Source organism: Amycolatopsis orientalis DSM 40040 = KCTC 9412 (assembly GCF_000478275.1).
GTDB classification, from domain to species: domain Bacteria; phylum Actinomycetota; class Actinomycetes; order Mycobacteriales; family Pseudonocardiaceae; genus Amycolatopsis; species Amycolatopsis orientalis.
The window spans coordinates 56,682-114,352 of sequence record NZ_ASJB01000069.1; the positions used below are offsets into that span (position 1 = coordinate 56,682).

Annotated in this window: 50 protein-coding genes (1 of these 50 only partly in view); 35 read left to right on the plus strand and 15 right to left on the minus strand. The window is 68.4% G+C overall.

Annotation, left to right across the window (positions count from 1 at the left end; all coding sequences use genetic code 11):
* Window positions 1-104: 104 nt before the first annotated feature.
* Both L324_RS41170 and L324_RS41745 read right to left on the minus strand, forming a co-directional pair.
* Complete coding sequence (locus L324_RS41170; protein WP_081736454.1) at window positions 105-1,481, minus strand: DUF4365 domain-containing protein; 1,377 nt, start codon at window positions 1,479-1,481, stop codon at window positions 105-107.
* A 266-nt stretch (window positions 1,482-1,747) separates the two neighbouring features.
* Entirely contained in the window at window positions 1,748-2,014 is a 267-nt protein-coding gene (locus L324_RS41745; protein WP_235783645.1) for a type II toxin-antitoxin system Phd/YefM family antitoxin, read from the minus strand.
* Window positions 2,015-2,475: 461 nt separating this feature from the next.
* Here L324_RS41745 and L324_RS24580 point away from each other — a divergent pair, with 461 nt between their 5' ends.
* Window positions 2,476-3,633: a hypothetical protein gene (locus L324_RS24580; RefSeq protein ID WP_051174092.1), complete on the plus strand. Its 1,158-nt coding sequence runs from the start codon at window positions 2,476-2,478 to the stop codon at window positions 3,631-3,633.
* A 269-nt stretch (window positions 3,634-3,902) separates the two neighbouring features.
* Here the strand turns inward: L324_RS24580 and L324_RS24585 are convergent, their stop codons facing one another.
* Window positions 3,903-5,096, minus strand: a complete 1,194-nt coding sequence (locus L324_RS24585) for a hypothetical protein (protein WP_051174093.1) — start codon at window positions 5,094-5,096, stop codon at window positions 3,903-3,905.
* A gap of 164 nt (window positions 5,097-5,260) precedes the next feature.
* On the opposite strand from L324_RS24585, the gene L324_RS24590 reads away from it, so the two are divergent.
* The 8 genes from L324_RS24590 to L324_RS24625 all read left to right on the plus strand — a co-directional run bounded on the left by L324_RS24590 (window position 5,261) and on the right by L324_RS24625 (window position 13,618).
* Window positions 5,261-5,440 carry a hypothetical protein gene (locus L324_RS24590; RefSeq protein ID WP_037313209.1) on the plus strand — a complete coding sequence of 60 codons (180 nt, stop codon included), beginning with the start codon at window positions 5,261-5,263 and terminating at the stop codon, window positions 5,438-5,440.
* 32 nt (window positions 5,441-5,472) lie between these two features.
* Window positions 5,473-6,501, plus strand: coding sequence for a DUF6734 family protein (locus L324_RS24595; RefSeq protein WP_037313211.1), 1,029 nt, complete (start codon window positions 5,473-5,475; stop codon window positions 6,499-6,501).
* A gap of 77 nt (window positions 6,502-6,578) precedes the next feature.
* A complete protein-coding gene (locus tag L324_RS24600) occupies window positions 6,579-7,073 on the plus strand; it encodes an AMIN-like domain-containing (lipo)protein (RefSeq protein WP_037313213.1) in 495 nt (164 codons plus the stop codon).
* Between the two features lie 190 nt (window positions 7,074-7,263).
* Window positions 7,264-7,989, plus strand: coding sequence for a HEAT repeat domain-containing protein (locus tag L324_RS24605; RefSeq protein WP_037313215.1), 726 nt, complete (start codon window positions 7,264-7,266; stop codon window positions 7,987-7,989).
* Window positions 7,990-8,025: 36 nt separating this feature from the next.
* Window positions 8,026-8,712, plus strand: coding sequence for a hypothetical protein (locus L324_RS24610; RefSeq protein WP_037313217.1), 687 nt, complete (start codon window positions 8,026-8,028; stop codon window positions 8,710-8,712).
* 157 nt (window positions 8,713-8,869) lie between these two features.
* On the plus strand, window positions 8,870-11,776 hold the full coding sequence (locus L324_RS24615; protein WP_037313219.1) for an alpha-L-fucosidase: 2,907 nt from the start codon (window positions 8,870-8,872) through the stop codon (window positions 11,774-11,776).
* A gap of 46 nt (window positions 11,777-11,822) precedes the next feature.
* Window positions 11,823-12,626 (plus strand): MerR family transcriptional regulator, encoded by an 804-nt coding sequence (locus L324_RS24620; protein ID WP_037313221.1) that lies wholly within the window; start codon window positions 11,823-11,825, stop codon window positions 12,624-12,626.
* On the plus strand, window positions 12,623-13,618 hold the full coding sequence (locus L324_RS24625) for a BtrH N-terminal domain-containing protein (protein WP_037313223.1): 996 nt from the start codon (window positions 12,623-12,625) through the stop codon (window positions 13,616-13,618). Before L324_RS24620 ends, L324_RS24625 begins: the two co-directional genes overlap by 4 nt.
* Here L324_RS24625 and L324_RS24630 read toward each other — a convergent pair.
* Both L324_RS24630 and L324_RS24635 read right to left on the minus strand, forming a co-directional pair.
* Window positions 13,600-14,397, minus strand: coding sequence for a DUF1684 domain-containing protein (locus L324_RS24630; protein ID WP_037313226.1), 798 nt, complete (start codon window positions 14,395-14,397; stop codon window positions 13,600-13,602). The two genes, L324_RS24625 and L324_RS24630, sit on opposite strands and share 19 nt — an antisense overlap.
* An 82-nt stretch (window positions 14,398-14,479) precedes the next feature.
* The gene (locus L324_RS24635; protein ID WP_037313228.1) at window positions 14,480-14,776 is read right to left on the minus strand and encodes an antibiotic biosynthesis monooxygenase family protein; all 297 of its coding nucleotides are present in this window, start codon (window positions 14,774-14,776) and stop codon (window positions 14,480-14,482) included.
* 398 nt (window positions 14,777-15,174) lie between these two features.
* Between L324_RS24635 and L324_RS24640 the strand changes: the two genes are divergently transcribed.
* The 9 genes from L324_RS24640 to L324_RS24680 all read left to right on the plus strand — a co-directional run bounded on the left by L324_RS24640 (window position 15,175) and on the right by L324_RS24680 (window position 25,752).
* The gene (locus L324_RS24640) at window positions 15,175-15,801 is read left to right on the plus strand and encodes a hypothetical protein (protein ID WP_037313231.1); all 627 of its coding nucleotides are present in this window, start codon (window positions 15,175-15,177) and stop codon (window positions 15,799-15,801) included.
* 43 nt (window positions 15,802-15,844) lie between these two features.
* Window positions 15,845-18,100, plus strand: coding sequence for a UvrD-helicase domain-containing protein (locus L324_RS24645; RefSeq protein WP_037313234.1), 2,256 nt, complete (start codon window positions 15,845-15,847; stop codon window positions 18,098-18,100).
* Window positions 18,101-18,191: 91 nt separating this feature from the next.
* Entirely contained in the window at window positions 18,192-18,569 is a 378-nt protein-coding gene (locus tag L324_RS24650; protein ID WP_037313236.1) for a DUF1801 domain-containing protein, read from the plus strand.
* A 13-nt stretch (window positions 18,570-18,582) separates the two neighbouring features.
* Window positions 18,583-18,975 (plus strand): YchJ family protein, encoded by a 393-nt coding sequence (locus tag L324_RS24655; protein WP_152546986.1) that lies wholly within the window; start codon window positions 18,583-18,585, stop codon window positions 18,973-18,975.
* Between the two features lie 139 nt (window positions 18,976-19,114).
* The gene (locus tag L324_RS24660) at window positions 19,115-22,213 is read left to right on the plus strand and encodes a glycosyl hydrolase 2 galactose-binding domain-containing protein (protein WP_173426399.1); all 3,099 of its coding nucleotides are present in this window, start codon (window positions 19,115-19,117) and stop codon (window positions 22,211-22,213) included.
* 118 nt (window positions 22,214-22,331) lie between these two features.
* Window positions 22,332-22,736: a helix-turn-helix transcriptional regulator gene (locus L324_RS24665; protein ID WP_201769687.1), complete on the plus strand. Its 405-nt coding sequence runs from the start codon at window positions 22,332-22,334 to the stop codon at window positions 22,734-22,736.
* A gap of 5 nt (window positions 22,737-22,741) precedes the next feature.
* Window positions 22,742-23,140, plus strand: a complete 399-nt coding sequence (locus L324_RS24670) for a VOC family protein (RefSeq protein ID WP_037313241.1) — start codon at window positions 22,742-22,744, stop codon at window positions 23,138-23,140.
* A gap of 39 nt (window positions 23,141-23,179) precedes the next feature.
* Window positions 23,180-25,048 (plus strand): Na+/H+ antiporter, encoded by a 1,869-nt coding sequence (locus L324_RS24675; protein WP_081736463.1) that lies wholly within the window; start codon window positions 23,180-23,182, stop codon window positions 25,046-25,048.
* Between the two features lie 17 nt (window positions 25,049-25,065).
* Window positions 25,066-25,752, plus strand: a complete 687-nt coding sequence (locus L324_RS24680) for a histidine phosphatase family protein (RefSeq protein ID WP_037313243.1) — start codon at window positions 25,066-25,068, stop codon at window positions 25,750-25,752.
* Here L324_RS24680 and L324_RS24685 read toward each other — a convergent pair.
* The 4 genes from L324_RS24685 to L324_RS24700 all read right to left on the minus strand — a co-directional run bounded on the left by L324_RS24685 (window position 25,715) and on the right by L324_RS24700 (window position 29,138).
* Window positions 25,715-26,482: an ABC transporter permease gene (locus tag L324_RS24685; protein WP_037313245.1), complete on the minus strand. Its 768-nt coding sequence runs from the start codon at window positions 26,480-26,482 to the stop codon at window positions 25,715-25,717. The genes L324_RS24680 and L324_RS24685 overlap by 38 nt on opposite strands.
* A 50-nt stretch (window positions 26,483-26,532) precedes the next feature.
* Window positions 26,533-27,018 (minus strand): MmpS family transport accessory protein, encoded by a 486-nt coding sequence (locus tag L324_RS24690; RefSeq protein WP_037313247.1) that lies wholly within the window; start codon window positions 27,016-27,018, stop codon window positions 26,533-26,535.
* A gap of 212 nt (window positions 27,019-27,230) precedes the next feature.
* Window positions 27,231-27,635, minus strand: coding sequence for an NUDIX hydrolase (locus L324_RS24695; RefSeq protein WP_081736455.1), 405 nt, complete (start codon window positions 27,633-27,635; stop codon window positions 27,231-27,233).
* A 12-nt stretch (window positions 27,636-27,647) separates the two neighbouring features.
* Entirely contained in the window at window positions 27,648-29,138 is a 1,491-nt protein-coding gene (locus tag L324_RS24700) for an FGGY-family carbohydrate kinase (RefSeq protein ID WP_037313249.1), read from the minus strand.
* Between the two features lie 121 nt (window positions 29,139-29,259).
* On the opposite strand from L324_RS24700, the gene L324_RS24705 reads away from it, so the two are divergent.
* The 3 genes from L324_RS24705 to L324_RS24715 all read left to right on the plus strand — a co-directional run bounded on the left by L324_RS24705 (window position 29,260) and on the right by L324_RS24715 (window position 32,077).
* Window positions 29,260-30,240 (plus strand): LacI family DNA-binding transcriptional regulator, encoded by a 981-nt coding sequence (locus L324_RS24705; RefSeq protein ID WP_037313252.1) that lies wholly within the window; start codon window positions 29,260-29,262, stop codon window positions 30,238-30,240.
* A 323-nt stretch (window positions 30,241-30,563) separates the two neighbouring features.
* A complete protein-coding gene (locus L324_RS24710; RefSeq protein WP_037313254.1) occupies window positions 30,564-31,145 on the plus strand; it encodes a hypothetical protein in 582 nt (193 codons plus the stop codon).
* A 275-nt stretch (window positions 31,146-31,420) separates the two neighbouring features.
* Window positions 31,421-32,077 (plus strand): RES family NAD+ phosphorylase, encoded by a 657-nt coding sequence (locus L324_RS24715; RefSeq protein ID WP_037313256.1) that lies wholly within the window; start codon window positions 31,421-31,423, stop codon window positions 32,075-32,077.
* An 86-nt stretch (window positions 32,078-32,163) separates the two neighbouring features.
* Here the strand turns inward: L324_RS24715 and L324_RS24720 are convergent, their stop codons facing one another.
* The gene (locus L324_RS24720) at window positions 32,164-34,131 is read right to left on the minus strand and encodes a S9 family peptidase (protein ID WP_037313258.1); all 1,968 of its coding nucleotides are present in this window, start codon (window positions 34,129-34,131) and stop codon (window positions 32,164-32,166) included.
* Between the two features lie 30 nt (window positions 34,132-34,161).
* Window positions 34,162-35,136 (minus strand): TerC family protein, encoded by a 975-nt coding sequence (locus L324_RS24725; protein ID WP_037313260.1) that lies wholly within the window; start codon window positions 35,134-35,136, stop codon window positions 34,162-34,164.
* A 274-nt stretch (window positions 35,137-35,410) separates the two neighbouring features.
* Between L324_RS24725 and L324_RS24730 the strand changes: the two genes are divergently transcribed.
* The 5 genes from L324_RS24730 to L324_RS24750 all read left to right on the plus strand — a co-directional run bounded on the left by L324_RS24730 (window position 35,411) and on the right by L324_RS24750 (window position 42,287).
* Window positions 35,411-38,332, plus strand: a complete 2,922-nt coding sequence (locus L324_RS24730) for an alpha/beta fold hydrolase (protein WP_081736456.1) — start codon at window positions 35,411-35,413, stop codon at window positions 38,330-38,332.
* Window positions 38,325-39,284: an ABC transporter permease gene (locus L324_RS24735; RefSeq protein WP_044851103.1), complete on the plus strand. Its 960-nt coding sequence runs from the start codon at window positions 38,325-38,327 to the stop codon at window positions 39,282-39,284. The genes L324_RS24730 and L324_RS24735 overlap by 8 nt, the downstream gene beginning before the upstream one ends.
* A 257-nt stretch (window positions 39,285-39,541) precedes the next feature.
* The gene (locus L324_RS24740) at window positions 39,542-39,964 is read left to right on the plus strand and encodes a hypothetical protein (RefSeq protein WP_037313664.1); all 423 of its coding nucleotides are present in this window, start codon (window positions 39,542-39,544) and stop codon (window positions 39,962-39,964) included.
* A gap of 53 nt (window positions 39,965-40,017) precedes the next feature.
* Complete coding sequence (locus L324_RS24745; protein ID WP_037313264.1) at window positions 40,018-40,788, plus strand: enoyl-CoA hydratase/isomerase family protein; 771 nt, start codon at window positions 40,018-40,020, stop codon at window positions 40,786-40,788.
* Between the two features lie 89 nt (window positions 40,789-40,877).
* Window positions 40,878-42,287 carry a S28 family serine protease gene (locus tag L324_RS24750; RefSeq protein WP_037313266.1) on the plus strand — a complete coding sequence of 470 codons (1,410 nt, stop codon included), beginning with the start codon at window positions 40,878-40,880 and terminating at the stop codon, window positions 42,285-42,287.
* A gap of 72 nt (window positions 42,288-42,359) precedes the next feature.
* Here the strand turns inward: L324_RS24750 and uvrB are convergent, their stop codons facing one another.
* Window positions 42,360-44,519 carry an excinuclease ABC subunit UvrB gene (gene uvrB / locus L324_RS24755; RefSeq protein ID WP_037313268.1) on the minus strand — a complete coding sequence of 720 codons (2,160 nt, stop codon included), beginning with the start codon at window positions 44,517-44,519 and terminating at the stop codon, window positions 42,360-42,362.
* Window positions 44,520-44,611: 92 nt separating this feature from the next.
* Window positions 44,612-45,949 carry a DUF5685 family protein gene (locus tag L324_RS24760; RefSeq protein WP_037313271.1) on the minus strand — a complete coding sequence of 446 codons (1,338 nt, stop codon included), beginning with the start codon at window positions 45,947-45,949 and terminating at the stop codon, window positions 44,612-44,614.
* A gap of 142 nt (window positions 45,950-46,091) precedes the next feature.
* Between L324_RS24760 and L324_RS24765 the strand changes: the two genes are divergently transcribed.
* From L324_RS24765 to L324_RS24785, 5 genes are all read left to right on the plus strand, one after another.
* Window positions 46,092-46,607 carry a ribonuclease FAU-1 family protein gene (locus L324_RS24765; RefSeq protein ID WP_037313273.1) on the plus strand — a complete coding sequence of 172 codons (516 nt, stop codon included), beginning with the start codon at window positions 46,092-46,094 and terminating at the stop codon, window positions 46,605-46,607.
* Window positions 46,608-46,745: 138 nt separating this feature from the next.
* Window positions 46,746-48,278 (plus strand): ArnT family glycosyltransferase, encoded by a 1,533-nt coding sequence (locus L324_RS24770; protein WP_037313667.1) that lies wholly within the window; start codon window positions 46,746-46,748, stop codon window positions 48,276-48,278.
* Window positions 48,279-48,367: 89 nt separating this feature from the next.
* Complete coding sequence (locus tag L324_RS24775; protein ID WP_037313671.1) at window positions 48,368-49,888, plus strand: ArnT family glycosyltransferase; 1,521 nt, start codon at window positions 48,368-48,370, stop codon at window positions 49,886-49,888.
* The gene (locus L324_RS24780) at window positions 49,885-51,153 is read left to right on the plus strand and encodes a sensor histidine kinase (RefSeq protein WP_037313275.1); all 1,269 of its coding nucleotides are present in this window, start codon (window positions 49,885-49,887) and stop codon (window positions 51,151-51,153) included. The genes L324_RS24775 and L324_RS24780 overlap by 4 nt, the downstream gene beginning before the upstream one ends.
* Window positions 51,150-51,776 carry a response regulator gene (locus tag L324_RS24785; RefSeq protein ID WP_037313277.1) on the plus strand — a complete coding sequence of 209 codons (627 nt, stop codon included), beginning with the start codon at window positions 51,150-51,152 and terminating at the stop codon, window positions 51,774-51,776. Before L324_RS24780 ends, L324_RS24785 begins: the two co-directional genes overlap by 4 nt.
* Before the next feature lie 3 nt (window positions 51,777-51,779).
* Here the strand turns inward: L324_RS24785 and coaE are convergent, their stop codons facing one another.
* Complete coding sequence (coaE, locus tag L324_RS24790; protein WP_037313279.1) at window positions 51,780-52,964, minus strand: dephospho-CoA kinase; 1,185 nt, start codon at window positions 52,962-52,964, stop codon at window positions 51,780-51,782.
* Window positions 52,965-53,160: 196 nt separating this feature from the next.
* Here coaE and L324_RS24795 point away from each other — a divergent pair, with 196 nt between their 5' ends.
* Entirely contained in the window at window positions 53,161-53,385 is a 225-nt protein-coding gene (locus tag L324_RS24795; protein ID WP_037313282.1) for a hypothetical protein, read from the plus strand.
* 175 nt (window positions 53,386-53,560) lie between these two features.
* On the opposite strand, the gene rpsA is transcribed toward L324_RS24795, so the two are convergent.
* Window positions 53,561-55,060 carry a 30S ribosomal protein S1 gene (rpsA, locus tag L324_RS24800; protein ID WP_037313285.1) on the minus strand — a complete coding sequence of 500 codons (1,500 nt, stop codon included), beginning with the start codon at window positions 55,058-55,060 and terminating at the stop codon, window positions 53,561-53,563.
* Window positions 55,061-55,364: 304 nt separating this feature from the next.
* Between rpsA and L324_RS24805 the strand changes: the two genes are divergently transcribed.
* The 3 genes in view from L324_RS24805 to L324_RS24815 are tightly spaced (at most 32 nt apart) and all read left to right on the plus strand, a layout consistent with a single transcriptional unit that may run on beyond the window.
* Window positions 55,365-56,228 carry a class I SAM-dependent methyltransferase gene (locus L324_RS24805; RefSeq protein WP_037313288.1) on the plus strand — a complete coding sequence of 288 codons (864 nt, stop codon included), beginning with the start codon at window positions 55,365-55,367 and terminating at the stop codon, window positions 56,226-56,228.
* On the plus strand, window positions 56,225-57,127 hold the full coding sequence (locus tag L324_RS24810) for a GNAT family N-acetyltransferase (protein ID WP_037313291.1): 903 nt from the start codon (window positions 56,225-56,227) through the stop codon (window positions 57,125-57,127). The genes L324_RS24805 and L324_RS24810 overlap by 4 nt, the downstream gene beginning before the upstream one ends.
* 32 nt (window positions 57,128-57,159) lie before the next feature.
* Window positions 57,160-57,671, plus strand: the 5' portion of a protein-coding gene (locus L324_RS24815; protein WP_037313294.1) for a GNAT family N-acetyltransferase. Its footprint extends 418 nt past the window's final position; 512 of the gene's 930 nt are visible here — the first part of the coding sequence; its start codon is at window positions 57,160-57,162; its stop codon lies off the right edge, out of view.

Genomic DNA, 57,671 nt, shown 5'->3' on the forward strand with positions numbered 1-57,671 from the left:
CAATGCCACATTGGAGACATCAGACCGTGGTGCGAGCCGATAGCGTACGCAACACGCCAAGTTTGCCTTACCCGCCAATAAATGCAGACTGTAACTGCGCGATATCAGCGCGGCTTGGGGGACACCTTCCGAACGAACAGCTCCCCCGGCCAGAAGGTGTCCCCCAGCATCAGCTGATCGAAACGAACGCAGACGGTTCCGGGTGTGTCCTCGGAGTCCCAGACGGCTGACACACTTCGGCCGCGTTCGTTCCCGTACCGGCTCAGCCAGTAGATCCTGTCACCGGGCCTTAGTTTGGAGGCCGATACCAACTCCCGGTTCGCCGACTTGCGAACACTCGGTTGTCCGACCCGCGCGCCAAAACCGTACTCCGCGGCCGGCCGGGAACATCGCCAAACGATCCGGAACTGCTCGTCGATCGGCAGGGCAGGTGAACCCACACGTACCTCTTTGACCAGATAGAAAGTGACGATCCGACGCGCCTTTTCTGACATCTCGCACCACGATTTCGAGAGCGCCTCGGCATATGCCTCGGCATCCGACTCCAACTCCTTGGCGGCAGCCATCAGGTCTTGGTCAACCGTGGTTTCGGTGCGCAACTCCTGGATCGATCGAGCCAATGCGTCGGGTTCAATCCTAAGATGGTGTTCAACTCGCCTGGCCACGTAATTGTCACGTGCGTCGACGTTGGTGTGAAGCGGCGGATCGTCGGCGGCGGGTTTGCGAGCCCACTGAGCCGCCTCAAAGCAGGCCGACAGCCACTGTGCCTCGGCTGTATCCAGTATCGTGTCCGCCACCACGGACATGCCACGAAGCAGGCCTGGTCGACCGTTGGGGTGGAAATGCTCAGGGCCAATATGCTCTGGATACCAGTCGAGGTCACTGTGGAGCAAGGTTGCGAATCCCTCACCCCTGCGCTGCCAGAAGATCAGATCTTCGCCATACACGTTCACATAGTGCTGCACAATGTCCGATGGACCGAACTCAACGCCTGACATCTCACCCAGCTTCGCCTGGATGATCCGGTTGCCCCGATAACGGCTCAGGTAGCGTCTGACCTCGGCGACGAACGCCGCAACGGATACGTCGTCCAGCCTCTGCTTCGCGCTGATAATGATCGTCTTCAGCACTTTGCCGTCGCGCCGCGCCGACAGCAGTTGCTTGGTGGCATTGGCCCAGTAGAGACCGCCCGTATCGGGGTCATGCACAACACAGAGCACCGGGATGTTGCCATCGGCCCAGGTGCCACCGTGGTCGCCGATCGGCACGGCGTAACCGTCAGCCCTGCGCCACGACCGACCACCCTTGACCTGGATCTTGACTAGGTCGCCAGTGACCTCTCCGTCCTCGCTGAACGTGACGTGCTGGTCCTCACCGAAGTCGTTCTGGCCGTCCACCTCCTGAACAATGTGATCGTGTCGTTCCAGAAGCGCACGCAGCGCGTTGACCGCCGCGCGGCTGGGTCTGCGAGCATCAGGCACCTTCGGCAATGGATCCCCCTGGACTGTGGCGCACGACAGCCGAGCAGTTGGTCCGCAGCTGGTTAAGCGCAGTCAGAGGATAATGGCTGGTCGCATTTCAGCGTCGCTCGACCAGGTATCGGTCGATTATTCGGCCATGAAGGTCACCGAAGGACTTCAAGTCGCTGATCGACGATGTCTCGTCGCGGGTCTTCAACCGTGGGAGCACCCGCAGGGTCGAGCACCTCTCATCTCATGACACTCAGCCACGACTTCGACTCCACTGATCATCGACGCCAACGCGGCCCTCGGTACCGAAGAAACTCATCGACTTCCTCCCGCATCCGGACGGCGTCCCCTTGAGTCAGCCTTCGGTGTCGCTCCACCAACTCCTCAGCGGAAGGGCGATACCTGCGCGAAATCGGCCGCAGCTCGGCGACCTCGACGCCGTTACGAGTGACGTAGTACGTCTCACCTGCTTCGACGGCATCTAAGACGGCAGCGGAGTTGTTGCGGAACTCCCGTTGAGCGATCACCTTCACACAGTCCAGCATAGCCCGCTGGGCTACACCCACGTGACTCCGACAACCTTGACAAGGAATCCTGGCTGGACAAATTCAAGTCGCGAATTCCTTTAAATTTTCACCATCCTACCCTTTCCTTGCATTTATCATCCCGTTCCACCTGTGTTCACGGTAAGCCTTTTTCATACACGGACACGGGGCCCTCCATCGAGGCTCATGCGACTCCTGCGGCCCCGGAGCCCCTGGACCGACCATCCCCGCCCCACGCCCGACATCTGAAACCAGGAAGAAAATGCCCAACCATCCACGAATTGCCCACTTGCCGCTATTCGCCATTCCCATTTGGGCCACAAGGACTAATGGCACAACCGGAATCAGTCGGCTATTCGTGTGGAACATCATCATCGCGGGAGCAATTCGCGAAGCGGTTCCATTACTGTTCGACGAGAAGGGGCGGCACTCCGCCCGAGCATGATTGGGGAGTCATCATGATGAAGAATCGTGTGCGCGGCAGCCGAAGACAGGTTTGGTCGCTGGCGACGGCGTTCGTCATTTTCACCGGCGCGCTGGCGGGGACGGCGCAGGCCTTCCCGGTCGGACCGGTCGATCTCGGCACGTTGCCCGGCGACGACAACAGTACGGTCCTGGCGGTCAACGAGGCGGGGGTGATGGTGGGGCTGTCGATGTCGGGCCCCAATCCGCAGCGCAAACGTCCGGTCCGCTGGGACGCCAACGGCCAGATCATGGCGCTGCCCACGCCAGGCGGCATCGAGGGGCAAGTACGTGACATCAACACCCACGGGGTTTCCGTGGGCTACGTGCTGACAGCGACCGACGCGGTGCCTGCCCGCTGGGACGCCGACGGGCTGGCGACCCTGCTGCAGGTCCCGCCGGGCTATCACAACGCCACCGCGTCGGCGATCAGCGACACCGGTGTGGCCATCGGGAACTGGCTGACACCGGACAACCAGTTCCATGGCTTCCGCTGGGACCCGGACGGCCAGGCGACCGACCTGGGTGTGCTGCCCGGCGAGACCTGGAGCATGGCAGAGGGCATCTCCGGCGACGGCCAGATCATCGCGGGCAGCGCCATGCGCGCCGGGGCGAACCACGCCGTGCGGTGGGTGAACGGCGGGCCGATCACCGAGCTGGCGCCACAGAGCTGGAGCAGCGGGGCAGGCCGGATCAACAAAGCCGGGGTGACCGCCGGGTCGATGGTCGAGACCAGGAGCGGGCCCCCGATCCCGGCGACCTGGGACCGGGACGGCACAATCCATCGCCTGGACTGGCCCAGCCCCCATTCGGTCTGGCTCTATCACATCGGCTCCACCGGGTACGTCGTCGGAACCGGCTACCTCAACGCCCCTCGCCGCAACGCGGTGCTCTGGGATCCCGACGGCAGGCTGACCGTCCTGGCCGACGACAACCTCGGCGCCGAAGTCGAGGCGGTCGACGCCTACGGCACCGCGGCCGGCAGTTTCCAGCGTCAAGCGACCGTCTGGTACCGGAACGGGCAACGCACGCAACTCGGCCAGCTGCCCGGCGGCGGCCGCGGCCAGGCCTATCGGATCACCGACAGCGGCCGGGTCGTCGGCACCGCCGACACCTCCACCGGGAAGACCCACGCGGTGTTCTGGACACTCCGCTAGCGCCTCGAAGCGGGGCCGCCCGACACGATCGGGCGGCCCCGTTCCAGGGAAAGTCGGCGCCAATCTATCGCGTCCTGTAACTACGGAAAGACACACCCCATTACCAAGAGTCATGCTTACCTGGGTAGTTTCGCCGCGACCCCGAACACGACCCAGGGAGGTTTTGATGGCGATTCACGGCGACGACGGCAAGGGCGGCGGCAACACCGGCAACTAGCCGGCGAACCACGAAAGCGAGCCACGTCGAAGTCGGATGTGGCTTCGCTTCGTCAAGATCGCGGCCACCGGAAGGCGATGCCGTATCCCTCCCTCGGCTGACAGGGTGCCAGGAAGGTGTGCTCCACGACGCCACTCCGGATCTCCAGCAGATGCCGGTCACCGGCAGGCGGCCGCACCATCCGCTCGTAGTCGGTCTGCTCCGAGTACCACCAGCAAGCCTCGGGGACACAGTCGTCGAACGTGACGCTGATGCTCAGGCCCCCGGTCACCCTGCCCTCGCCGTCGACCACGCCCGGCGCGATCCCGTGATGGTCGACGTCGACGTTGATCCAATGCCGTTCCTCTTCGAGATCATCGTCGCAGGCAAGGGAAATGAACTCGTGACGCTCCCCCTCGCCCAGCGGTTTCGGGAACAGCAGGTTCACGACGTACGGATCCCCCGGTCGCACCCCAGGAGAAGTCCCGACACGGCAACCGAAGATCGCTTTGACGGGGATCGGCGCCAGATCCCCCGTCCAGCCGGTCGAAGCGTGCGCCCGGTACCGGTCGACGCCGTCTTCACAGGCGACGACATCGCGTACCGTCAGGCGGCGATATACCGTTCTGCGCCGCATTTCCACGGCCACCAGCAGACGTTCCAGGTACACCGGCTGAGCTCCGGACGACGGCGTCCGGCGACAGGGCGACCGAGTCGGCTCCTCGGCTTCGGCCGAGGCCCTGGCGATCTCCACGTAAGGCCGCCACGCCTCGCCGTCGTGCGCGAGCAACGTCAGATTTCTCGCCAGACAAGGGGAAAGCTTGTCGCTCACCGCCCGGCGCCAGGCCTTGTGCATCGGCGTCGTCGTAGTCGGCGGCGGGTCGCCGAACACGCGAGGCAGGCTCTTCAATTGCCCGAAGCGGTCGTCGAGCGTCGATCTCCATTTCACCCTGCCCAGCCGGAACGCGGCGGTCAGGGCATTCCGGCGCCGGGATTCGGTCGTCGAGCCGATCTTCCCGATCTCGTCGAGGATCACTCCCCAGACCGCGAGCGCCCGCACCTCCGGCGTCGCCGCTGTCATCGACGCCGTCGGCCGGACCAGGCAGGCGAGCGCCGAGGCCGATTCGCTCGCCGGGTCTTCGATCGCGTAGCGCAGGAACCTGAGCGGTTCGCCGTCCTTGCGGACCGCGAGCCAGCGCAGCGCGGCCTCGACCGCGGCGATGGAATACGCACCGTCAAGGCGCTCCCCCTCCAGCTGAATTGTCACGACGCCCTCCACCTCGATCCGATTCGCGGTGATGATCGACAATTCGCGGCGCGAGACGACGACAAGAAAATCCTCCTGACCGCGAAAGATCAGAACCGGCGAACTCGCTCACCGGCCACTTCCTCCTACGGTGTACTAGTACACCACACACGAGGGGTTCGACAATGGCCAAAAAAGCGTCCGGCGAACAGCACGACGGAATCGTGAAATTGATCAAGACCTCCATGGCGGGCGTCGGAAGCCTCTATCTGCTCACCGGATCCCTTGTGGTGACGGCACTCGGCACGGCGACCGCGGTGGCCGTGGTCCACCTGCGCGGATTCCGTGACTCCGGCCCGTCGTAACGTTCCCGCTCCACGACCCGAACATCACGGCGATGCCGTACTACGGATATGGCCCCTACCTCGCGGTCGCCATCGGCGGCCATCTCCTGGCGCCCGAATCCCCGGCGCCCGGCGAGTACGGCGGGGTCGGCGAGCCGGGCTGGGTTCCGCCACGGGTCAGGGTCGTCCGCCCCGGCGACACGGCCGGGCAGCCGATCCGGCGCGCGGTCTGGTCCTTCTGGAGCAAACCGTATCGTCACCAGCACGGAAGGCACTGGCCGAGCGACTTCTTCCATGCCCTGTCCTGGATCCTGTCGTTCCGCCTCGCGTCCCGCCTCTTTCCCACCACCGCGCTCGTGACCGACGACCAGGGCCACGAACTGCTCGTGGAGCGACTGCGCCTGCCCTTCGACGACGTCTCACTCTCGTTGAACGGACTCGCCGGGCAGGATCCGTCCTGGTGGGCGCTCGGGAAGCTGCACGCCTACCGCGAGCAGACCGAACCCTTCCTGCACATCGACAACGACGTGTTCCTCTGGCCCGGTTTCCCGGCCGCGGACCTCTCCGGTGCGATCGTCGCGCAGAATCCGGAGCACGCACCGGCTTCCGACGCGGGCTACTACCGGCCGATGGCCGCCGCCACGGCCATCCGGGCGACCGGCGGGTTCCTGCCGAAGGAATTCGACGACTACACCGGAGAGGCCGCGCTCTGCACCGGGATCGTGGGCGGTACGGCCGTTTCCTTGCTTCGCCGCTACGCCGATCTCGGCATCCGGCTGGTCGAGTCGGCCGAGAACCAGGCGGCCTGGCGTCGGCTCGCCCCGCTCGAGGATTTCAACCTGGTCGTCGAGCAGTATCTTCTCGGCGCGCTGTGCTGGGGCGGCACCGCCACGGACGTGCAATGCGTTTTCGCCTCCCAGCACGACACCTTCGACGAAAACGTCGCCGTCGCCCAGCGGTTCACGCATCTCATCGCCTCCGCGAAAAGCGACCTCCGCTACATGCGATGGCTCACCGAGCGAGTGAAAAACCATTTTCCCGCCGACTTCGAGATCGCTCGACGCGTCTTCGGCGATCAGTAACGATAAAGCGAAGAATACAACCTTCTCACCGCACAGGCGTCTTCCCGGAACCAGTATTCCGGCAGGAGGTCATCGCCATGACCATCACCCTTCGGCGCGCGCTCGCCGCGCTCGCCGCCACGACACTCATGTTCACCGGCGCCGTCGCCGCGGCCTCGCCCGCGTCCGTCGCGGCGCAGACGATCCCCGCGATGACGGGAATCCGCACCGGTCTGAACACCGGATTCGACCGGATCGTGCTCGACCTGACCACGGGCCCGGCCCCCGCCGTCAGGTACGACCTCGTCGACGAACTGATCGCCGACGGATCGGGCGAGATCGTCTGGCTGACCGGCGAGTACTTCATCGCGGTCACCGCGACTCCGGCGGCCGCACATGACGCGGCCGGGAATCCGACCTATCCCGGTCCGCAGAAGTTCCGGACCCGCGCCCTGCGCAACGTCATGGCGGTCGCGGTCACCGGCGACTACGAAGGCACCTTGTCCATCGGGCTCGGCGTCCGGTCGAGGACGCCGGTCACCGTGTTCACACTGACCGCCCCGAACCGCGTGGTCATCGACGTCGGCCATTGATCACGGGCGGGAATCCGTGAAGGCTTTTCACCGACCATCCGCTTTCCGGTGAGCAAAATCCTTTTCGGATTCCCGCGGTGAAAATCCCGGTACACCCCGAAAGGGGAATTTTCGGGAAATCAGGTATCTGCCGTCCGGCATCGCGTTCCTTCCTTCCGTCAGCATCATCGCCGCTGCGAAGGAGAACCTCATGCCGACCCCACGCAATCCCGACACCCCGTCCTTGGGCCCGGGTGGCGACAACCTCGAAGCCGGCCCGAGCGGATCGGGTCTCGGAAGCTTCGCGAACAGCGAAATCGGCGAACTGGTGACCCAGGCCGCCGAGACCATGGCCGCGTCCGGTGAAGACGCCGAACGCAATTACCAGCGGAGCCTCGACCGGCTTCGCGAACGTGCGGACGAAGTCGTCCCGGCCCTCGGCGAGCAGTACGACGCCCTGTCCGAGGAGCAGTACCTGGAACGCTGGGGCCTGGTCCAGCTGCTCACCGATCTGCGGCACACAGCGGCCGTATCGGTGCTCGAAAACGTGCTGCGCCAGCCGATCCCGCCGGAGCGTTCCGACGACCCGGCGCACGGGATCAGCACCGTCGGCGAAGAGGTGATCATCCGCACCACCGCCGTGGAAGCGTTGGCACGCCTGGCTTCCACCGGCGACAGCGCGGCCAAGGACCTGCTGCTGCGGCAGGTCCGGCACGACGTGTTCACCGTGCGGCGCGCGGCGGTCCAGGCCATCGCCGAGACCGGTGACCCCGACCTCGCCGCCCAGGTGCGCGAGGCGCTCAGCGGCACCGAAGACGAGCGCCTGCTGAACATCAGGCGCGTCGACGTCCGCGGTGTCCCGCAGGCCGTCGGCGGGCGCTACGTGAAGGACACGCGCACCGACGACGTGCCTCCGCCGGAGCCCCCGCGCTCCTGAATCGAACGAATTCCTTCTACAGACAGGTGATCTCCGATGGCCACTTGCAGCTACACCGTGCCGGACAAGAACGTGACCGGGGACAATTTCTACGGTGCCTCGATCTGCAATCAGACCTACATCGACTATTTCTGGAACACGTACGGTTTCTCGGGCAACAAGGACTACTGGGACGACGGGTTCGGCTGGGAAGACGCGTGCAACACCGACAAGCCGCTGGCGCGGACGTTCAACGCGTGCTACCTGCTGACCTATTCGGCACAGGACTACGCGAACGACGCCTATTCGGGGCCGATGCTGAACTGGGCGCGCCGCTACGTCCGGGACAACTGTGACGACCTCCGTTCGCTGTGCGGTGACGGCAGTGCCATCGCCAGATCCTTCAGCGGGCCGTTCACCGACGACCGGATCGAGTTGTACCTGGGTTTCTGGTACTCCAAGGACGTCCCCGGCCGCGCGGAGACGTTGATCCACGAATCGCGCCATCAGGGCGGGAAGCCGCACAACGCGAATTTCCCGGCGGGTTCGGTGTTCGGTGCCGGCAAGAGCGGCGCCGACTCGACGTGGGGCTACGAGGGTGCCTGGATGTACGGGGCGCTCTACCTGTGGTGGTTCTACGCCCAGGGTGCCCGCACGACGTCGGCCTTGCGTGAACGGGCCCGCCAGCGCGGGAATCTCGTGATCGACAACGCCTTCGCGACCCACCCCGGCTTCAACATCTGAAGCACGATCGACAGGCCCTCTCGCCCTATCAGCGAGAGGGCTCTGTCACGCCATACCTCCGATGACTACTTCCATGTCCCGGTCAGCGGGGCTTGACCACGCAGATATCAGCCGCAATCATCGGATCTCTCGGCAACCACGCCTTGGATGAGAGCGGATGGTCATGAGAGTTCGAGCGCAACGCACCGCCTGGCTCGCCGTGGTCCTCACCCTGCTGGCGGGGCTGCTCACCACGACGACGGCGAACGCGGAAGTGCACCACCCCCGCCAGAAATGGCTCCGCGAGGCGACCGCCGGACTCTTCCTGCACTGGGGCATGTTCACCGCTCCGCGCCACACCGACTGCGCGGCCTGGGAACGCGCCGTCACCGACGGCGGCTGGAGCGCCGACTACTGGGTGGACGAGGCGCGCAAGCTCGGCGCCTCCTACATCGTGCTCGCCACCTTCCACAGCAGGCTGGGTTACGCGCGGCCGTGGCCGTCGAAGGTCCCGGGAAGCTGTGCCACGCGACGCGATCTGCTCGGCGAACTCGTCAAGGCGGGCAACGCCAAGGGGGTCCGGACGATCCTCTACATGACCGACGATCCCCAGTGGCACAAGGAAACCGGCGTCGAGTCACTGGATTCCGCCGCGTACTCCGCCTACAAGGGCAAGCAGGTCGACCTGACCACGCGGCCCGGCTTCGGCGAATACTCCTACGACCTCTTCCACGAGGTCATGGACCGCTACTCGGACCTCGCCGGGTTCTGGATCGACAACGACAACGAGTACTGGGAGAAGAACGGGCTCTACGAGCAGATCCGTGAGAAACGACCGTCCTGGTTGCTGAGCAACAACAACGAGGACACGCCGATCATGGACACCGTCAGCAACGAGCAGAAGACCGGTATCACGCCGTCCTACGACTATCCGCAGGCCGCGTTCACCCCGATGCCGCGGCTCACCGAAGCCGACTACAAACTGCCCACCAATGGCGGCTGGTGGTACGACGGCACCGATCAGGCCGTCGATTTCCGCCTGTCCACCGGGCGCTACATCACGAACGCCGGTTCGTCGATGAAATCACTGATGGCCGAAACCCCGATGGTGAACGGGAAGTTCCCGCCGCAGCAGGAGGCGTACAACAACTTCATGGCGAATTGGGTACCGCCGATCAAGTCCTCGCTTCGGGGCAAGGAGGGCGGCGGGTACATGTACGGCGGGATGCAGCCGGGGTTCTGGAACGACGGCGCGCACGGTGTCATCACCGTCGAGCCCGGCGCCAGGACGCAGTACCTCCACGTCGTCACCCGGCCACGCACCGACCTACTTCGTTTGCGCGACAACGGCTACAAGGTCACGAAAGTGTCCGATCCACGCTCGGGCGCACCACTGCGGTTCAGTCAGTCCGGCGGTTATCTGACCATTGTGGACATCAAGGACTGGGACACCTACGACACCGTGTTCAAGGTGGAAACAGCCGGGCAGCAGTACTTCCACGACTCCCGCACGATCAAGGCCACCGCTTCGTCGTCGCGGGCGGGCCATCCGGCGTCGAATCTCGTCGACGGGAACTTCGAGAACTACTGGGACGCCGACGGAGCGGAACCGGTGTCGCTGACCTTGGACCTCGGCAGGCGGCGGACGGCGACCTACCTCGCGGTTAACCAGCGCGAGATGTCGCCGACGCACGCGCGCGAATCGTTCGGCAGGCCGGAGGACTCGTCCCGGATCCAGGACTACCGCGTCTACGTCAGCGACGACGGCAGGAACTGGGGCAAGCCGGTCCGCACCGGGGCGATGCCGAGTGCCCGCGGCGTGCAGTTCGTCGAACTCGGCGAGCAGCACACCCGCTTCGTCAAACTCGAAGTACTCAATACCTGGTCCGGGCCGCAGGCGAAGCCGTTCTACCGGCAGCTGGCGATCGATGAGATCAAGGTGGCGTACGGGTATCCGAGTTCGTTTCCGGGCACCCCGGTACCGCTGGAGGCCGAGTCCTTCCGCAACGACCACGACGGCCGCGCCCATCTCGGCCGGTGCGCGTCCTGCTCCGGATCGTTCCAGGTCACCGGGCTCGGCGGTGGCCCTCGCAACGCGGTCTCCTTCCCGGAGGTGAGGGTCGCGGAGGCCGGAACCTACCGGCTCCAGCTGGACACCACCGGCGGACCCGCGACGTCGGTATCGGTGAGTGTCAACGGCGGAGCCCCCGTCGAGACCGCGATCGACGCGAACACACCAGGGATCGTGACCTCGACCGCGATCCCGGTCCCGCTGAACGCGGGCGCCAACACCGTCAAGGTGTTCAGCGGCGCCGCCTCAGGACCGGGGCTCGACCGGATCGCGGTCGCTCCCCTGCCACCCGAGTCGTACACGCCGAAGACGACCCTGACCGTCGAACCCGGCGGCGTCCAATGGCTTCCCCCGGGGCGCCAGTCCATGCAGGTGACCGCGAAGCTGCGGCTCGACGCCGATGACGCCATCGGCCGGGTCACCGTGGCGCCGGTGGTCCCGGCGGGCTGGACCCTGCGGGGCGCCCCGGCCACGGCGGCGTCGATGCGCGTCGGGCAGGAACTCGAAGCCTCGTGGACTCTCGACTCCCCCGAAGGCGTCACCACGGCCGACATCCCGGTCACCGCGACCTTCGACCTGCTCGGGCGGGCGAAAGCGGTGAGCAAGCCGGTGCGGGTGAGTCCACGGCCGTCCGACCGGGTCTTCATGCGGGAGGCCGAAGACTCGGCGAACGACGTCGGCAGCGCGGGCGTCACGAACTGCGGGGTGTGCTCGGGCGGCCAGAAGGTACGCAACATCGGCGGCGATCCGAGCGCGTTCGTGCTGTTCGAGAACGTCACCGTGGCCGAGGCGAGGCGTTACACCCTGTACATCGACTTCACCGTCAACGGGCCGCGCTCGTACTTCGTCACGGTCAACGGCGGCACACCGGTCGAGGTCAAGGTCGACGGCGCGGGCAACAACACCCAGTACACGACCTCGGTCCCGGTCGAGCTGCGTGCCGGGGCGAACACGATCAAGCTCCACAACGACCACGCGTCCGCCCCGGATCTCGATCGGCTGTCGCTGGGATGAGGTACCGGCTTGACCCTCTCCCCGGGAGAGGGTCCAGGCTGGACCCATGACGACCTTGATGCCGATCGGCGTGTTCGCGCACGCCACCCGGCTGTCGGTCCGCGCGCTGCGGAACTACGACCGGCTCGGGCTGCTGGTGCCCGCCCTGATCGACCCCGGAACCGGGTACCGCCGGTATTCACTCGACCAGTTTGCCCGCGCGGGCCTGATCCGGCGGCTGCGGGAACTGGAGGTACCGCTCGCGGAAATCGCCGAGATCCTCGACGCGGGTACCTCGGACGACGTGAAGGCCGCGATCAAACGACATCATGACCGGGTGGCCGCGCGGGCCGCGGAACTCGCGGTGATCAGCGGCGAACTCGATTCCGTACTCGCCGAGCCGACGCGGTGGCTGCATGTCTACGAGCGCACGCGCGCACCGCAACCGATCGCCCACCTGACGATCCGGACCCCGCTGGGCGGTTTGGCCGAGCTGATCGGGCCGTCGTACGCCCGCCTGTTCGCCGCACTCGAAGCGCAAGGCGTCGCACCGGCCGGGCCGTCCGGGGCCCGGTATCTCACCGGCGATCCCGATGAGTTGACCGTCGAGCTGTTCGTCCCGGTGGACGGGCCAGTGCGGCACGACGGCGGGATCGGCTCCGGCGAGCTTCCCGGTGGCCTGCTGGTCGCGACGATCCACGAGGGTGGCTACGACGACGTCGAACCCGCTTATCGGTCACTGGGCCGCTGGATCGCCGAACGCGATCGCGTCCCGGCCGGCCCCGCGGAGGAGCTGTACCTCGTGGCTCCCGGCCCGTCGGTCACGCCCGAGGCCTACCGCACCGAAATCGCCTGGCCGGTGAGCCCGTGATCCTCGACGGCGTCAAGACCACGGGTGGCGAGCACTGCGAGACCAGCACCCTCGACGTCCTCCTGCGGCACGCCGGGGTCGAGCTGACCGAGCCGATGCTGTTCGGGCTCGGGGAAGGGCTGGGCTTCATCTACTGGGACGGGAAGAACCTGCCGTTCCCGTTCCTCGGCGGACGCAGCAAACCCCTGGAGATCACGCGGAGACTGACCGAACGACTCGGGCTGTCCTTGACGATCAAGGAGACCGCGTCGACGCGCACGGCGTGGCGGAACGTCACCGAACGGATCGACGCCGGTCTCCCGGTCGGCCTACAGCTCGATTCCTACCACCTCGAGTACTTCACCTCGAAAGTCCACTTCGGTGGGCACGTCGCCGCTTTGTACGGCTACGACGACGAAAAGGCGTTCCTGGTCGACACGGCGCAGCAAGGCGGGGAGGTGACGACGTCACGGCAGAGCCTGGAACGCGCCCGAGGCGAAAAGGGGCCCATGACGGCGAAGAACCTCTCGTTCACCATCACCGCGGACGGGCCTCTCACACCGCTTTCCGACGCCGTCCGCTCCGCCGTGCGAGCCAACGCGGCGGAGTTCCTCAACCCGCCCATCGCCAACCTCGGCTATCGCGGGATCGGCAAAGCCGCCGTCCAGGTAAGGAAATGGCTGGACCGCAGCAGCGACCCCGCCCGCGACCTCCCGCAGGCCGCCATCCTGATGGAACGAGCGGGAACCGGCGGCGCGCTCTTCCGCCGGTTTTACCGCGATTTCCTCGAAGAAGGCGCGGCCCTGGTCGACGACGCGGGTCTCCGTACCGCCGCCGAGAAATACCGCGAGATCACTCCACTGTGGACCGAAGTGGCACAGTCGTTCACGCGGGCGGGGGAAACCGGCGACGTCCGGCACCTGGCCGACGCGTCCGCCGTCCTGTCCGAGCTGGCTCAGCGCGAACAGGAGGCGATGACGGCGCTGGCGACGGTTCAGCCCTGTCGCTCGTAGGGCAGCTTCTCCCCCGCTTCCACCGCGAACGGCAACCGGTTACCGGCAGGCGGCAACGGGCAGGTGGCGAAGTCGGTGAACGCGCACGGCAGATTCGTCGCCCGTGTGAAGTCGAGGACGACAGACCCGTCCTCGGCGGGAGCCGCCACCGCGAGCGAGCGGTTCGCCGCGTACGTGGTGACGCCGCTCGTGGCGTCGGTGAACAGGATGAGCAGGCCGTCCTTCTTGCCGTTGAACGCGGTGAGCGTGTGCTCTACGCCGTCGTGTTCGAAACGCACGATGCCCGGCGAGACGTAGACGTGACTGAGGCCTTCGACCACCGCGCCGACCGTGGTCGGCCGCGGCTCGTCGAAACCCTCGAAGGTGCCGGAAAGCACCCACGCCTCGTCGGGCTCGTACGCCGGGACACCGCGGAAAGCGTTCAGCACGGGGGCTTTCGGATCGTGCACGCGGATCAGGTACCCACCGCGCCGCGCGACCTCGATCTCGATGTCCCCGGCCACGACCCGGGTGGTCGCTCCGCTATTGACCAGCTCGAAGCGGCGGACGCCGGTGCCCCGCTCGCCCTCGTGGGAGAGATCCGCGCTCTGCGGGTCGAGGTAGGCCGCGTCGGCGTCCTGCCACCACAAGCCGGGCAACCCCTCGTACGCGCGCGGCTTGTCCTCGAGCCAGTCGAGAGAGACCAGGGCGAGCCAGCCGAGCGGGTCGGCGAGATCGCGCTCGCGCTGGGTCTTCCAGTCCTGCCAATCGCGCGTGAACGTGTCGAGGCTTGTGCTCATCGCCGATCCCTTCCGTGACCTTGTTCGTTCTTCCAGGTCAACGGCTTACGGACGGCGATATTTCCCGTCCCGGCATGTGGGCCTAGCCGCGGTAGTCCTCGGTGGTGCCTTCCTCGGCGGAGATCAATTCGGTGATGGGCGCGAAGAACGCCTTGATCCCCGGGAGGTTCGCGCCCTTCTCCCGCGACCCGGCGAAGTCCTCGGAGGAACGCCACCACACGATGTCGAGCCAGGTTTCGTCGTCGACCCGGATCAGCTGGGCGTCGAGGAAGCCCTCCCTGTCGGCGCGGAAGTCGGCGAGCATCGCGGTCCGGGCCTGGAGCAGTTCGTCCGCGCGGTCGGCCGGGACCTTGAAGCGGGTGAGTTCCACTGTCGTCATGGTGCCGATGCTAAGCGACAGGGTTCACGCGCGGTCACCCGCTTCCTTTGCCGTGGTTGCCATAACTCGCGTGCTCAGACGCGTAACTCGCGTGCACAGTCCGCCAGCAGGTCAGGCTGCGGCGAGGAGGAAAGCGAGAAGTGTCCGGCTTGCTCGTCTTGCGGTCGCGGCGCGGACCTCGGGATCAATCAAGCACCAAACACCGTTACGAAGAACCCGCCGGCCACACCGGCGACGGGCCCTTCGGCAGGCCCTCAGGTCCAAGAACTGTTCGGCACCGGCGGAAACCCGGAGATCGACTGGGCTATTCGGGCGTATTCGACATGAAGATCTCCACGTCCCGTCGGTGCCCAGTGCAGGATCGTCCGTTCCGGACTTGGGAGGGGACGGAACGCCTCATGGTGAATCAGCCACGTGGCCCGGACGGCCGCTGGATCAAATACAAGTACGGCGTCGGCGCGGCGGCGGTCGGAGTCGCCGTGGCCGCCGGGAGCGGCCTGAGCGGCGGCAGCGCCGCCTCTCTCGATTCGGCCGCGAGCCAAGCCGCCAAAGGCAAAACCTCCAGCAAGAAATCCGCGCAGAAGGGCCGCCATTCCGAAGCATGGCAGCGCCTCGGCTGGCGCCAGCTCAAGAAGACCGCGAAACGCGAGCTGAAATGCGGCCCGCATTCCTTCGGCGAAGTCCAGCGTTTCTTCCTGCGCCATCCCTGCGTCGATCTCGATCGCATGATCGTCACCGTCGATGACGGGTCCGGCAACAAGATCGCCGTGTCCGTCGCGTGGGTGAAGATGCCGAAGGCGAACGAGGCAGCCGATCTGAAACGGCTCGTCGACAAGCAGGGCAGCGGCAATGTCGCCCTCCTCGGCGAGGGACAGCACGGAGAGCGCTTCACCGGCGAGGACTACGACTCGCGCCTCGACCGGAAGCTGGTCGTGATCGCCGAGTCGGCTCGCATCGCCGGGCGGCCGAGCGAAGCGACGTTGGAGACGGCCGTCGAGATCGCCGTCGAATTCCCCGCACCTTGACCATCACCGAAGGAACGGACCGTACGTGAGCAGGAGCGAACACTTGAGAAGGCGACTCGAAGCCCAAGCCGGGCAGCTTCTCGAGAGCACCTTCACCGACTTGGATTCGCTGCAACGCAATGTCCTCACCGCCCTGCTCAGCCGGACCGGTGCGGGCTGGCGGCTGCTGGTCAACATGGCGTTGCCGTCAAACGACGGCCGGAGCGCTGACGCGTTCCTGATCGGATGTACCGGCGTCCTCGCTCTCCTGATCACCGATAGAGACCCGGACGACGAAGCCGTGCGCCAAGTCCTGCGCCACGCGAAGGAGCGCTTCGCTGGGATCTCCGGACCGCGCGGCCGTTCCTTGGCCGAGAGCGCGATCCACCTCGCGGTGATCGGCTCGGGTGCGGGCAAGGCCCGCCAGGACGGCATCTACTGGTCACTGACCGAATCCAGCCTCGACCGCGTCTTCCGGCGCGACGCGCTCCACCTCGACCAGCGACTGGTCGCCCGCATCGCGGGGCAGGCGGAACGACGCCTCCGCGGTTACCGTCCTTTGGCCGTGCAGCGGCTGGATCGCGCCCCGGAAGCGGACGGGCTGCTGGACCCGGCCGAACTGATCGAAGACCAGCTCGGCGCGGCACAGCGACGGCCGTTCGATTCCTGGCTCACTTTCCTGCACCCGCGGCAGAACGCCATCGTCAAACGCGACTACTCGGGCCCCGCGCGGATCAGCGGCCCGGCGGGGACCGGCAAAACGGTCGTCGCGCTGCACCGGCTCCGGCATCTCGCCCGGCTCAGCACCGGCCCCTTGCTGTTCACCACCTACGTCCACTCGCTGCCGTCGGTGGTCAAGACGGCCTTCGACCGGCTGGCCCCGGAGCTGGAGGGCCGCGCCGAGTTCACGAACCTGCACGGCTGGGTCCGCCGGTTCCTCGCCGAGCGGGGCGTGCCGGTGAACGTCGACCGGCGAAAGATCGACACGGTGTTCAGCTTCGCGTGGATGGCTTACCGCGAGCGGCTGCAGCTCATCGAGCCGAACGTCGATTACTGGCGCACGGAACTGGACAGGGTGATCAAAGGTCGCGGGATCACGACGCTCGACGGCTACGTCGCGGCCGCTCGCCGAGGCCGGATCCTGCCGCTCAACGCGAGCCAGAGAGAACACGTCTGGGGCCTCTACGAGCACTATCAACGGGGCCTCACGGACAAGGGCGTGCACGACCACAACGATCTGATCGAACTGGGCCACGCCGAACTCGTGCGACGCCCGCTCGAAACACCGTATGCGGCGGTCGTCGTCGACGAGGTCCAGGACATCACGCTGGGCGGCTTGAAGCTGTTGCGTGTACTGGCCGGCGACGGACCGAACAAACTCCTGCTGGTCGGCGACGGGCAGCAACAGGTGTACCCCGGGGGCTGGCGGCTGTCCGACGCCGGTATCCCGATCCAGGGCCGCGGCGAGCTCCTGAAGGTCAACTACCGCAACCGCGCCGAGGTGCTGGGTTTCGCGCGGCGGTTCGACGCCACGAACCGGGTGGACGACCTCGACGGCGCGGCCGGGGTCACCTTGCGCGCGGCCGAATCGGCCAGCGACGGTGGTTCCACCGCGACCTGGCGCGGCACCTCGCGCGATCTTCCCGACGCCCTGGTCGACGCCGTTCGCACCCTCCCGGTCGACCGGGACCACGCGGCACTGATCGTCTTCCACCACAAGGATCTCAGCAGGTGCGCCGAAATACTGCGCGCGGCGGGGATAACCACGCTGGCGCTGGAGAAGTACACCGGCGAAGCCGACGGCAAGCTCAAGATCGGGACCGTGCACCGCGCCAAGGGGCTCGATTTCCAGGCGGTGATGGTGCTGGAGAACATCCGCGAAAGCGTGACCGGTACGCAGGCCGAAGAGGAACGCCGTGAGCTACGCGGCAGGCAGCATTTGGTCGCGGCGACCCGCGCCCGCGACTTCCTCTGGTGGGGCGTGCTCGACGACACCGGGACCGGCACTGTGACCCCGGCACAGCCCGAGCCACCGGCCAAGGAGGCCGAATGCGTTCACGACATGCCGATCTCGTGGTGTTCGCTGTGCCGGAAGCCACCGCCGAACGTCCTCCCCCACGGCTACCGGACCGGTGAGGGCAACGCCTATCACAACGATCCGGACTGCACATGGCTGCGCAAAGGCCAGGGCCGGGCGCATCGGCAGGGCAAGAACGTCCACGACCTCGTCCGCCTCGCCTGGGGTTCGGTCGCGCCCGGCGAACTCGAGCCGTGCGAGTTCTGCTGTAGCTCGCAATGGATGCGACGCCATGGGCACTGATCGAAGCATCACCGAATAATTTTTTTGTCTTGACAACTTCAACCTTCGGACGGTTAGCTGAACGCAGCAACCCGACCGAAGGGATCCAGTCATGGCCAAGTTCGCGAACGTCGACGACTACCTCGCCGCCCTGCCCGAAAACCTGCGTGAGGTCGCGACAGCGCTGCGACCGATCGTCAACGCCGCCCTGCCGGGCTCCATCGAGGCGATGTACCACGGCTCCCCCACCTGGAGCGCGGGCGAAGCCACGGGGAAGAACCTCGTCTGCCTGATGAAGGCGTATTCGTCGTACGTCACCTTCGCCCTTTGGAAGGGACAGCTCGTCAAGGACGAGTCAGGCAGGCTGGAGGCGAGCGCTCGTGAGATGGCGCACGTCAAACTGCGCTCGCTCGCCGACATCGACGCCGACCTGTTCACCGGCTGGCTCAAGCAGGCACGGGACCTCGAAACCGTTGCGGCGGCGCGATGACACAATCACCCGCGTGCCTGCGATCACCGACGAAGCCCGTTGCCCGTGCGGCCTCGGCGAGCCCTACGGCGCTTGCTGCGGCCGCTTCCACCGGGGGACGGCGACCGCGCCGACCGCCGAACTCCTGATGCGGTCGCGGTTCAGCGCGTTCGCCGTCGGCGACACGGCGTACCTCACGAAGACCTGGGCCCCGGAGAGCAGGCCCGCGGACCTCGAACTCGACCCGGACCAGCGCTGGACGCTCCTGGAGATCCTCGGCAAGACCGGCGGCGGCCTGCTGGAGAACGAGGGCACCGTGGAGTTCCGGGCCCACTACCGACAGGGTCGCCGGGCCGGCAGCATGCACGAGAACAGCCGCTTCGCCCGCGTGGACGGGCAGTGGATCTACGTGGCGCCCATCGGCTGACCCGCCCGCCGCTGACAAACCCGCAGCAAGGGTCTGTTCCCCACGTGACGAGGCGGCTACTATCTCCCCACATTGTTAGGGAACTTTCTTAACGATTTCCACCCCAGGTCCGCCGCCGTGTGCCCGAGGAGGCGCGCTCGTGAGTTTTCGGCAGAAGAGAACCCGGATCCCGTTACTGGCCATGACCGTCACCGCGCTGGCCGCCGCGGTCTGCGGGGTGACCACCGCTCCCGCCGCCACCGGCGCGGAAGTGGCCGTGCCGCTGTCCGTCGGCGCCGCCGCGGGTAACGCCACCCCGATCCCCGGTTACGTGATCCAGTCCTCGGCGCAGGTCAGCGACGATTCGGCGGTGTCGAAGCCGGGCTTCCCCACCTCCGGCTGGTACCCCGTTTCGTCGCGGTCGACGGTTTACGCCGGATTGCTGCAGAACGGCAAGTACGCCGACCCGTTCTATTCGACGAACATGCAGAACGTCCCGGCGGCGCAGTTCTCCGTGCCGTGGTGGTACCGCACCGACCTGAACGTCGACGACACCTCGTCGCGCACCTATCTCGACTTCAGCGGTGTGCTCTCGAAGGCCGACGTCTGGGTCAACGGCACCAAGGTCGCGACGAAGGACCAGGTCAACGGCGCCTACACCCGGCACGACCTGGACATCACCGCGCAGGTGCACACAGGTGTCAACAGCGTCGCCTTCAAGGTCTACCCCAACGATCCCAACAGGGATCTCTCGATGGGCTGGATCGACTGGGCGCAGACCCCGCCGGACCAGAACATGGGCATTGTCCGTGACGTCCTGGTCCGGCGCAGCGGAGCGGTCGCCCTGCGCAGCGCACACGTGATCCAGAAGCTGAACTCCGCGCTCGACCACGCCGATCTCACGGTGAAGGCCGACGTCCGCAACGACTCGGCGAACGCGGTGCAGACCACCGTGGCCGGCACGGTCGCGGGCAAGCCGATCAGCCAGACCGTCTCGCTGGCGGCCAAGGAGCGCAAGACCGTCACCTTCCCGCTGGTCGGCCTGGACCGCCCGAACGTCTGGTGGCCCGCCGGGATGGGGGGCCAGCACCGGTACGACCTCGACCTGACCGCGAGTGTCGGCGGCACGCCGTCCGACGCCGCGAAGTCGAAGTTCGGTGTCCGTGACGTCAAGGCGACGCTCAACTCCAGCGGCGGACGGCAGTACAGCGTCAACGGCAAACCGCTGCTGATCAGGGGCGGCGGCTACACGCCGGATCTGTTCCTGCGCTGGAACGAGACCGCGGCGGCCGACAAGCTCAAGTACGTGCTGAACCTCGGGCTCAACACGGTCCGGCTGGAAGGCCACATCGAACCGGACGAGTTCTTCGACATCGCCGACGACCTCGGCGTGCTCACGATGCCCGGCTGGGAATGCTGCGACAAGTGGGAAGGCCAGGTCAACGGCGAGGAGAAGGGTGAGCCGTGGGTCGAGTCGGACTACCCGATCGCCAAGGCGTCGATGTTCTCCGAGGCCGAGCGCCTGCGTGACCACCCGAGCGTCATCTCCTTCCACATCGGCTCCGACTTCGCGCCGGACAGGCGGATCGAGCAGGGCTACCTCGACGCGATGAAGGCCGCCGACTTCCTGCTCCCGGTGATCCCGGCGGCTTCGGCGAGGCCGTCCCCGATCACCGGCGCGTCCGGGATGAAGATGAACGGCCCGTACGACTACGTGCCGCCGGTGTACTGGTACGACAAGTCGCAAAAGGACCGTGGCGGGGCGTGGAGCTTCAACTCCGAGACCAGCGCGGGCGTCGACATCCCGACGATGGACACCCTGAAGCGGATGATGTCGGCGAGCGAACTGGACACGATGTGGAAGAACCCGTCGGCCAAGCAGTACCACCGCTCGTCTTCCGACACCTTCGGGAACCTGAAGCTGTTCGGTGACGCGCTCACCAAGCGCTATGGCGCGTCGGCGAACCTGAACGACTTCGTGCGCAAGGCGCAGCTCTCGCAGTACGAGAACGTCCGTGCGGAATTCGAGTCGCACTCACGCAACTACACCGACTCGACCAACCCGTCGACCGGGTTGATCTACTGGATGCTCAACAGCCCGTGGACTTCCCTGCACTGGCAGCTGTTCGACGCCTACATGGACCAGAACGGCGCCTACTACGGTGCGAAGAAGGCCAACGAGCCGCTGCACATCCAGTACTCGCACGACAACCGGTCGGTCGTGGTGATCAACCAGACGTCGAACGCGGTGAGCGGGCTGACGGCGACCACGAAGCTGTACAACCTCGACGGCACGGAGAAGTACAGCAACACCAAGACCGGGCTTTCGGTCGGCGCACTGGGCGCCAAGGCCACCGCGGTCACCGTTCCGGCGGTGAGCGGGCTGTCCACTACCTATCTGGCGAAGCTGGTGCTCACCGATTCGTCCGGCAAGGAGGTCAGCCGGAACGTGTACTGGCTCTCCACCAAGGCGGACACGCTCAACTGGGGCGGCAGCGACTGGTACTACACCCCCCAGTCGGCCTTCGCGGATCTGTCCGGGCTGAACAACCTCGGCCAGTCTGCCGTCGGCGCGACGGCGAACTCGGTCGCCGGGGCCGATGGCACCACCACCACGACCGTGACGCTGAAGAACACCTCGGGCGGCAGGCTCCCGGCGTTCTACGTCGACTCGAAGGTGGTGGATTCCGCGGGCAAACCGGTGCTCCCGGTGGAGTGGAACGACAACGCGGTGAGCCTGTGGCCGGGTGAAACGACCACGCTGACCGCGAAGTACCGCACCGCCGACCTCAAGGGCTCCAAGCCGTCGGTGCGGATCTCGGGCTGGAACACCGGCACGCAGACGGTTCCGGCCGACGGTTCCGGCCCCGGCCCGAGCGACCCGGTCGACTACCAGGCCGAGGACGCCACGATCGTCCAGGGCGCGGTGGAGTCCAACCACGCCGGCTACACCGGGACCGGGTTCGTCAACTACGACAACGTGGCGGGCAGCTCGGTCGAGTGGACGGTCACCGTGCCGTCGGCGGGCACCTACGACGTCGTCGTCCGGTACGCCAACGGGACGACGACGAGCCGCCCGCTGGACTTCTCCGTCAACGGCTCGATCAGCGCGTCGGGTGTCGCCTTCGGCAGCACCGGCACCTGGCCGGCCTGGACGACGAAAACCGTCCGGGTGACGCTGGCGGCGGGGGTGAACAAGATCAAGGCGGTCGCCACCACGGCGAACGGCGGCCCCAACGTCGACAAGATCACCCTCTAGCCAGGGGAGTCGCCAGAAGGCCCCTTCGCCGCCCGGCGAAGGGGCCTTTCGGCGTCCCAGCGTGGGTTACGCTATCCGGGTGACCGGCAAACCCGACCCGCGCCTGCGCGACCTCGCGATGCTCCGGCGCGTCCGCGACCGGATCGACCGTGACTACGCACAGCCCCTGGACGTCGAGGCGCTGGCGCGCGGAGTCCACGTCTCGGCCGGGCATCTGAGCCGCGAGTTCCGGGCCGCGTACGGCGAATCGCCCTACAGCTACCTGATGACCCGCCGGATCGAGCGGGCCATGATGCTGCTGCGGCGCGGGGACATGTCGGTCACCGAGGTCTGCTTCGACGTCGGTTTCTCGTCGCTGGGCACCTTCAGCACCCGGTTCTCCGAGCTGGTCGGCGTCTCGCCGAGCGTGTACCGCAAACAGGCGGCGGAGGACGGCCGGGGCATGCCCGGCTGCGTCGTCAAACAGGTCATGCGGCCGATCAGGAATCGAGAAGCGGCCCCACCGCGCGCAGACCTACCTTGAGTCGTATGACCCTCTCGATTCACGCGTCCTTCCTCCCCGCCGACGATCTCGAGGCTTCCCTTTCCTTCTATCGCGACATCCTGGGCTTCGAGGTACGTGAGGAAGGCCCGCACGGGATCACTGTCGAGCCACCGGGAGGACAGGGGACGACGATCGTCCTGCGTCCCCCGGACACCGATCCGCGGCTCACCGGCGAGGAACGGGCCACGATCGCCGAGCTGATGGCCAAGGGCTGTTACGCGACCATCCTGCTCGCCACCCGGGACCTGATCGCGACGTTCGACCGGATACAGGCGACCGGCGCGGACGTCGTCCAGGAGCCGCTCACCCATCCCCACGGCGTCCGCGACTGCGCTTTCCGTGACCCCGCCGGCAACCTGGTGCGGATCGAGCAGCGGGCCTGACCGGCCTCGGTGCGCGCGCACCGAGGCACTCAGGTGATGATGAGCGGCGTGGAGATCGCGGTAGAACTCGTGGCATTGGTGGTGGCCGTCCTCCTGGTCACCGCCGCGGCGCGGAAACTCGACTGGTCGGCGCCCCTGTGCCTGATCGCGGTCGGGGTCGTCGCCTCGTACGTCCCCGGTATCCCGGAATACGAACTGGACCCGGAGGTCGTGCTGCTGGGGCTGCTGCCCCCGTTGCTGTACGCGACCGCGATCCGCACGTCGCTGATCGACTTCCGCCGTAACCGCGGGCCGATCCTGTTGCTTTCGGTGGGGCTCGTCATCTTCACGACGGCCGCGGTCGGTGTCGTGGCGTGGCTGGTGATCCCCGGTCTGCCGCTCGCCGCCGGGCTCGCGATCGGCGCGGTGGTCGCTCCGCCCGACGCGGTCGCGGCCACCGCGGTCGCCCGCAAGGTCGGGATGCCGCGCAAGCTGACCAGGCTGCTGGAGGGCGAAAGCCTCTTCAACGACGCGGCCGCGCTGGTCGCGTTGCGGACCGCCATCGCGGCCATCGCCGGTTCGGTCAGCCTGCTGCAGGTGGGCGGGGATTTCCTGCTCGCCGCGGGCGGTGGGCTGGTGATCGGGTTCGCCGTCGGCGCGATCGCCGCGATGATCCGCACCCGGCTCCAGGACCCGGTCACCGACACCGCGCTCTCACTGGTGGTCCCGTTCATCGCCTACATCGCCGCCGAGGCGATCCACGGGTCCGGGGTGATCGCCGTGGTCGTCGCGGGGCTGATCCTCGGGCACAAGGCGCCCAGCATGCTTTCCGGCCGGTCGCGGCTGGCGAGCAGGCTGAACTGGCAGACCATCCAGTTCCTGCTGGAGAACATCGTCTTCCTGCTGATCGGGCTGCAGGTCCGCCGGATCATGACCGAGGTCGGCGACAGCGGCCTGAGCGCGCTCCAGCTCGTCGTGATCTGCCTCGCCACCCTCGCCGCGACGATCGTCACCCGCATCATCTGGATGGCGGGGATCGGGCTAGCCCGGCGGATGTTCCGCCGCCACGCCTGGCCGTGGCGGTATTCGGCCGTGATCGCCTGGGCCGGCATGCGCGGGGTCGTCACGCTCGCGGCGGCGTTCGTGCTGCCCGCGGACACCCCGCAGCGGGCCGTGCTGGTCCTGGTCGCGTTCGTCGTCGTGGCGGGAACGCTGCTGCTGCACGGGACGACGCTGCCGGTGCTGGTGCGCCGCCTGAAACTGCCCCCGCCCGATGCGGGCGAGGACGCGCTGCAGGAGGCGGCCGTGCTCCACGACATGACGCGGGCCGCGATCGACGAACTGGAGAAGATCCGGACCCCCGAAGACCCGGAAGACATCGTCGAGCGTCTGCGCAGCCGGCTGCAGCACCGGTCCGATTCAGCGTGGGAGGAACTCGGCAGGCAGAGCGCGCTCACCGAGACGCCGAGCGACGCCTACCGGCGCCTGCGGCTGAAGCTGCTCGAAGTCGAACGCGCGAAGTTCCTGGAGGCGCGCGACTCCGGGATGGCCGATGATGATGTCCTGCGCCGGATCCTCGAACGCCTCGACATCGAGGAATCCATGCTGGACAGGGAGGAGGAGACCGTGCCGGACTCCGATCGCGAACTGCGCACGCCCGCCGCGACGGCGGGATCCTGCAAGCATCTGGCCAAGAGCTGGCCGGAAGTCCAGCCTGACGCGCCCGACGTGTGCGCCGAATGCGTCGCGCACGGGACCACCTGGGTCCATCTGCGCAAATGCCTCAAATGCGGGAACGTCGCCTGTTGCGACTCGTCGCCGTCCAAGCACGCGACGCAGCACTTCCATGACACCCTGCACCCGGTGATGCGCAGTCAGGAGCCCGGCGAGACCTGGCGTTGGTGCTTCGTCGACAAACAGCTGGGCTGACTCGGTATCGTCCGGGCATGAGCACCCCTGAGCAGGAGATCGAATACCGTCAGCACCGGTTCTCCCCGCCGCCCGGCGCGACCGAGATCTTCCTCGTCCGCCACGGTGAATCGGCTCCGGCCAAGGCAAGTACGCCGTTCGACATGGTCGACGGCCAGGCCGACCCCGACCTCGCGCCGGAAGGCCGGGAGCACGCCGAACGCGTCGGCGGCCGGCTGGCGGACGAACGGATCTCCGCGCTGTACGTGACGACGCTGCGGAGGACGTCGCAGACCGCGGCACCGCTCGCCGCGAAGCTCGGGCTCAAGCCGGAACTCGAAGCCGGCCTGAGGGAGATCCACCTCGGCGACTGGGAGGGCGGGCTCTTCCGCCGCTACACCCACGAAGGCCACCCGATCGTCGAGAAGCTGTGGCGGGAACAGCGCTGGGACGTCATCCCCGGCGCGGAGACGATGGAAGACTTCGGCGGCCGGATCAAGGCGGCCATCGGCAGGCTCGCCGCGGCCAACCCGGACCGGCGGGTCGCCGTGTTCACCCACGGCGGCGTGATCGGTGAGGTGTTCGCGCAGGCCAGCGGCGCGAAGAGCCGGTTCGCGTTCCTCGGTGCGGACAACGGTTCGATCTCGCATCTGGTGGTGTCGGGCGACGAGTGGATGGTGCGGCGGTTCAACGACACATCCCATCTCCAGTCGCCTTTCGGCTGATCCGACCGGCCGCGACCAAGTGCACGGCGACCAGCACCGCGACGGCCTCCGCGGCCAGCAGTCCGATGAGCACGAGCACCTGGGTCACCCCGGCCTGCAGCGGCCCGGCGCCACCGAGGAGGACACCGACGTAGGCGCCGGGCAAGGTCACCAGGCCGACCGTGCGGGTCTGGTCGAGCGCGGGGATCAGGGCATGCCCCGCCGAGGGGCGGCAGATCTCCAGCGCGGCCGGGCGGCGCAGGAAACCCAGCGCCAGCGCGGCTTCGTACTCGCCGTGCCGGGACACGAGTTCGTCCAGGGCGCGCCGCGCGGCCTGGGAGGTCGCGGACATCGCGCCGCCGATGACGATCCCGGCGATCGGCACGATCGCGATGGGCCGCCACGGGACCACCCCGGTCGCGAGCACGAGCGCCAGCACCGGCACCACGCCGGACGCGATGGCGAGCGCGACCCAGACCGACTCCTTCGGCACGCCGATCCGGCGGGCCGAGGTGACCGCCGCGATCGCGAACATCAGCAGTACGAATCCGAAGGTCAGCCAGCCCGACTTCAGGATCCCGACGATCACCAGCGAGACGGCGGCGAGCTGCACGACGGCACGGGCGGCCGCGAACAGCACCGCCCTGCCTTCGCCCAGTTGCCCGAAATGCACCACTGCCGCGCCGAAGATCGCCAGCGCGACGAGAACCGCGGCGAGGACGGGGCCGAAGGCGATCGCACCATCAGTCATCCCGATCATCCTGCCGCAGAAACGCGGTCAGGCCCCGGGAATTATGGGTTTCAGGCCGTACAGGTCACCGGCGCACCCGCGGCGGGGGCGGTGTGGTCGCTGACGACCTCGCCGTCGACGACGATCCGGCACTTCAGCACGCCGCTGCCCGCTCCCTGCGCGGAGACGCTGTAGAACTCGTCGCGGCCTTCTTGGCTTTTGCGCTCGAAAGCGGTGGTCCACGGAGCCGTCACTTCGGTCTTCTGCATGAGTTCCGAGCCCTGCGCGACGTAAGTGACGTTCTGCGCGCCCTTCGCCCCGGAAAGCTCGTAGACCACCGAATGCGTCACCGCGCGCACGGCGGCCGCGGCCTGTTCGACCTGCGGCGCGGGCGGGCTCTGCACCGGCCGGGACGCCTTCGGCAGAACGTAACTGGTCAGGGTGACGGCGACGGCCATCACACCCAGCACGACCACGACGGTCCCGAGCGGTTTCAGCCTGCCCGGGGCACCCGATGCCGGCGCCGATGCCGGAGGGGTCGCGGTGGGAACACCCATGGAGAGGTCTTCTCTCGTCCGAGCGCACTTCCGTCGAGTGCGTCGACTACTTCTCGTTCGAAGGTGACTCCGCGTTAGCCGTTATCGGGAAGAAACCCGATATTCACCCTTTTGGGTGCCCTCGCCGAGGAGGAGCACCTGGTCATCGGGCGATCGGCGTAAACGGGGAGAGCCGGATAGCTCACTTTGGGTGACATCGCGGGGCAGGCCGGTCAATCCAGCTGTCCGGCGTCCGCGAGCATTCCGAGGACCCGCCGGCCCGCGGGCGGGCACAGGTGGGCGTCGGCCGACGTGAGCCAGGCCGACTCCGCGATCTCCCGGCCGGGCATGGGCTCGCCGCGATGCTCGGCGGTGTAACAGGTCATCCGGACGCGGCGGCCGTCCGCGAAACCGTCGGCCTGCTCGTTCAGCACCGTGAAGAAGCGGAAGCTGAGCGGATCGAGCTCGACGCCGAGTTCCTCCCTGATCTCCCGGCACAGCCCGGCGACGTCGCCCTCCCCCGGCTCACGTTTGCCTCCCGGCAGGTAGAACTTGGCCTTGCCTTCGGTCCGTACCGACAGCAGACGGCGGTCGCGGACGTGGATCCAGGCCAGTGCATCGATCTCGGGTGCGGACACGGCCCGATTCTGTCACCCGGAAGCGAGGGCGTGCCGCGCGAGGAAATGCGCGGTGTCCACCGTGGACCGGTAGAGCGCGCGGTAGTGCGGATAGAACTCGTCGTACACATCGGCGTCCGCGCCGGGGCGGACGATCTCGGCGACGGGGTTCCAGGCTTCGATATCCGGTTCCCTTCCCAGCGCCACGGACGCGAGAACGGCATTACCGAACGCGGCCCCGATGGTTTCCGCGGGGATCTCCTGGTCGATCCGCGCGACGTCGCTGACGATGCGCGTCCACACCCCGCCCCGCGTCCCGCCGCCGACGGCGACGAACCGGCGGGCACCGCCTCCTGCTTCCCGCATGGCTTCGAGGTTGTGCCGCACCCCGTACGCCGTGCCCTCCAGCGCCGCGCGGTACAACTCGGCGCGGCCGTGGGAAGTGGTGAGCCCGGCGAGGACGCCGCGCGCGTCCGGATCCGGTACCGGTGTCCGTTCCCCGGCGAAGTACGGCAGCATCAGCAACCCCCGGCTGCCCGCCGGGACCCTGCCCGCCGAGGCCGACAGATCCCCGAACTCGCCGCCGAAGAGATCCCGCATCCAGTCGGTGATCGCCCCGGAGGTGGCCATCCCCGCCGCGAGCGAATAACTGCCGGGGACCACGCCACGGGTCGTCCACAGCCCGGGGCCGGGACGGGGATCGGAGAGCACCTGGATCAGGAACATCGTGGTGCCGTACATGAGCATCGTGTCCCCGGGCGAGGTCACGCCCGCCCCGGTCGCCTCGGCCCAGGCGTCCACCGTGCCCGCCGTCACCGGGATCCCTTGCGGCAGGCCGGTTTCCGCGGCCGCCTCGGCGGTGACCGCTCCGACCACCTCGGTCGGCCAGGCGAGCCTGGGCAGTTCGACGCCCGGGGCGATCGCGGCGACCCTGTCCGGCGCCCACCGGGCCTCGCGCAGGTCGTACATCGGGTCGCACTGGCTCGCGGAATGGTGATCGAGGACGTATTCCCCCGTCAGGCGCAGGACGAGGAACGAACTCGCCATCAGGAAAAGCTTCGCCCGTTCGAACACCTCCGGCTCGTTCTTGGCCAGCCAGCGCCATTTCGGGCCGACGGCCTGCGCGCCGAGTGCGCTTCCGCCGCGCTCCACAATGGATTCTTCACCTAATTCCCGGGTCAATTCCCGGATTTCGTCGTACGCACGGGTGTCGACGCCGTAAAGGATCGCCGGGCGCAAGGGTTTCCCGGAAGAGTCGGCGGGCAGGAGCACCGGTCCGATCCCGCTGACCGAGACCCCGATGATGGGATGATCCCCGGCGCCCGCGGAAAGTTCCCTGGCCAAGGCGAGGAAATCCTGCCACCACACGGTTTCGGCGTCGTGCTCGAACCAGCCAGGGCGGGGGCGGGAGGTTTCGTGCGGCCGGGACGCCCGCGCCACCACGGTGCCCCGGGAATCGACGAGCACCCCCTTGGAACTCGAGGTGCCGATGTCGATGCCGAGCACCAGGCCCGGGTCGCCCACGGCACCTCCGAACTCCGGAACGCGATCAGCGCATAACGCGATCAGCGGATGGTAACGATTGTCGGCCAAGCTATTCTTCCCGTGCGAAGGTGTCAAGACACCTGCAGAAGGGGAGGTCACGGTGGCCACCATCAACGACGTGGCGGCGAAGGCCGGGGTTTCGACGGCGACCGTGTCGAGGACGCTCAACGGAAAGTCCACTGTGGATCCGGCCCTCGCGGCCCGGGTACAGGCCGCGGCCGCGGAATTGGGATACCACCCGAACGGGCTCGCGAGGAATCTGCGCCGTCAGGAGACCGCGGTACTCGCGCTCATCATCTCCGACGTGGAGAACCCCTTCTTCACGGCGATCGCCCGTGGCGTCGAGGACATCGCGCAGACGGCGGGCTACTCGGTGGTGTTGTGCAACGCGGACGACAACGAGGAGAAGGAGCGGCGCTACATCGACGTCGCCCTTCAGGAGCGGGTCGCCGGCGTGGTGCTCTCCCCCACCGGCCGGGCCACCAACGTCGACAGGCTGACCCAGCGAGGCACGCCCGTGGTCGCTGTCGACCGGCCGCTGCTGGAGAACACCGGCGACCAGGTGCTGGTCGACACCCGGCTCGCCGCCCGCGACGCGACACAGCACCTGCTCGACGGCGGCTACCGGCGGGTCGCGTGCGTCAGCGGGCCGCCAGGGGTCCGCACGGCCGAAGACCGGCTGGCGGGCTACACCGACGCCGTCGGCGCGGAGAACGCCCTCACCCGGCGCGCCGAGTTCCGGGCCGAGGGCGGCAGGCTCGCCGCGCTCAGCCTCCTCGACGAGCCGGAGCCGCCGGACGCGCTGCTGGTCGGCAACAGCACGATGGCGATCGGCGTACTGGAGGCGCTGGCCTCACGCGGGCTGCGGTCGGGACAGGACGTGGGGATCGTGTCCTTCGACGACGCCCCGTGGACGACGCTCATCGACCCGCCGCTGACGGTGGTCGCCCAGCCCGCGAACGAGGTGGGCAAGGTCGCCGCCGAGTTGCTGCTCGCCCGGATCGGCGACAGTACGCGCAAGGCCACGACGACCACGTTGCAGGCGAAACTGATCGTGCGCCGGAGTTCGAGGCGCGACTGAAGGACGTACGACGTGCCTGGGCGACCGGTTCGCACCGGCCGCCCAGGAACGCCCCACCCCCTTGTTCCCCCAAGCCGGCCCCACACCAGCCGGGTTCCCCGAAGCGGTGGGAAAGAAATCGATTACCATTCGGAAGGTAAGTTGCCTTTAGCGGCCTGTCAAGCCGGGGACTCTGGACAAGGCCGCCCGATCCGGGCACACTGTGGCGATATTGCCTACTGCGCGTGTTTGATTCCGTGCGCTCTGTGTTCATCTCTGGTGAATTCACCCACGAAATCGAGATGAGACCGCACGAACCCGCACAGACGCGTTACCCTAGGCGCATGTCCATAGCGCTCGAGAACGTCCTCGCCAAGGCCGGCCTCAAGGTCGACGCCCACGAGTTCCTGACCCTCGTGGAGGACGCGGCGCGGAAACTGTCCCCGCCGAACCCCGATCCATCGCACTACTTCTCGGCGGATCAGCGTGCGGCGCTCACCGACGTCGGACTGGACATCTCCCCCCGCAGCGAGGACGAACCGGACTTCCGTGCCCGCACGGTCGCCGCGCACGCCGTACTCGCCGATTCCGCGCTGAGCGTGCTGGAAGCGGCGAAGGCGCTGGGTGTGGACGACAGCCGCATCCGCCACCGCCTCAAGGAGGGCAGGCTCACCGGCTGGAAGGACCAGGGCTGGCGGCTGCCCGCCTGGCAGTTCACCGGTTCCGGGGTGCTGCCCGGCCTGGAGGTCGTGCTGCGCGCGGTACCCGAGGACCAGCCCGTACTGGTCGTGGCCGCCTTCATGAGCACCCCGCAGACCGATCTGGTGATCAACGACCAACCCGCCACCCCGCGCCAATGGCTGCTTTCCGGCGGCGATCCCGAGCACGTCGCCAGGCTGGTGGCCACACTCGGGTCCCCGTTCTGAGGTGCCCGTCGGCGGAGCTGAGATGCACCCGGAAAAGGACCACACGCGTGAACCCGCCCTGGCCGAAGGCCCCGGCTATCGCGGTGGCGGGGTGCCCTGTCCACTCAACGTGACGTGGCCCACCAGCCGGCACCCCGCCGACGTCGATCGCGGACGCGGGTTCACCACAGACGCTAAGGTGTTCTGCCCGACGACGGAAAATTTCAGTCGGGGGTAGGCCGTAGGCTGACCCCACCGAGCAAGATCACCCGACAAGGACGGACGACTCCCGAGGTATGGCCCGGCTCCCTCTGCCGCCCGCACGCTCTGTCCTGGTCAAGGAGCTGCACCGCACCAGCGACGTGGTGACGGTGCACCCCGGCACCAGGCTGGTCAGGATCTTCACCGCGCACGGCAATCACCCCCAGCAGTGGAATTCGTTCCGCTACAGCGGCCCGCTCCCGCACGGCCGCTTCGACCCGCAGACCCCCGGTCGCGGCGGGCGCCCGGTGACCGACCCCGGCAACGGCGTCCTGTACTTCGGCCTCACCGTGCGCACCAGCATCGCGGAGGTCTTCCAGACCACGTCCACGGTCGACCGCAAATCCCGCGGCCCGCGCCTGGTCGTCGTCCGGCCGACCCGCACACTGCGGCTGCTCGACCTCGCCGGTCTGTGGCCGACCCGCGTCGGCGCCTCGCAGGAGATCTCCAGCGGCCCGAAGAAGATCACCCAGGCCTGGGCCCGCGCCATCCGCGCCGCCTTCGGCGATCTCGACGGTGTCTGGTACCGGTCGTCCATGGACTCCGGCGGCCCCGCGCTCGCGCTGTGGGATCCGCCCGCCGGGAACTCGCTGCCGGTCGCGCCGGACGTACTGCTCCCCCTCGACCACCCGGGACTCGACGTCCCGCTGGGCCGGGTGTGCGAAGAGCTGAACTACACGCTGCTGAGCTGAACCCGCTCCTGCCCGTGCTATGAAAGGTCCTTTCCTGGCAAATTTTGCCAGGAAAGGACCTTTCATGGCATTCGTGGACCCGGAGATCAGAGGTGGCGGCCCCACCACTCCAGCACCGCGTCGAACCGCTGCACCCGGTGCCGAGGCTTCCCCGAACGGGTGAGTTCGTGGCCTTCGCCCGGGAACAGCAGGAACTCCGCGGGAGCCCCGTTCCGCCGTAGCGCCACGTACATCCGCTGCGCCTGCTCCAGCGGGCACCGCCAGTCCTGCTCCGAGTGCACGACCATGAACGGGATGTCGATCTTCCCCGCGTAGGTCAGCGGACTGCACTTGCGCTGCTCGTCGGGATCGTCCCCGACGTAACCCTCCGCGAAAAACCACCCGATGTCCGAACTGCCGGTGAACGAGTCGAAGGCGTTGAGCGCGCGCTCGCTCCACGCGGCGCGGAACCGGCCGCCGTGGTGCGCGGCGAGCCAGCTGGTCATGTAACCGCCGTACGAGCCGCCCATGACTCCGACGCGGTCGCCGTCCAGATCGGCCAGTTTCAGCGCTTCGTCCAGCAGGGTCAGGAGATCCAGCGCGTCCACGGTGCCGAAGCCGTTGACGATGCTGCGGCCGTGGCTCTCGCCGTAGCCGGCGGAACCGCGCGGATTCCCCAGGATGACGGCGTAGCCCGCCGCGGCGAGCACCTGCGCCTCGTCGAAGACCTTCCATTCGTACGGCGCGAACGGTCCACCGTGGACCATCAGGACCACGGGATGGGGCCCTTCGCCCTCGGGGCGGACCACCCAGCCGTGCACCGGATAGCCGTCGGACGCGGTCGCGTCCAGCTCCTCCAGCGGCCGGATCCCGGTGTCCCGCAACGCCTTCGAGTAGTCGGTGAGCACGCGCGGCGACGCGGTGCCCACTCCGGACAGCAGCACGACGTCGCCGGAACTCTCCGGCGTCCCGATCACCGCGGCGATCCGTTCACCGTCGACGGTGAACGACTTCACCGCGGCGGATTCGCCCGCCAGGCACCGCAACGTTTTCAGCTCCGCCAGGTCGGCGTCGAGCGGGACGGCGCGCAGTTCGGCGGCGCCGCGGTTGCGGACCACGACGAGCGCCTCGTCACCGAGGACGACCGGAGGGGCGGCCGCGCTGTCGCAGTCCACCGATTCGACGTCGGTCAGCCGCCGCGCGGGCGACGGTTCGTCGCCGCCGGGCCACGGCGCGTGCCAGAGCCCGGTGTTGCGGGCGACCTCTTCCAGGCCGGGGAATTCGGTGCCGTAGAACAGGATCGAGCCGTCCGGCGCGGAAGCCGGTTTGGCCGCGGTGCCCAGGGTCCGGACCAGGAGGCGCGGTTCGCCGCCCTCGGCGGGGACGGCGTAGACGTCCGAGCGGACGGTGTCTTCGGCGGCCCAGTCACGGGGCGCGACGATCAGGACGGACTCACCGTCGACCGTCCACGAAGGATGCTCGACGTCGGCACGGTCGTCGGTCAGTGGAGTGAGGTCGGCGGGCGCGGGCTCGTCCAGCGCGGCGACGGCGTCCACGACGAACAGCCGTTGTGGACGGTCGTTGAGGAAGCCGACGTCGTCGACCCGGTAGAAGAGATTCGTGATGTGCCGCGGTGCTTCTTCGCCCGGTTCCGGGGTTTCGCCGTCCGCGTTCTCCGTGCCGTAACGGCCCGGCTCGGGTACACGGGCGACGAAGGCGATCCGGCGGGAATCGGGAGCCCAGACCGGGGCACCGGCGCCGAGGGGAAGATCGGTGATCCGCTTCGCGTCACCCCCGGTCGCGGCGATCACGTGCACCTGCGGCGCGGCCTCGCGCCCGGAACCCTCCCCCGCGCGGAGGAAGGCGACCCACCGGCCGTCCGGGGAGATGGCGGGGGCGGAGTCCCGGATCCCGTGGGTCCAGGGCCCTTCCCCGCCGTCGAGGTCGACCCGGCGCAGGCCGCCGCGGTAGCTGTTCGTCTTCAGATCAGGCCTGCTCACGGCGGTGAGCAGCAGGTCTCCGCGCAGCGCGGGAGTGCCGGGGACCGTCAGGGCTTCGATGTCAACGGGACGCACGGCCCCGACGGTACCCGATCCTTAGCAGTTCTAACTACTGATCGACGACTCCCGCTCGGCGGCTTCCAGTTTCTTCGCCTTCGCGAGGCTGGCCAGCGTCGTCACGGTCAGGACCACGACGATGACACCGAGGGAGACCCAGTTGTTGATGTCGAGCCAGTCCGGCACCACGTGGTACTCGTGCAGCGCGTGCAGGAACAGCTTGGCGCCGATGAAGGCGAGGATCACCGCGAGACCGTAGGACAGGTACACCAGCTTGGTGACCAGGCCGCCGAGCAGGAAGTACAGCTGGCGCAGGCCCATCAGCGCGAACGCGTTGGCGGTGAAGACCAGGAACGCCTCCTGGGTGATGCCGAAGATCGCCGGGATCGAGTCGACGGCGAACAGCAGGTCGGCGCTGCCGATCGCGACGATCACCAGGAACATCGGGGTGATCCAGCGCTTGCCGTCCTTCTTCACGAAGGACTTGTGCCCGTGCCACTCTTCGGTGACCGGGAAGAGCTTGCGCACCCAGCGGGTGAGCGCGTTCTCCTCGTATTCCTCTTCTTCGTCCTTGTTGCGGACCATGCTGATCGCGGTCCAGATGAGGACCGCGCCGAAGAGGAAGAAGACCCAGACGAACTGCGCGATCAGCGCGGCGCCCACGGCGATGAAGACACTGCGCATGGCGAGCGCGAGCAGGATGCCGATCAGCAGCACGCGGTGCTGGTGGATCGCGGGCACCTTGAACGACGTCATGATGATCATGAAGATGAACAGGTTGTCGACGCTCAGCGAGTACTCGGTGATGTACCCGGTGAAGAACTGGACCCCGGGGTCGTGTCCGGCGAAGACCCAGACGCCGATACCGAAGGCGACGGCCACCGCGACGTAGAAGATGACCCACCTGGCGGCTTCGCCGGTGGTGACCTCATGCGGCTTGCGATCGACGATGACGAGGTCGAGTGCGATCAGCGCGAGCAGACCGCCGACCGTGGCGATCCATAGCCACAGGGGAACAGACATCTAACCAACCCTCCGGATAGTGCACAGCAGCAACTAACCGGAGGTCTCTTCCGCCGGTACGAGACCGGCCGACGGTGCCGGGGGCCTGCGAAGGCCACCGTGCTGACGACACCGCCGCGAAGGAATACTCCCCTCACAGCTGGTCCAGTTTGACCTGTCTGTACGCATGACGCCAGTTAAGGTTGCCCTTGTCACCAAGATGATGGCGTAACTCCCGTCACACCGATCCCGCTTGTGTGGTCCGCGTGAGCCGGACGAGCGACTCTCAGCATCGGTGAAATACGGTCATTCCGTGCCCCGAATCCCGCTCCCTCGCACGCGAGGCGCGAAGCTCACCGCGCTCGCCGCGGTCGTGGTGGTCCTGGCCGCCGCGGCCGTCGTGTGGACGACCAGCGAACCCGCGCCGTCCGCAGTGAAAACCCAGGAAGCGACCCTCGACCTGCCCGAAACACCGGGTTCGCCGGAGGTCGTCAAGATCGACACGACGATGTACGTCCCCGAGCGGACCCCGGCTCCGGCCGTCCTGCTCGCCCACGGTTTCGGCGGCGACAAGAACAGTGTCGCCACCGAAGCCCGCGAACTCGCCGACAAGGGTTTCGTCGTGCTCGCCTGGTCCGCCCGCGGCTTCGGCCGCAGCACCGGGAAGATCGCGCTGAACGACCCCGACCGCGAGGTCTCCGACGCCCGGAAGCTGATCGACCACCTCGCCACGAGGCCGGAAGTGCTCAGCGAGAACGGCGATCCGAAGGTGGCCGCGTCCGGCGCCTCGTACGGCGGCGCGCTGTCCCTGCTGCTCGCCGGGACCGACAAGCGGGTCGACGCGATCGCGCCGGTGATCACTTACAACGACCTCGCGCAAGGCCTTTTCCCGAACGCGGCCTCGACGGCGGCCCCGGCCGCCACCACTCCGGCCGCGGGCGCGTTCACCGCGAACGGCGTCTTCAAGAAGTCCTGGGCCGGCATCTTCTTCTCCGCCGGTTCCGGCGCGGCGCAGAGTGGCTCTCCCGCCAACGACGCGCCCGAAGCCGGTGACGAGACGAGCGAATCCGGTGCGGCACAGGGCGCGGGAGCGGCCGGCGCCGCGGCGCAGTCCCTCCCACTCGGCGGCCCGAACGGCCAGCGGCCACCGAGCGGCCCGGCCGACCCTTGTGGACGGTTCACCGCCGACGTCTGCCAGGCCTACACCGAACTCGCCACCACCGGTAAGGCGAGCCCGCGCACCATCGACCTGCTCCGCCGCGTCTCCCCCGCGTCCGTGACGGACAAGATCACCGTGCCGACCCTGCTGGTGCAGGGCGAAAGCGACACCCTGTTCGGCCTGGACCAGTCCGACGCGACCGCCCGGCAGATCGCCGCGGCGGGCGGCAAGGTCCGCACGATCTGGTACACCGGCGGCCACGACGGCGGGAAACCCGGGCAGAAACTGCGGGCGACGATCGCCGACTTCCTCAAGTTCTCCCTCACCGGGCAGGGCACCGATCCCGGGACCGGGTTCAGCTACGACATCCAGGGCACGCTGCGCGCCAACGGCGCCCCGTCGGTCCGGACGGTCACCGCACCCGCGTACCCGGGCGCCACCGGCGACGCCACCGAACGACGGCGGTTCACCCTGGAGGGTCCGGCCCAGCCGGTCGTCCGGCCCGCCGGCGGCAACCCCGCCGCGGTGAGCGGCATCCCCGGTCTGAACGGGGCGGTGGCCAGTTCTTCCCGGCTGTCCGGACTGTTCACTGTGGACCCGCCCGGCCAGGCCGCGCAGTTCACGACGCGGCCCCTCGACGCGCAGACCATCGTGGCCGGTTCGTCCACGGTCCGGCTGCAGGTTTCGGCCGATCCGGCGGCGAACTCTTCCGGGGCCGCCCCGCAGAAGGAAGCCGTCCTGTTCGCGAAGCTCTACGACGTCAACTCCGAGGGCGTGCGCGCGCTTCCGGCGAACGCGGTCGCCCCGTTCCGGGTCTCCGGCCTGCCCGCGGACGGCAGCCCGGTCGAGGTGACGGTGACCCTGCCGGGCATCGTGCGGCCGCTGGAGGCCGGGCATACGCTCCGGCTCGTCGTCGGCACCACGGACCAGTCGTTCACGACCCCGGTCGAGCCGGCGGTGTTCCGCATCGGACTGGCCGACGGCGGACAGCTCGGCGTCCCGGTCGTCCACGGCACTTCGGTCGGGGTGGGGGCGCCGACGGCGCAGCTGCTCGGGATCGCCGGAACGCTGCTCGCGGGTGTCGCGGTCACGGTGATCGCCGCGTTCCGCCGCCGCCGCGCCCACGACGTCGACGAGAGCCTGGCGAAGACGCCGCTGGTGATCGAAGGACTGCGCAAGGCGTACGCGGGCGGATTCGTCGCGGTGAAGGATCTGTCGTTCCGGGTCGAACCCGGTCAGGTCCTCGGCCTGCTCGGACCGAACGGCGCGGGCAAGACGACGACGCTGCGCATGCTGATGGGGCTCATCACGCCGACAGCGGGCACCATCCGGGTGTTCGGCCATCTGATCGCGCCGGGCGCGCCGGTGCTGTCCCGGATCGGGTCCTTTGTGGAGGGTTCGGGTTTCCTGCCGCACCTGTCCGGCAAGGAGAACCTGGAGCTGTACTGGGCGAGCACGGGCCGCCCGAAGGACAAGGCGCATTTCGCCGAGGCACTGGAGATCGCCGGCCTCGGCGACGCGGTGAACCGGCGGGTCCGCACCTACAGCCAGGGGATGCGGCAGCGGCTCGCGATCGCGCAGGCGATGCTCGGCCTGCCGGAGCTCATGGTGCTCGACGAACCGACCAACGGGCTCGACCCGCCCCAGATCCACCAGATGCGCGAGGTGCTCCAGCGCTACGCGGCGACCGGGCGCACCGTGGTGGTTTCGAGCCACCTGCTGGCCGAGGTCGAGCAGACCTGTACGCACGTGGTCGTGATGCACCGCGGCATGCTGGTCGCCTCGGGTGAGGTCGGCGAACTGGCCGCGTCCAGTGGTGAGGCGACCTTCCGGGTCGATAAGCCCGCCGAGGCGGCCGAAGCGCTGCGGAAGGTCGGCGGCGTTTCCGGCGTCGACGTCGACGGGGAACTGGTCCACGCGGATCTCGACGGTCTCGCGCGCGCCGAGGCGGTCGCAGCCCTCGTGCGCGCCGGGGTCGCGGTCGAACAGGCCGGGCCGAGGCGCCGTCTGGAAGACGCGTTCCTGCAGCTGGTCGGAGAGGACTCGAAGGGTGAGTAAAACCAATGGTTCTTCCCCGGTGACCCGGGCGGATCATGGCGTGCACACCGACCCGGCCGCGCTACTGGAGCTGACCGAGGTCGCTTCGCACGAACGGACCGAGGTCGGCCCGGACGGGGCGGTGGCCGGGTACCGCGCCGACCGGACACTGCGGCTGGGCGTCGAGCTGAAACGGCAGCTCAAACGGCGGCGGACCCAGTTCATGCTGGGGTTCGTCGCGTTGCTGCCGTTCATCCTGGTGATCGCGTTCGAGATCGGGCAGGCCAACCCGAACCGCCGCAGCGGCGGTTTCGTCGACCTCGCCACCGCGAGCGCGCCGAACTTCGTGGTGCTCGCGCTGTTCGTCTCCGGGACGTTCCTGCTGCCGATGATCGTGGCGCTGTTCTACGGCGACACGATCGCGAGCGAGGCGTCGTGGTCGAGCCTGAAATACCTGCTGGCGATGCCGGTCCCCCGGCACCGGGTGCTGCGGCAGAAGGCGATCGTCTCCGGCATCCTCTCGGCGGCCGCGCTGATCCTGTTGCCGCTGGTGTCGCTGGCGGTCGGAGTCATCTGGTACGGCGCGGGCGACGCGATCAGCCCGACCGGGGACGCGGTGACCTTCGGCGACAGCCTCGTGGCCATGGGGCTGGCGACGATCTACATCATCCTGCAGCTGGCGTGGGTGGCCGGGCTGGCGATGCTGCTCTCGGTCGCCACCGACGCCCCGCTGGGTGCCGTCGGCGGCGCCGTGATCGTCGCGATCGTTTCGCAGATCCTCGACCAGATCACCGCGCTGGAAGGGCTGCGGGACTACCTGCCGACGCATTTCGCCTTCTCGTGGATGGATCTGATCTCGACCGATATCGACTGGACGAACATGGCCAACGGCATGCTGTCGGCCGCGTTGTACGGCACCGTGTTCTTCCTGCTCGCCGGTCGGCGATTCGCGACGAAGGACATCACCAGCTGAGAGCGTTTCCGCACTGAAAAAACACCGGGGTCCACCGGGAAGACGAAATCTTCTTCCCTGGTGGGCCCCGGTTTTCACTGGCCGTGGCGACCTTCACCCGTTAGCGCCGGTAATCGGTGTTTCATGCGCATGAGAACATCGTTTTCCGGATCATCGACTCATTGGGTGAAAAGTTCCCCTTCACCATCGACGACCTCCGGGAAATCCTTATCTTCAGTGCGAAGGTGCCGACGCGAGAAGAAAGCGGGGATGTCACCATGACCCAGTCGATCGAGATCCCGGTCCAGGAATTCGCTCTTGATTGGACCATGAGCTCCGGCAAGGGCGGGCGAGTCGGATTCGCCGTCTCGGGTCAGGTGACACTTCTCGACAACAAGCGGTTCTACAAGATCGACGGCGTCCTCTACATCTCCGAGGGCAGCGCCTACTGCCGCGACATCGGCAACCCCCATCTGTTCGTCCGGCGCAACGGCGTCGAGGAGAGCGGCAGGCAATGGGGCTGGGAGACCATCTGCAACCGCAAGTCCTGCAGCAGGCTGTGCGCCATGGACGCGTACTTCGTCCGCACCGGCTACTGGGCGCCCGCCGACCGGGCCATCCAGCTGAGCATCGGCGCCGAGACCGGCTGGAACCGCAAGCGGTCCTTCAGCCCCACTGTCACCGTGCGCCTGGCCGACTGAGCCGACTGAGCGGTCCACTGTAGAGGTCCGCCGGCTCGGGTACGGTCGGGCTCATGGCCACCTCCTCGATCCGCGTGGACGACGAAGGCGGGATCGCCGTCGTCACCCTTCAGCACGGCAAGGCGAACACCCTCGACACCGAGTTCTGCCAGGAACTGATCGTCCGGCTCGAAGACGTCCAGCTCGGCGGCTATCGCGGCGTCGTGCTGACAGGCTCGGGAAGCATCTTTTCGGCGGGCGTCGACCTGCGCCGGGTGCATGACGGCGGTGCCGGTTACATCGAGGACTTCCTGCCCGCGCTGTCGGACGCGTTCCTTTCGGTGTTCGGCTTCCCCGGTCCGGTGGTCGCGGCCCTCAACGGCCACGCGATCGCCGGCGGGGCGGTGCTCGCCGCCGCCTGCGACCGCCGGATCCTCGCCTCGGGCCCGAGCCGGATCGGGATCACCGAACTGCTCGTCGGCGTCCCGTTCCCGTTGGCGGCGCTGGAGATCCTGCGCTCCGGCTTCGGCGCCGACATCCTCGGTGAGCTGGCGTTCCTCGGCGAAACCCACCTGCCCGACGACGCGCTCCGGCTCGGCCTGGTGGACGAGGTGACCGCGCCGGAGACCGTGCTGCCGCGAGCGGTCGAGCTGGCCAAGAAGCTCGCCGAGATCCCCGCGGCCGCGTACGCGCACACGAAGGCCCAGCTGCACCGGCCGTTCCACGAGCGGATCGCCGAACACCGCACCGGCGACGACGCCCACGTCCTCGAACTGTGGAGTTCCCCCGAGGCGCTCGCGGCCATCAAGGCCTACGTCGACAGGGTGCTCCGCGGGCAGGCCTGAGCACGGGCTCGACCGGATAGCCGATTGCCCACCGGCGGGGACTCTGTGAGTATCCGACCGCTCGAAGGTCGGCGATGGGGAGGGCATCGATGCGGAAGCTCACGGCGGCGTGGTCGGTTCTGGCGATCACCGTGCTCGCACTGGCCGGGCTGACCCCGGCCGCGCAGGCGGCACCGGAGGACATCAAGGACGCGCTCGGGCGGATACCCGGGCTGACCGTCGTCTCGGAGAATCCGGCGCCGACCGGCTACCGGTTCTTCAAGCTCACCTACACCCAGCCCGTCGACCACCGCAGGCCGGACGCCGGTACCTTCCAACAGCGATACACCTTGCTGCACAAGGAATTCCGCTCGCCGACCGTGGTGTACACGAGCGGGTACAACGTGTCCGAATCGGCCAACCGCTCCGAGCCGACGCAGATCGTCGACGGCAACCAGCTGTCGATGGAGTACCGGTTCTTCACCCCCTCGCGGCCGGACCGGCCGGACTGGGGCAAGCAGCTGACGATCTGGCAGGCGGCGGCCGACCAGCACCGCGCCGTCGAGGCGTTCAAGCGGATCTATCCGGGCAAGTGGCTGGCGACCGGCGGCAGCAAGGGCGGCATGACGGCGACCTACTTCCGTAGGTTCTTCCCGAACGACGTCGACGCGACGATCCCCTACGTCGCACCCAACGACGTCATCGACTCGCACGACCGCTACAACCGGTTCCTGGCGAACGTCGGCGACGACCCCGCCTGCCGCTCGGCGCTGAAGGCCGTCCAGCGCGACGTGCTCACGCGGCGTTCCGAGTTCGTGGCGCTCGCCGAGGCCGACGCGGTCAAGAACGGTTACACGTTCACGACCGTCGGCTCGGCCGACGTCTCGCTGGAGATCTCGGTCATCGATTCGTACTTCGCGTTCTGGCAGTACCAGAAGCAGGCGGACTGCGCGACGGTGCCGAAGCCGGGCGCGCCGGCGGCCGCGGTCTTCGCCTGGTTCGAGCGCGTCGAAAGCCTCAACACGTATTCCGACCAGAACCTCGAACGCTATGTCCCGTACTACTTCCAGGCGGCGTACCAGCTCGGCGCCCCGGAGTCCTACGAGGGCTACCTGCGGGATCTTCTGCGGTACCCGGGCCGGAACGCGGCGCGGACGTTCGTGCCGAAGTCGGTCGACATCCCCCGGTTCGACCACCTGGCCATGCCGGACATCGACTTCTGGGTGAAGTCGCAGGGCAAGCGGCTGCTGTTCGTCTACGGCGGGAACGACCCGTGGGGCGCCGAGCCGTTCCGTCTGGGCTTCGGCACGAAGGACTCCTACAGCTACACCGTGGCGGGCGGGAACCACGGTGCCCGGATCGCCCAGCTTCCGGCCGCCCAGGCTGCCGAAGCGACGAACACCGTACGTCGCTGGGCCGGCCTGCCGCCGGTTTCGCCCGGCGTCACCACACGTTCGGTACCCGCCGGGTTCCCGGACTTCGACGCGGACCTGACGTTGCTGGAGCGCCCGCGCCTCTGAGCCCCCGCGTTTCGTCCTCTGGTTGCGTTCCTTGCGCGTGCAACTACCGCATCCAGAGGACGAAACGCGTGCTTACTTGATGCCGGCCGCGTCCATGCCGCGCAGCTCCTTCTTCAGGTCCGCGACCTCGTCCCGCAGCCGGGCGGCCAGTTCGAACTGCAGGTCGCGCGCGGCCTGCATCATCTGGTCGGTCATCTGCTGGATGAGGTCCGCCAGCTGGGCCCGGGGCATTCCGGAGACGTCCTTGTCGGTCAGCATCCCGGAGCTGCGCACCCTGTCGCCCTGCTCGGGTTTCTTGCCCCTCGACACGTTCCGGCCCGAACCGCCGACGGCGACGACCTCCTCCGAGTCCTCGGCCTCGCTGTAGACCCGGTCGAGGATGTCGGCGATCTTCTTCCGCAGCGGCTGCGGGTCGACGCCGCGCTCCTCGTTGTAGGCGACCTGCTTGGCACGACGGCGATCGGTCTCGTCGATGGCGTGCTGCATCGAGTCGGTGATCTTGTCCGCGTACATGTGCACCTCGCCCGACACGTTTCGCGCCGCGCGGCCGATCGTCTGGATCAGCGAGGTACCACTGCGGAGGAAGCCCTCCTTGTCCGCGTCGAGGATCGCGACCAGCGAGACCTCGGGCAGGTCGAGTCCCTCACGGAGCAGGTTGATCCCGACCAGCACGTCGAAATCGCCCGCCCGCAGCTGCCGCAGCAACTCGATCCGGCGGAGGGTGTCGACCTCGGAGTGCAGGTACCGCACCCGGATGCCGAGTTCCAGCAGATAGTCGGTGAGGTCCTCGGACATCTTCTTCGTGAGCGTGGTGACCAGGACGCGCTCGTCCTTCTCGGCCCGCTCGCGGATCTCGTGCACCAGGTCGTCGATCTGGCCCTCGGTCGGCTTCACGACCACCTTCGGGTCGACCAGGCCGGTCGGCCGGATGACCTGCTCGACGAACTCGCCGCCCGCCTGGCCCATCTCGTACGGGCCCGGCGTCGCCGACAGGTACACCGTCTGCCCGATCCGGTCGCTGAACTCCTCCCAGGTCAGCGGCCGGTTGTCGACCGCGCTGGGCAGCCGGAAACCGAACTCGACCAGGTTCCGCTTCCGCGACATGTCGCCTTCGAACATGCCGCCGATCTGCGGGACCGTCTGGTGCGACTCGTCGATGACCAGCAGGAAGTCTTCCGGGAAGTAGTCGATCAGGGTGGCGGGCGCGGAGCCTGCTTCGCGACCGTCGATATGCCGCGAGTAGTTCTCGATGCCGGAGCAGAACCCGACCTGGCGCATCATCTCGATGTCGTACGCGGTGCGCATCCGCAGCCGCTGGGCTTCGAGGAGCTTGCCCTGCTTCTCCAGCTCGGCCAGGCGCTGCTCCAGTTCGGCCTCGATACCGTGGATGGCCTTCTCCATCCGCTCCGGGCCCGCGACGTAGTGCGTGGCCGGGAAGATGCGGACCTCGTCGACCTCTTTCACGATGTCGCCGGTGAGCGGGTGCAGGTAGTACAGCTTCTCGATCTCGTCACCGAAGAACTCGACGCGGATCGCCAGCTCCTCGTACGCCGGGATGATCTCGACCGTGTCGCCCCTGGCGCGGAAGGTGCCGCGGGCGAAGGCGATGTCGTTGCGGGTGTACTGCACGTCCACCAGTGCGCGGAGGAAGACGTCGCGGTCCAGCTGCTCGCCGACCTTCAGCTTCGTCGACCGGTCGAGGTACGACTGCGGCGTGCCGAGGCCGTAGATGCACGACACACTCGCGACCACGATGACGTCGCGCCGCGACAGCAGGTTCATCGTCGCCGAGTGCCGCAGCCGCTCGACGTCGTCGTTGATCGACGAGTCCTTCTCGATGTAGGTGTCCGTCTGGGCGATGTACGCCTCGGGCTGGTAGTAGTCGTAGTAACTGACGAAGTACTCGACCGCGTTGTGCGGGAACAACTCCCTCAGCTCGTTCGCCAGCTGGGCGGCGAGCGTCTTGTTCGGCGCCATCACCAGCGTCGGGCGCTGGACGCGCTCGATCAGCCAGGCCGTGGTCGCCGACTTACCGGTACCGGTGGCGCCCAGCAGCACGACGTCCTTCTCGCCCGCGTTGATCCGCCGTTCGAGCTCGTCGATGGCCGCCGGCTGGTCGCCGGCTGGCTTGTACTCGCTGACCACCTCGAACCGGCCACCGGTCCGGGGGATCTCGGTGACGGGGCGGAAGTCCGACTGGGCGAGTACGGGGTGTTCGGATGCGAAAGCCACGGGAACCAGAGTAGGCGCAAGGTCCGACAGTTTCCGCTCAGCGTGCTCGTGAGCGGTAATGACGGTTCTAACCGTCATTACCACTCACGAGGTCAGCACGAACAGTCACAACAGGAACAGCAATCACAGCAGTCACAACCGTCGCAGTTGTTCGCGCAGGCTTCCCTCGGCTTCCCGCTCCACGGGCCGGGGAACGGGTCGCGGCAGCAGAACTGGCACGAACAGCACATGTAGGTGGCCACGGCGCAGCCGAAGAAGAAGTTCCGCGGCCGGGGCGGGACCCGGAACTTCGGCACCCAGCAGCCGCCGCCCTGACCGTCGATCGGCACGCCGCCGCCGCGTCGCCCCTTCTTCTTCGGCGGCTCCTGGGGCGGGCCGCCACCACCCGGGGCACCCGGCGGCGGAGGCGGCGGCTGGTGCCCGCCCTGCGGGTACTGCTGTTGCGGAAAGGGCTGCTGAGGGTAGGACTGCTGCGGATAGGGCTGATGGGGGTGCTGCTGCGGCCGCGGCCCCGGCCCGATCCAGCCCGGAGGCGGCTGCTGCGGCCCGTGACCGTGTCCGTGCGCGGGTCCGAGGAGGCTGTGCCCGAAGGCGCGCCGCACCGCCTGGCGCAGTTCGTGCACCAGCAGGGCGTGCACCAGCGTGGACTGGACGAACCTCACCTCGCGAAGGGCCAGTTCGACGCCGAGCACGGCGTCGTCGCACAGCCGTCGCGCCTCGGCGAGGCCGGTGCCGGTGGCCGTCAATGGGTTCCACGCGCCGGCGGCCTCGTCTTCGGCGAGGTCTTCGACGGCGTCGAGCAGATGCGCGGCCCGGCCGAACAGGCGCCCGGCCTCGGCCAGTGGCGCCGCGTTCTCCGGATGACCGGCCAGCACGGCGGTGTGCGCGAACGCGGCCGCGGTCGCCAGTTCGGCGGGTTCGGTGGCCAGCAAGGCCGAATCACCCAGGCGGACGGCACGTTCGATCTCGCCCTGGCGGTCGACGGCCTCGGTCAGGACCGCGGTGTCGAACCCGATCCGCGTACCGGTCCGGCCGCCCTGATCCGCCCAGCGCGTCGCCATCCGCTTCGCCGCGACGGCGACGGACCGCCGCGCGAAGGCCCCGTCGCGGTCCTCGACGTGGTCACTGATCTTGGCCGACGCCAGCACCAGGGAGACCGCCGCCGCGAGCTGGGCACCGCCACCCTGCGCCACCGATGTCCCCTTCATCGCCCGAAGCGCGCAAGGGCCGGCGTCGCGCCGTCCCTCCGCGCGCGGCGACTGCGCTTCGACGAGCGCGGAGATGATCAAGCCGTCGTAGTTCGTGACCATTCGGGCGAGATGTCCGTGTTCGTCGCGCAAAGTCAGGCAGAGACCGCAGAGATGGGCGAGCCAATCCGCGTGCAGACCTGCGGAAAGCCGGTGCCGGCAAGGCCTGATGATCCCGAACATGCGTCGTCTCCCACTCACCCCTACGGCGGAACCAGCGCACCCTATCCGGCGATGGCGGCTTGCTCCGGGGAAACCGGGAAAACGTGATCGTCCACCCGGTTGGGCGGTGTTCGCGGACGCCGGGGCCTTCCAAGATGGGCCCATGACCGCGCCGCATCCGCCCAAAGTCGAGTACTTCGATCCGGCCACGAAGACCAACACGGACCCCAAGGGCATCGTGAGGGACGTCGAGGAATACCGCGAAGAGCCCTTCGGCCTCTACATGGCGCGGCCGACGCCTGGGCGGACACAGTTCCACTACCTCGAATCCTGGCTGCTGCCGGACCTCGGCCTGCGGATCACCGACTTCTGGTTCAACGCCGGACACGAACGCGATCAGGACTTCTACCTCGACGTCGTCGACATCCGCCGCGAAGACGGCGTCTGGATCGTCACCGACCTCTATCTCGACCTCGTCCTGCGGGACAAGAAATCCGTCCAGGTGATCGACGCCGACGAACTCCTCGCCGCCGTCACCGCCGGGCTGCTCTCCCCCGCCGACGGCGAACGCGCGCTCGGCATCAGTCACACGACCGTGGACGGGCTGGCCTCGCACGGTCACGACCTGCGTGGTTGGCTGTCCACAAAGGACGTCACGCTCGGCTGGCGACGGCACTGACCGCTCCGGGTCCATCGATCGGTTGACCCGCCCCATCCTCCCGGTTGAGCGACTCCCGTCCGGCCGAAGGATTCACCGCGCCGCCCCGGTACGGGATTCTCGATCACGAGCGGAACCGAGCGAGAGGGGCGGATGTCCATGGTCGCCGAGACCGGGGAACTCCGGGAACGGTACGGCGAAGGGGAACAGCCGGGGATCGCGCCGTTCGCGCGGACACCGGTGCTGGCGATCGCCGGTGCGATGGGGGCGGTGCTCGCGGCGACGGCCGGGCGCTATGGCTACTTCGGCGACGAGTTGTACTTCCTGGCGGCCGGCCGGCATCTGGACTGGGGGTATGCCGACCAGCCGCCGCTCGTGCCGCTCCTGGCGCGCCTGATGGACGCGTTCGGCGCCGACTCGCCGTTCGTCCTGCGGATCCCGGCGATGCTGGCGATGGTCGCCAGTGTCGTGCTGACCGCGTTGATCGCCAGGGAACTCGGCGGTGGCCGCCGGGCACAGGCGATCTCGGCGGCCACCTTCGCGCTGTCCACCCAGATGCTCGGCGGCGGGCACTATCTGGCGACCAGCACCATCGACCCGTTCCTGTGGACGCTGCTGAGCTGGCTGCTCGTCCGGTGGGTGCGGACCCGCGCGGACGGGCTCCTGCTGTGGGGCGGCGTGGTGACCGGGCTCGCGCTGAACACGAAATTCCTCATCGGCGCGTTCTGGATCGTCGCGCCGATGGCCGTCGCCGTCTGCGGGCCCCGCGACCTCTTCCGCCGTCCGGCGTTCTGGGGCGGCGCGGTGATCGCCGCCGTGATGATCGCGCCCACGCTCGTCTGGCAGGCCGCGAACGGGTGGCCCCAGCTGAGCATGGGAGCGGCGATCTCCGAGGAGGTCTCGTCGGAGTGGGGCGGGCGGGTCACCTTCGTGCCGACGCTGGTGTTGAGCGCGGGCATCCCCGTGGGCATGTTCCTCATCTGTTACGGGCTGTGGCGGCTGATGCGATCCGGACGCCTGCGGCCGTACCGGTTCCTGGGGTGGACCGCGCTCGGCGTGCTCGTGGTGTTCCTGCTGGTGAACGGCCGCTACTACTACGCGGCCGGGATGTTCGCCCCGCTGTTCGCCGCCGCCGCGGTGGAGCTCGAAGCGGGCCAGGCGTCGAAGTACTGGCGCTGGATCGCCACCTGGCCGGTGTTCGTCCTGGCCGCGCTGATCACGGTCCCGCTGAGACTCCCGGTCCTTCCGCAGTCGTCGGTGGCGAGCACCCCGGTCTGGGCACGGCCGGTCTTCGCGACCGAGGAGATCGGCTGGCGGGAGATCACGGAATCGGTGGCGCAGGCGTACCGCGCCGTACCCGATCCGGCACACACCGGCATCGTCGCGGCGAGGTACTGGCAGGCCAGCGCCATCGACCACTATGGACCGGAACTGGGACTCCCGTCGCCGTCGAGCCCCAACCGCGGCTATGCCACGTTGCCGAGGCCGCAGGACTCGGCACGCGACGTCCTGTTCGTCGGGAACGACCCGTCGTCGCTTGTGCCGTACTTCACGCGACTGCGCGAGGTCGGCACGCTCGACAACCGGGCCGGGATCCCGAACGCGAGTCAGGGTATGAAGATCTGGCTGGCCACCGGCCTGAAAGGAACATGGGGGACGGTGTGGCCGCGGCTCACGGACTGGGGCTCCTGAGCCTCGCCGGTCCGCTCACGACCGACGCGCCACGCCGGTGGGACGTAGGGTGCGAGGGGACCGGCACCCGAGGGATCTGCGAGGACTGGATGAAAGCCGCCAGCGCGGCCGAAACACCGACCGTGCCCGGGGCGGCGTTCGCCCGCCTTCCGGTGGCACTGCTCGCCGCGGCGGCCGCGGCGGTCCTGATGGCGACGGCGTGGCGGTACGGCTACTTCGGTGACGAGCTGTACTTCCTCTCCGCCGGCAAGCGCCTGGCCTGGGGCTACGCCGACCAGCCGCCGGTGCTGCCGCTTTTGGCGTGGGCGATGGACTCCCTCGCGCCGGGCAACGTCTTCGTGTTCCGCCTCCCCGCCGTCCTCGCGACGGCCGCCGGTGTCGTGTTCACCGGGCTCATCGCCCACGAGATGGGCGGCGACCGCCGGGCGCAGACCCGAGCCGCGGCCGCGTACGCGATCTGCGGACAGTTCCTCGGCAGCGGGCACTACCTGGCCACGTCGACGATCGACCCGGCGTTGTGGGCGCTCGTCGTATGGCTGCTCGTGCGATGGATGCGGACCCGCGACGACAACCTGTTGCTGTGGCTGGGCGTCGCCACCGCCGTCGCGCTGAACGTCAAGCTCCTCATCGCGACGTTCTGGGTCGCCGCCGGGGTCGCGATCCTCGTCTTCGGGCCCCGGGATCTCTTGCGCAGGCCCAAACTGTGGATCGGCGCGGGTATCGCCGCGCTGTCGCTGGTGCCCACCGTGTGGTGGCAGGCCGCGAACGGCTGGCCGCAGCTGGAGATGGGCGACGTCATCGCGCACGAGGCCACCGGCGGCTGGAGCGGGCGGGCGGGGTTCCTGCCCGCCCTGCTGACCGGCGCCGGGCTCGGCATCGGTGTCGTCGGCGTCCTTTATGGACTTTGGGTTTTGCTGTTCTCCCCACGGTTGCGCGAGTACCGGTTCCTCGGTTGGACCGCCGTCGGCGTGATCGGGTTGTTCATCCTGTCCGGAGGCCGCTACTACTACGCGGCGGGCATGTTCGGCGTCCTCTGGGCGGGCGCGGCCGTCCACTTCGGACAGCTGAAGCCGTCCTCGTGGTTCCGCTGGATCCCGACCTGGCCGGTGTTCCTGTTGTCCGCGCTGTACACCCTCCCCTACGCGCTGCCGGTGTGGCCGTCGGCCTGGCTCGCGGAAGGCCGCGACGTACCGCGTCCGGCGTACGCGCTGGAGGAGATCGGCTGGCCGGACCTCGCCCGGTCGGTCGCGGACGCCTATCACCGGCTCCCGCCGGAGCAGCGAGCACGCACCACCCTGCTGACGGCCGGGTACTGGCAGGCCGGGGCGCTGGACCGGTACGGCCCCGAGCTGGGTCTGCCCGCCGTTTACAGTCCCAGCCGGGGTTTCTGGTACTTCGGCCGTCCGCCGGAGACCGCGGACACCGTGCTGTTCGTCGGGCCCGATCCGGCGCGGCTGCTGCGTTCGTTCACCGACGCCCGGATCGTTTCCCGCGTCGACAACGCGCTCGGCGTCCGCAACGTGAGTCGCGGGATGCCGATCTGGCTGGTCACCGGGCACACCGAATCCTGGGCCACCGCGTGGCCGGGGCTGCGGGAATTCCGGGTATGACCAGCTGGATCCGGTGGCAGGACTCGCTGTGGCCGTCCCCAGGGGACGGGCGGGCGCCGCGGCGGCCGTGGGGTGGCCGGATCGAACGTTCCCTGCCGTACGCGCTGCTGGCGCTGAGCACGGCACTGAGCTTGCTGCTCTCCGGCAACGATCCCGCCGTCACCTTGAAACTGGCGGGGATCGCCGCGGCCTGGCTGCTGGTGTCCTTCACCCTCGTCCCGGCCCGGTGGGCCGGACATCCGGTGGTCGTCGCGGTGTCCTTCACCGGGCTCGTCGCGATCGCCGCGGTGCTCGAAGCGCACGACACGGTGTTCCTCATCTTCATGATCGCCGGGTTCTTCGACGCGATGCGGCTGCGGCCCGCCCCGCTCGCGCTGGCCGGGGTCTTCGTGGTTTCCGCGCTGATCAACACGCTGCCCAACGGCGGGCCGATCCAGGCGTTCGCCGAGCAGCCCGCGTTGTGGCTCGTGGTCACGCTGGTGCAGACAGCCGCCATCGGGGGCGGCGGGCTCGTCTCGGCGGCGATGGCGCGTCAGCACGCGGAACGCAAACGCGTACTCGACGAACTCGCCGCCGCGCAGGAGGAGAACGCCGGGCTGCAGCGGCAATTGCTGGACCAGGCCAGGGAAGCCGGTGTCCTCGACGAGCGCCAGCGGCTGAGCCAGGAAATCCACGACACGCTCGCCCAGGGCTTCACCGGGATCATCACCCAGCTGGAGGCGGCCGCGGAGGCGAACGGCGATCCCGCGGAATGGCAGCGGCACGTCGGCACCGCGATGGCGCTGGCGCGCGAGAACCTGACGGCCGCACGGCGTTCGGTGCGCGCGCTCGGCCCCCAGCCGCTGGCGGGCGCGACCCTGCCGGACGCGCTCGACGAGGTCTCCCGGCTGTGGGGCGAGCGGACCGGCGTCGAGGTCCGCTTCACCACCACCGGGACCGCGCGGGCACTGCACCCCGAGATCGAGGCGACCCTGCTGCGGATCACGCAGGAGGCACTGGCCAACGTCGAGAAGCACGCCGCCGCCACGATCGTGGGGCTCACGTTGTCGTACATGGCCGATCAGGTGACCATCGACGTCCGGGACGACGGCCGGGGATTCGATCCCGGCGTGGTCGTCTCTTCCGGTGAGGGCGGGTTCGGCGTCCCTGGGATGCGCGCCCGGGTCGCCCGGCTGGCCGGCACTTTGCACCTCGAATCCGAGCCGGGCGGCGGGACGGCCGTTTCGGCCAACCTTCCCGCCATCGCACTGGAGGCCCGTCCATGACGATCACCTTGCTGATCACCGACGATCACCCGATCGTCCGTGACGGGCTGCGCGGGATCTTCACCGCGGACCAGGGATTCGAAGTCCTCGGCGAAGCGGCGTCCGGCGACGAAGCCGTCGCGCTGACGGAGAAACTCCGCCCCGACGTCGTGCTGATGGACCTGCGGATGCCGGGCTCCGGCGGGGTGGCCGCGATCGCGGAACTGGCGAAACGCGGCAACCCCGCGCGGATCCTCGTGCTGACGACCTACGACACCGACACCGACGTCGTCCCTGCGATCGAGGCCGGCGCGACCGGCTACCTGCTCAAGGACGCTCCGCGCGAGGAACTCTTCCGTGCCGTGCGCGCCACGGCGCGCGGGGAAGCCGTGCTCTCCCCCGCCGTCGCCGACCTGATCATGGGCAGGATGCGCGCGCCCGCGCCGGAACCGTTGAGCCGCCGGGAGATCGAGGTCCTCACGCTGATCTCGCGGGGTTCGACCAACAAGGAGGCCGCGAAACAGCTGTTCATCAGCGAGGCCACCGTGAAGACGCACCTCGTGCACGCCTACGCGAAGCTCGGGGTGAAGGACCGGGCGGCCGCCGTCGCGACCGCTTTCGAACGGGGGCTCCTCGGGAGCTGAGCCCTACGGCGTCCAGCCCGTCGACTCGGCCCACGCGGCGGCCCGGACGAAGGCCCCGTCGATCCAGTCCTGCTTGTCGTCGGTGTACCGCTCGAAACTTCCGTCGCCGGCGTGCTTCGCGGCCATTGCGTGTTTGACCGCCGCGTAGGCGTCCCGCTCGTCCGGGTTCTGGCGCAGCCACTCCGGGAACAGCAGCGCGAGCCGCCAGGCAGGCGTCTCCTGCGACCGGACGTGCAGGTTGACCGGGCGGCGGGGGTCGCCGCCGAAGTGGAACCGTTTCGCCCAGGTGCCCTCTTCGCCGTGCGCGTCGTCGAACCAGTCGCCTTCCGCGCGCGGGAAGCCGGCGTCGGAGAGGGCGTCCGCCAGCGCGTCAGCGTCGTCCAAAGTGGACACGGTGAGCTGGAGGTCGAGGATGTCCTTGGCCGGCAGGCCGGGCACGGAGGTCGAACCGATGTGGTCGGCCCGCACGGCCCTGTCCGCGGCCGCCACGCGGATCCGCGCGAGCGCCCGCTCGGCCTGCGCCGGCCAGGTCTCGTCGTACGGCGCGACCTTCGGCGCCATCGGCGGGCGCGGCTTGCGGAGGCGCACGTTGGCCTCGAACGGGGTCAGCCTGTCGGCCCACAACGCGTCGACGTCGGCGAGCACGATGTCGGCCGCTCCGCTGTTGTCGAGCCAGACGTCGGCCACGGCCCGGCGCTGGTCGGTGGTGGCCTGCGCCTTGATCCTGGCGCGCGCGTCGGTCTCGGCCATCCCCCGGGACTCGACGAGACGGCGGACGCGGACCTCCTCCGGAGCGTCGACCATGACGACGAGGTGGTACATCGGCGCGAGTCCGCCTTCGACGAGCAGCGGGATGTCGTGCACGATGATCGCGTCCGGCGCGGCGCCCGCCATCAGCTCGGCCGTCCGGGCGCCGACCTTCGGGTGGACGATCGAGTTCAGCCGCTTGCGGGACTCCTCGTCGGCGAAGGCCTTGGCGGCGAGCGCGGCACGATCGAGTGAACCGTCGGCCGCGAGGATGTCCTCCCCGAACGCCTCGACGAGCTCGGCGAGGCCCGGTGTCCCCGGCTCGACGACCTCCCTGGCGATCTTGTCGGAGTCGATGAGGACGGCACCGTGCTCGGAAAGCCGGTTCGCCACCGTTGATTTTCCAGCGCCGATCCCGCCGGTCAGGCCCACACGCAACATGACGATCAGCCTAGTGCGCGACCTCGGGCGATCGCACAGGGTCAGGGAAGGTACACATCCGGCACAGAAGGATGCAAAAGGCAAGATCATCGTGACGCGTGACTCAACCTTTATGGGTGACACGCCGGTCGGTTACGCGGCTTCAGGGGCTCGATTGCGTACCGTGCGCGGCGAAGGTAGCCCACACGGAGGAAAGATGGCAGACGGGAAGCACGCCGGAAGGCACCGGCTCGGTTCGCCGGGGCTGGTGCACTGTGTCCTCCATCGTCCCGTGGCCGAGGCCCTCGCCGAATATCGGCGCACGTGGCTGAGCGCGCTCCTGGTTCCCGCCAAGCACAGCTTCGCCGGACTCCGCCGCAAGGCCCGCGCCGCGGCACTCGAACGCATCTGGGTCCCGGCCGTCCGGCCCGTCACCTCCTGACGCCCTCTCCCGCTCCCCCTCTCCGCGTCTCGTCCTCTAAATGCGGTACTTGTCATGCGCAAGTACCGCATTTAGAGGACGAAATGCGGGGAGGTCCTGGACGGGCGCAAGAAAGCGGCCCCGGTCCGTGGTGGACCGGGGCCGCTGTCTGTCAGCTACTGGCTGAGCGCCTGGATCACGCGCCGCCCGACAGCTTCTCGCGGAGAGCCGCGAGCTGCTCGTCGCTGGCGAGCGTGCCACCGCTCTTGGCCTCGGCCGGAGCGGAGGTGTAGCTCTGCTCGCCCGAGTCGCTCGAGGTGACACCGGTCGCGGCGTCCGCAGCGGCCTCGGCGTCGGCCTCGGCGGCCTTCTGGACCTGCTTCATGTGAGCCTCGTAGCGGGTGTGAGCCTCGGCGTACTGACGCTCCCACTCCTCACGCTGCTTGTCGAAGCCTTCCTGCCACTCCTGGGTGTCCGGGTCGAAGCCTTCGGGGTAGATGTAGTTGCCCTCGGCGTCGTACTCGGCGGCCATGCCGTACTGAGTGGGGTCGAACTCGGTCTCCGGCGTGACGCCCTCGTTCGCCTGCTTCAGCGACAGCGAGATGCGACGACGCTCGAGGTCGATGTCGATGACCTTGACCATCACGTCGCCGTTGACCTGGACGACCTGCTCCGGGATCTCCACGTGGCGCTCGGCCAGCTCGGAGATGTGCACCAGGCCCTCGATGCCCTCCTCGACGCGCACGAACGCACCGAACGGGACGAGCTTGGTGACCTTGCCCGGCACGATCTGGCCGATCGCGTGGGTGCGGGCGAACTGACGCCACGGGTCTTCCTGGGTCGCCTTCAGCGACAGCGAGACGCGCTCGCGGTCCATGTCGACGTCCAGAACCTCGACCGTGACCTCCTGGCCGACCTCGACGACCTCGGACGGGTGGTCGATGTGCTTCCAGGACAGCTCGGAGACGTGCACCAGGCCGTCGACGCCACCCAGGTCCACGAAGGCACCGAAGTTGACGATGGACGACACGACGCCCTTGCGGACCTGGCCCTTGGCGAGCGCGTTGAGGAACTCGCTGCGCACCTCGGACTGGGTCTGCTCCAGGTAGGCACGGCGGGACAGGACCACGTTGTTGCGGTTCTTGTCCAGCTCGATGATCTTCGCCTCGAGCTCGCGGCCGACGTACGGCTGCAGGTCGCGGACGCGGCGCATCTCGACCAGCGACGCGGGCAGGAAGCCGCGCAGGCCGATGTCCAGGATGAGGCCGCCCTTGACGACCTCGATGACGGTGCCCTTGACGGGCTCGTCCTTCTCCTTGAGCTCCTCGATCGTGCCCCAGGCGCGCTCGTACTGCGCACGCTTCTTGGACAGGATCAGACGGCCTTCCTTGTCCTCCTTCTGGAGAACGAGGGCTTCGACCTCATCGCCGACGGTGACAACCTCAGCCGGGTCGACATCGTGCTTGATGGAGAGCTCGCGCGAGGGGATGACACCCTCGGTCTTGTAGCCGATGTCGAGCAGGACCTCGTCGCGGTCGACCTTGACGATGGTGCCTTCAACGATGTCGCCATCGTTGAAGTACTTGATCGTCTTGTCGATCGCTGCGAGGAAGTCTTCCTCCGACCCGATGTCGTTGATAGCGACTTGCTGGGGCCCAGTGGGGGCGGTCGGGGCGGTGGCGGTGTCGGTCGTCATTAGGCGGGTTGCTCCGGTGGATGGGAAGTAGTGGGTTTGCAGTTAGGGCACCATGGGCTCTTCCGGCATGAGGTGACCACATGAGCAAACGTCCACAGGGAACGACCGCGAGCATCACCGCATCCGGTACGCGACCCCCTGACCCGGACGCTGAGCGAACCGGGGGAAAGAGTAGCGCGAACCCACTGCGCTAACAGATATCCTACGCGGCCCCCTGTACACGGCACAATCAGGGTCACACCCGCGATCACAGCGGGCGGACGATCTGGGCCGCGAAGCCCTGACCTGGGGAAAGGATATCGGTTTGAGTCAGCAGTCCGCCGCCGAGCGGGAAACGGCGGCCGAACGGCACGCGCACGCCGAGGAGCGGCTCGGCACCGCGGGGGTCGCCTACCGGGCGGTCTCGGCACCGGAGGCGACGGCCGCGAACCTGGCCTGGTGGGACGCCGACGCCGACGACTACCAGGCGACCCACGGCGGCTTCCTCGGCGACGCGGACTTCGTCTGGTGCCCGGAGGGCGTCCGCGAGGCCGACGTCGCACTTCTGGGTGAAGTCGGCGGCAAGCGGATCCTCGAGGTCGGCTGCGGGCAGGCGGCCTGTTCGCGCTGGCTCGCCACGCAGGGCGCCGAAGCGGTGGCGACCGATCTGTCCGCGGGCATGCTCCGGCACGCGCGGGAAGGCAACGTCCGGACCGGCCCCGCCGTCCCGCTCGTGCAGGCGACGGCGGAGTCGCTCCCCTTCGCCGACGCGAGCTTCGACGCGGCGTGCTCGGCCTTCGGCGCGATCCCGTTCGTGGCGTCGGTGGACGTCGTGTTCGCCGAAGTGCACCGGATACTCCGGCCGGGGGCCCGGTGGGTGTTCTCGGTGACCCATCCGATGCGCTGGATCTTCCCCGACGATCCCGGACCGCAGGGCCTCACCGTCACCCAGCCGTATTTCGACCGCACCCCGTACGTCGAGGTCGACGACGAGGGCGTCGCGACCTACGTCGAGTACCACCGCACCATCGGCGACTACGTCCGCGCACTCGCCGACGCCGGTTTCACCCTCACGGACCTCATCGAGCCCGCCTGGCCGGAGGGCCACTCGCGGACCTGGGGGCAGTGGAGCCCGTTGCGCGGCAAGCTCTTCCCCGGCACGGCGATCTTCTGCACCCAGCGGGGATGACGCGGCAGGCGGATCCGCAGGCCGCGCGCTTCGCCGCGCTCGATCCGCTGCTCCCGCCACCGCCGCCGCTCCCGCCCGGCGACCCCGTCGAGGCGGGCGGCGCGGTCGGGACGATCGCGCATCTGCGGTTCCCGGTCGGTTCGTGGCAACGGCTCTGGAGCCCGGCTCATCTGCAGATCCTCTCCGCGATCCTCCCCGCTGACGCCGGCGCGGGGATGAACGCGCTGCTCTCCGTGTGGCGCGCGCGGATCGCGCTCGCCGCCGCCGAACCGGATTCGTCGTGCACGGTCACCTGGCCCAGCCGCGACGTCGTGGTGGCACGCGCCCTGCTCGACCACGGGCTCGCACCGCAACTGGCGCTGGCGGTCCGCGCGCCGTCCCCCGGCGACGGGCACACGGTTCCCGGGGTGACCGTCCGGGAGTCCACCGGCGGCGATCTGGAGGAGATCGTCGATCTCCGGTTCGAGGAACTCCGCTACACCTCGTTCGTCGGCCATGGCGTCGTCCGGCCCGGCGCCAAGGCCTTGCTCGCCGAAGAGGTCCGCCGCGGCCTGCAGTTCGGCGGCCGGGCCTGGATCGCCGAAGAAGAAGGGGTCACCGTCGGGATGGTGACCGGCGGAAAGCGCTCACCGGCCCCCGGTGACGCGCTCGCCGGACGGCTGCCGCCCGGCGAATGGGGTTACCTCGGCACGCTCGCGGTCACCGCGGCCGCACGGGGCCGCGGGATCGGGCGCGCGCTGACCGCGGTCGCGCACGACGAACTGTTCTCGGCGTCGTCTCGCGGTACCTTCGTCTCGTACAATCCCGCCAATCCGCTGTCCCCGGTGTTCTGGCACCGGCAGGGTTATCGTCCACTATGGACGACGTGGGCGGTGAGCCCGGCCGCGGCACTGCGGTAGCGGTGATCGGCGCTACGGACACTGGGGATGGAATGGAACTAGAGAAGGCGTTGTTCGACGCGCACCGCACGCGGTTCGCGTCGATCGACAGGCTGCTGCCCGAGGCTCCCCCGCCGCCGGTCGTCGGCGAGCGCGTCGACGCCGCCACGGCTTCGGGGGTCCAGGTGACCGGCGTGGTGCAGCGGCAGTTGCACGGCCCGGACGACGTCCCGCTGCTGTGGTCGGCCGCCGACGTGCGCCAGCTGTTCCCCTTCATCGGGGACACCGGCACCGAGGGGATGGACGTCCTGCTGCGTACGTGGCGGACGTGGATGGACGCCGAATCACCCGGCGAGGATTCGTCCTGTGTGGTCAATTGGCCGAGCCGCGACGCCGAGGCGATCCGCGCCTTCCTCGACCACGGGCTGGTGCCGATGTCGGCGCTCGCCGTGCGCACCGGCCGCCACCGCGAGGAACCCGCCGACGACAAGGTGGCCGTCCGCCGGGCCCGGCCGGACGACTTCGACGACGTGCTCGCGATGGCCGTGTCGACGCACGACTACAT

Coding starts and splice junctions, on each gene's coding strand:
- L324_RS24685 (WP_037313245.1), bottom strand. CDS start 26,482: ATGACTGATGGTGCGATCGCCTTCGGCCCCGTCCTCGCCGCGGTTCTC.
- L324_RS24760 (WP_037313271.1), bottom strand. CDS start 45,949: ATGTTCGGGATCATCAGGCCTTGCCGGCACCGGCTTTCCGCAGGTCTG.
- rpsA (WP_037313285.1), bottom strand. CDS start 55,060: ATGACGACCGACACCGCCACCGCCCCGACCGCCCCCACTGGGCCCCAG.
- L324_RS24810 (WP_037313291.1), top strand. CDS start 56,225: ATGACGCGGCAGGCGGATCCGCAGGCCGCGCGCTTCGCCGCGCTCGAT.
- L324_RS24765 (WP_037313273.1), top strand. CDS start 46,092: ATGACCGCGCCGCATCCGCCCAAAGTCGAGTACTTCGATCCGGCCACG.
- L324_RS24715 (WP_037313256.1), top strand. CDS start 31,421: ATGGCCCGGCTCCCTCTGCCGCCCGCACGCTCTGTCCTGGTCAAGGAG.
- L324_RS24640 (WP_037313231.1), top strand. CDS start 15,175: ATGGTGAATCAGCCACGTGGCCCGGACGGCCGCTGGATCAAATACAAG.
- L324_RS24785 (WP_037313277.1), top strand. CDS start 51,150: ATGACGATCACCTTGCTGATCACCGACGATCACCCGATCGTCCGTGAC.
- L324_RS24740 (WP_037313664.1), top strand. CDS start 39,542: ATGACCCAGTCGATCGAGATCCCGGTCCAGGAATTCGCTCTTGATTGG.
- L324_RS24725 (WP_037313260.1), bottom strand. CDS start 35,136: ATGTCTGTTCCCCTGTGGCTATGGATCGCCACGGTCGGCGGTCTGCTC.
- L324_RS24630 (WP_037313226.1), bottom strand. CDS start 14,397: ATGAGCACAAGCCTCGACACGTTCACGCGCGATTGGCAGGACTGGAAG.
- L324_RS24580 (WP_051174092.1), top strand. CDS start 2,476: ATGAAGAATCGTGTGCGCGGCAGCCGAAGACAGGTTTGGTCGCTGGCG.
- L324_RS24710 (WP_037313254.1), top strand. CDS start 30,564: ATGTCCATAGCGCTCGAGAACGTCCTCGCCAAGGCCGGCCTCAAGGTC.
- coaE (WP_037313279.1), bottom strand. CDS start 52,964: ATGTTGCGTGTGGGCCTGACCGGCGGGATCGGCGCTGGAAAATCAACG.
- L324_RS24650 (WP_037313236.1), top strand. CDS start 18,192: ATGGCCAAGTTCGCGAACGTCGACGACTACCTCGCCGCCCTGCCCGAA.
- L324_RS41745 (WP_235783645.1), bottom strand. CDS start 2,014: ATGCTGGACTGTGTGAAGGTGATCGCTCAACGGGAGTTCCGCAACAAC.
- L324_RS24590 (WP_037313209.1), top strand. CDS start 5,261: ATGGCCAAAAAAGCGTCCGGCGAACAGCACGACGGAATCGTGAAATTG.
- L324_RS24675 (WP_081736463.1), top strand. CDS start 23,180: ATGAGCGGCGTGGAGATCGCGGTAGAACTCGTGGCATTGGTGGTGGCC.
- L324_RS24690 (WP_037313247.1), bottom strand. CDS start 27,018: ATGGGTGTTCCCACCGCGACCCCTCCGGCATCGGCGCCGGCATCGGGT.
- L324_RS24795 (WP_037313282.1), top strand. CDS start 53,161: ATGGCAGACGGGAAGCACGCCGGAAGGCACCGGCTCGGTTCGCCGGGG.
- L324_RS24605 (WP_037313215.1), top strand. CDS start 7,264: ATGCCGACCCCACGCAATCCCGACACCCCGTCCTTGGGCCCGGGTGGC.
- L324_RS24750 (WP_037313266.1), top strand. CDS start 40,878: ATGCGGAAGCTCACGGCGGCGTGGTCGGTTCTGGCGATCACCGTGCTC.
- L324_RS24665 (WP_201769687.1), top strand. CDS start 22,332: ATGCTCCGGCGCGTCCGCGACCGGATCGACCGTGACTACGCACAGCCC.
- L324_RS24745 (WP_037313264.1), top strand. CDS start 40,018: ATGGCCACCTCCTCGATCCGCGTGGACGACGAAGGCGGGATCGCCGTC.
- L324_RS24670 (WP_037313241.1), top strand. CDS start 22,742: ATGACCCTCTCGATTCACGCGTCCTTCCTCCCCGCCGACGATCTCGAG.
- L324_RS24600 (WP_037313213.1), top strand. CDS start 6,579: ATGACCATCACCCTTCGGCGCGCGCTCGCCGCGCTCGCCGCCACGACA.
- L324_RS24615 (WP_037313219.1), top strand. CDS start 8,870: ATGGTCATGAGAGTTCGAGCGCAACGCACCGCCTGGCTCGCCGTGGTC.
- L324_RS24610 (WP_037313217.1), top strand. CDS start 8,026: ATGGCCACTTGCAGCTACACCGTGCCGGACAAGAACGTGACCGGGGAC.
- L324_RS24620 (WP_037313221.1), top strand. CDS start 11,823: ATGACGACCTTGATGCCGATCGGCGTGTTCGCGCACGCCACCCGGCTG.
- L324_RS24780 (WP_037313275.1), top strand. CDS start 49,885: ATGACCAGCTGGATCCGGTGGCAGGACTCGCTGTGGCCGTCCCCAGGG.
- L324_RS24775 (WP_037313671.1), top strand. CDS start 48,368: ATGAAAGCCGCCAGCGCGGCCGAAACACCGACCGTGCCCGGGGCGGCG.
- L324_RS24770 (WP_037313667.1), top strand. CDS start 46,746: ATGGTCGCCGAGACCGGGGAACTCCGGGAACGGTACGGCGAAGGGGAA.
- L324_RS24635 (WP_037313228.1), bottom strand. CDS start 14,776: ATGACGACAGTGGAACTCACCCGCTTCAAGGTCCCGGCCGACCGCGCG.
- L324_RS24680 (WP_037313243.1), top strand. CDS start 25,066: ATGAGCACCCCTGAGCAGGAGATCGAATACCGTCAGCACCGGTTCTCC.
- L324_RS24595 (WP_037313211.1), top strand. CDS start 5,473: ATGCCGTACTACGGATATGGCCCCTACCTCGCGGTCGCCATCGGCGGC.